The 55760-nt window shown below is 42.8% G+C and carries 68 protein-coding genes and 1 tRNA gene (1 of these 69 running past the window's edge); 31 read left to right on the top strand and 38 right to left on the bottom strand.

Annotation, left to right across the window (positions count from 1 at the left end):
- On the top strand, nt 1-1363 hold the 3' portion of the coding sequence (locus J4227_06800) for a hypothetical protein (protein ID MBS3110210.1). The gene continues 704 nt to the left of window position 1, outside the view; 1363 of the gene's 2067 nt are visible here — the last part of the coding sequence; the start codon falls outside the window, past its left edge; its stop codon occupies nt 1361-1363.
- 34 nt (nt 1364-1397) lie between these two features.
- Here the strand turns inward: J4227_06800 and J4227_06795 are convergent, their stop codons facing one another.
- The 6 genes from J4227_06795 to J4227_06770 all read right to left on the bottom strand — a co-directional run bounded on the left by J4227_06795 (nt 1398) and on the right by J4227_06770 (nt 3520).
- Nucleotides 1398-1646 (bottom strand): type II toxin-antitoxin system RelE/ParE family toxin, encoded by a 249-nt coding sequence (locus J4227_06795; GenBank protein MBS3110209.1) that lies wholly within the window; start codon nt 1644-1646, stop codon nt 1398-1400.
- On the bottom strand, nt 1640-1906 hold the full coding sequence (locus J4227_06790) for an AbrB/MazE/SpoVT family DNA-binding domain-containing protein (protein ID MBS3110208.1): 267 nt from the start codon (nt 1904-1906) through the stop codon (nt 1640-1642). Before J4227_06790 ends, J4227_06795 begins: the two co-directional genes overlap by 7 nt.
- Before the next feature lie 107 nt (nt 1907-2013).
- Nucleotides 2014-2163 carry a type II toxin-antitoxin system CcdA family antitoxin gene (locus J4227_06785; protein MBS3110207.1) on the bottom strand — a complete coding sequence of 50 codons (150 nt, stop codon included), beginning with the start codon at nt 2161-2163 and terminating at the stop codon, nt 2014-2016.
- 87 nt (nt 2164-2250) lie between these two features.
- Complete coding sequence (locus tag J4227_06780) at nt 2251-2520, bottom strand: type II toxin-antitoxin system RelE/ParE family toxin (protein MBS3110206.1); 270 nt, start codon at nt 2518-2520, stop codon at nt 2251-2253.
- Between the two features lies 1 nt (nt 2521).
- The gene (locus tag J4227_06775; protein MBS3110205.1) at nt 2522-2716 is read right to left on the bottom strand and encodes a hypothetical protein; all 195 of its coding nucleotides are present in this window, start codon (nt 2714-2716) and stop codon (nt 2522-2524) included.
- An 81-nt stretch (nt 2717-2797) separates the two neighbouring features.
- Entirely contained in the window at nt 2798-3520 is a 723-nt protein-coding gene (locus tag J4227_06770) for a hypothetical protein (protein MBS3110204.1), read from the bottom strand.
- 127 nt (nt 3521-3647) lie between these two features.
- Between J4227_06770 and J4227_06765 the strand changes: the two genes are divergently transcribed.
- Nucleotides 3648-4148, top strand: coding sequence for a hypothetical protein (locus J4227_06765; GenBank protein ID MBS3110203.1), 501 nt, complete (start codon nt 3648-3650; stop codon nt 4146-4148).
- A gap of 80 nt (nt 4149-4228) precedes the next feature.
- Here the strand turns inward: J4227_06765 and J4227_06760 are convergent, their stop codons facing one another.
- The gene (locus J4227_06760) at nt 4229-4657 is read right to left on the bottom strand and encodes a hypothetical protein (GenBank protein MBS3110202.1); all 429 of its coding nucleotides are present in this window, start codon (nt 4655-4657) and stop codon (nt 4229-4231) included.
- The gene (locus J4227_06755; GenBank protein ID MBS3110201.1) at nt 4645-5157 is read right to left on the bottom strand and encodes a nucleotidyltransferase domain-containing protein; all 513 of its coding nucleotides are present in this window, start codon (nt 5155-5157) and stop codon (nt 4645-4647) included. Before J4227_06755 ends, J4227_06760 begins: the two co-directional genes overlap by 13 nt.
- 132 nt (nt 5158-5289) lie before the next feature.
- Between J4227_06755 and J4227_06750 the strand changes: the two genes are divergently transcribed.
- The gene (locus tag J4227_06750) at nt 5290-5910 is read left to right on the top strand and encodes a hypothetical protein (protein MBS3110200.1); all 621 of its coding nucleotides are present in this window, start codon (nt 5290-5292) and stop codon (nt 5908-5910) included.
- A 422-nt stretch (nt 5911-6332) separates the two neighbouring features.
- Entirely contained in the window at nt 6333-6563 is a 231-nt protein-coding gene (locus J4227_06745; protein ID MBS3110199.1) for a hypothetical protein, read from the top strand.
- Nucleotides 6564-6704: 141 nt separating this feature from the next.
- On the opposite strand, the gene J4227_06740 is transcribed toward J4227_06745, so the two are convergent.
- Nucleotides 6705-7166 (bottom strand): hypothetical protein, encoded by a 462-nt coding sequence (locus tag J4227_06740; GenBank protein MBS3110198.1) that lies wholly within the window; start codon nt 7164-7166, stop codon nt 6705-6707.
- A 114-nt stretch (nt 7167-7280) separates the two neighbouring features.
- Between J4227_06740 and J4227_06735 the strand changes: the two genes are divergently transcribed.
- The 4 genes from J4227_06735 to J4227_06720 all read left to right on the top strand — a co-directional run bounded on the left by J4227_06735 (nt 7281) and on the right by J4227_06720 (nt 9421).
- On the top strand, nt 7281-7523 hold the full coding sequence (locus J4227_06735; protein MBS3110197.1) for a hypothetical protein: 243 nt from the start codon (nt 7281-7283) through the stop codon (nt 7521-7523).
- A 156-nt stretch (nt 7524-7679) separates the two neighbouring features.
- Nucleotides 7680-8003, top strand: coding sequence for a hypothetical protein (locus J4227_06730; GenBank protein ID MBS3110196.1), 324 nt, complete (start codon nt 7680-7682; stop codon nt 8001-8003).
- Between the two features lie 19 nt (nt 8004-8022).
- Complete coding sequence (locus J4227_06725) at nt 8023-8478, top strand: hypothetical protein (GenBank protein MBS3110195.1); 456 nt, start codon at nt 8023-8025, stop codon at nt 8476-8478.
- Nucleotides 8453-9421: a helix-turn-helix domain-containing protein gene (locus J4227_06720; protein ID MBS3110194.1), complete on the top strand. Its 969-nt coding sequence runs from the start codon at nt 8453-8455 to the stop codon at nt 9419-9421. Before J4227_06725 ends, J4227_06720 begins: the two co-directional genes overlap by 26 nt.
- Nucleotides 9422-9481: 60 nt before the next feature.
- Here J4227_06720 and J4227_06715 read toward each other — a convergent pair whose 3' ends face one another.
- Nucleotides 9482-9829 (bottom strand): hypothetical protein, encoded by a 348-nt coding sequence (locus tag J4227_06715; GenBank protein ID MBS3110193.1) that lies wholly within the window; start codon nt 9827-9829, stop codon nt 9482-9484.
- A 49-nt stretch (nt 9830-9878) separates the two neighbouring features.
- On the opposite strand from J4227_06715, the gene tnpA reads away from it, so the two are divergent.
- Nucleotides 9879-10331: an IS200/IS605 family transposase gene (gene tnpA / locus J4227_06710; protein ID MBS3110192.1), complete on the top strand. Its 453-nt coding sequence runs from the start codon at nt 9879-9881 to the stop codon at nt 10329-10331.
- Here the strand turns inward: tnpA and J4227_06705 are convergent.
- Together J4227_06705 and J4227_06700 are read right to left on the bottom strand one after the other, a co-directional pair.
- A complete protein-coding gene (locus J4227_06705) occupies nt 10299-10535 on the bottom strand; it encodes a hypothetical protein (GenBank protein ID MBS3110191.1) in 237 nt (78 codons plus the stop codon). The two genes, tnpA and J4227_06705, sit on opposite strands and share 33 nt — an antisense overlap.
- Before the next feature lie 53 nt (nt 10536-10588).
- Nucleotides 10589-10843, bottom strand: coding sequence for an ArsR family transcriptional regulator (locus J4227_06700; protein MBS3110190.1), 255 nt, complete (start codon nt 10841-10843; stop codon nt 10589-10591).
- Nucleotides 10844-10933: 90 nt separating this feature from the next.
- On the opposite strand from J4227_06700, the gene J4227_06695 reads away from it, so the two are divergent.
- From J4227_06695 to J4227_06680, 4 genes are all read left to right on the top strand, one after another.
- Nucleotides 10934-11359: a hypothetical protein gene (locus J4227_06695; protein ID MBS3110189.1), complete on the top strand. Its 426-nt coding sequence runs from the start codon at nt 10934-10936 to the stop codon at nt 11357-11359.
- 13 nt (nt 11360-11372) lie between these two features.
- Nucleotides 11373-11546: a hypothetical protein gene (locus J4227_06690; protein ID MBS3110188.1), complete on the top strand. Its 174-nt coding sequence runs from the start codon at nt 11373-11375 to the stop codon at nt 11544-11546.
- 551 nt (nt 11547-12097) lie between these two features.
- Nucleotides 12098-12649, top strand: a complete 552-nt coding sequence (locus J4227_06685; GenBank protein ID MBS3110187.1) for a hypothetical protein — start codon at nt 12098-12100, stop codon at nt 12647-12649.
- A 757-nt stretch (nt 12650-13406) separates the two neighbouring features.
- Complete coding sequence (locus J4227_06680; GenBank protein ID MBS3110186.1) at nt 13407-13949, top strand: hypothetical protein; 543 nt, start codon at nt 13407-13409, stop codon at nt 13947-13949.
- An 18-nt stretch (nt 13950-13967) separates the two neighbouring features.
- On the opposite strand, the gene J4227_06675 is transcribed toward J4227_06680, so the two are convergent.
- From J4227_06675 to J4227_06655, 5 genes are all read right to left on the bottom strand, one after another.
- Nucleotides 13968-14684: a hypothetical protein gene (locus J4227_06675; GenBank protein MBS3110185.1), complete on the bottom strand. Its 717-nt coding sequence runs from the start codon at nt 14682-14684 to the stop codon at nt 13968-13970.
- Nucleotides 14685-14746: 62 nt separating this feature from the next.
- On the bottom strand, nt 14747-15550 hold the full coding sequence (locus J4227_06670; protein MBS3110184.1) for a site-specific integrase: 804 nt from the start codon (nt 15548-15550) through the stop codon (nt 14747-14749).
- Nucleotides 15551-15592: 42 nt separating this feature from the next.
- A tRNA-Phe gene (locus J4227_06665) sits at nt 15593-15688 on the bottom strand.
- 157 nt (nt 15689-15845) lie between these two features.
- Nucleotides 15846-16394 (bottom strand): hypothetical protein, encoded by a 549-nt coding sequence (locus tag J4227_06660; protein ID MBS3110183.1) that lies wholly within the window; start codon nt 16392-16394, stop codon nt 15846-15848.
- Nucleotides 16395-16464: 70 nt separating this feature from the next.
- Nucleotides 16465-16881: a hypothetical protein gene (locus J4227_06655; protein MBS3110182.1), complete on the bottom strand. Its 417-nt coding sequence runs from the start codon at nt 16879-16881 to the stop codon at nt 16465-16467.
- Between the two features lie 236 nt (nt 16882-17117).
- Between J4227_06655 and J4227_06650 the strand changes: the two genes are divergently transcribed.
- The 5 genes from J4227_06650 (at nt 17118) to J4227_06630 (ending at nt 22056) form a co-directional block, all read left to right on the top strand.
- Nucleotides 17118-17813, top strand: a complete 696-nt coding sequence (locus tag J4227_06650; protein MBS3110181.1) for a hypothetical protein — start codon at nt 17118-17120, stop codon at nt 17811-17813.
- Nucleotides 17814-17848: 35 nt separating this feature from the next.
- On the top strand, nt 17849-18976 hold the full coding sequence (locus tag J4227_06645; GenBank protein MBS3110180.1) for a tryptophan--tRNA ligase: 1128 nt from the start codon (nt 17849-17851) through the stop codon (nt 18974-18976).
- 106 nt (nt 18977-19082) lie between these two features.
- Nucleotides 19083-19307 (top strand): hypothetical protein, encoded by a 225-nt coding sequence (locus J4227_06640; protein ID MBS3110179.1) that lies wholly within the window; start codon nt 19083-19085, stop codon nt 19305-19307.
- Nucleotides 19308-19382: 75 nt separating this feature from the next.
- Entirely contained in the window at nt 19383-20687 is a 1305-nt protein-coding gene (locus J4227_06635) for a hypothetical protein (protein MBS3110178.1), read from the top strand.
- Between the two features lie 10 nt (nt 20688-20697).
- On the top strand, nt 20698-22056 hold the full coding sequence (locus tag J4227_06630) for a hypothetical protein (GenBank protein ID MBS3110177.1): 1359 nt from the start codon (nt 20698-20700) through the stop codon (nt 22054-22056).
- A gap of 14 nt (nt 22057-22070) precedes the next feature.
- Here J4227_06630 and J4227_06625 read toward each other — a convergent pair whose 3' ends face one another.
- Complete coding sequence (locus tag J4227_06625) at nt 22071-23384, bottom strand: DUF87 domain-containing protein (protein MBS3110176.1); 1314 nt, start codon at nt 23382-23384, stop codon at nt 22071-22073.
- A gap of 145 nt (nt 23385-23529) precedes the next feature.
- Here J4227_06625 and J4227_06620 point away from each other — a divergent pair, with 145 nt between their 5' ends.
- The gene (locus J4227_06620; protein ID MBS3110175.1) at nt 23530-24630 is read left to right on the top strand and encodes a SurA N-terminal domain-containing protein; all 1101 of its coding nucleotides are present in this window, start codon (nt 23530-23532) and stop codon (nt 24628-24630) included.
- A gap of 126 nt (nt 24631-24756) precedes the next feature.
- On the opposite strand, the gene J4227_06615 is transcribed toward J4227_06620, so the two are convergent.
- Nucleotides 24757-26067 carry a DNA primase gene (locus J4227_06615; GenBank protein ID MBS3110174.1) on the bottom strand — a complete coding sequence of 437 codons (1311 nt, stop codon included), beginning with the start codon at nt 26065-26067 and terminating at the stop codon, nt 24757-24759.
- Between the two features lie 832 nt (nt 26068-26899).
- Between J4227_06615 and J4227_06610 the strand changes: the two genes are divergently transcribed.
- The 4 genes from J4227_06610 (at nt 26900) to J4227_06595 (ending at nt 31073) form a co-directional block, all read left to right on the top strand.
- A complete protein-coding gene (locus J4227_06610; GenBank protein MBS3110173.1) occupies nt 26900-27619 on the top strand; it encodes a serine protein kinase RIO in 720 nt (239 codons plus the stop codon).
- 104 nt (nt 27620-27723) lie between these two features.
- Nucleotides 27724-28302, top strand: a complete 579-nt coding sequence (locus J4227_06605; protein MBS3110172.1) for an RNA-processing protein — start codon at nt 27724-27726, stop codon at nt 28300-28302.
- Nucleotides 28286-29977 carry a DNA topoisomerase VI subunit B gene (locus J4227_06600; GenBank protein MBS3110171.1) on the top strand — a complete coding sequence of 564 codons (1692 nt, stop codon included), beginning with the start codon at nt 28286-28288 and terminating at the stop codon, nt 29975-29977. The genes J4227_06605 and J4227_06600 overlap by 17 nt, the downstream gene beginning before the upstream one ends.
- Nucleotides 29946-31073, top strand: coding sequence for a DNA topoisomerase IV subunit A (locus J4227_06595; protein ID MBS3110170.1), 1128 nt, complete (start codon nt 29946-29948; stop codon nt 31071-31073). Before J4227_06600 ends, J4227_06595 begins: the two co-directional genes overlap by 32 nt.
- A gap of 38 nt (nt 31074-31111) precedes the next feature.
- Here J4227_06595 and J4227_06590 read toward each other — a convergent pair whose 3' ends face one another.
- From J4227_06590 to J4227_06575, 4 genes are all read right to left on the bottom strand, one after another.
- Entirely contained in the window at nt 31112-32032 is a 921-nt protein-coding gene (locus J4227_06590) for a TVP38/TMEM64 family protein (protein MBS3110169.1), read from the bottom strand.
- Between the two features lie 75 nt (nt 32033-32107).
- Entirely contained in the window at nt 32108-33334 is a 1227-nt protein-coding gene (locus J4227_06585; protein ID MBS3110168.1) for a replication factor C large subunit, read from the bottom strand.
- Nucleotides 33335-33368: 34 nt separating this feature from the next.
- The gene (locus J4227_06580; protein ID MBS3110167.1) at nt 33369-34073 is read right to left on the bottom strand and encodes a DNA alkylation repair protein; all 705 of its coding nucleotides are present in this window, start codon (nt 34071-34073) and stop codon (nt 33369-33371) included.
- Nucleotides 34074-34078: 5 nt separating this feature from the next.
- Nucleotides 34079-34498, bottom strand: coding sequence for an SRPBCC family protein (locus tag J4227_06575; GenBank protein ID MBS3110166.1), 420 nt, complete (start codon nt 34496-34498; stop codon nt 34079-34081).
- A gap of 129 nt (nt 34499-34627) precedes the next feature.
- Here J4227_06575 and J4227_06570 point away from each other — a divergent pair, with 129 nt between their 5' ends.
- Entirely contained in the window at nt 34628-37057 is a 2430-nt protein-coding gene (locus J4227_06570; protein MBS3110165.1) for a valine--tRNA ligase, read from the top strand.
- 63 nt (nt 37058-37120) lie between these two features.
- Here J4227_06570 and cysS read toward each other — a convergent pair whose 3' ends face one another.
- The 3 genes from cysS to J4227_06555 form a co-directional block, all read right to left on the bottom strand.
- Nucleotides 37121-38515 carry a cysteine--tRNA ligase gene (cysS, locus tag J4227_06565; GenBank protein MBS3110164.1) on the bottom strand — a complete coding sequence of 465 codons (1395 nt, stop codon included), beginning with the start codon at nt 38513-38515 and terminating at the stop codon, nt 37121-37123.
- A gap of 74 nt (nt 38516-38589) precedes the next feature.
- The gene (locus J4227_06560; GenBank protein ID MBS3110163.1) at nt 38590-39270 is read right to left on the bottom strand and encodes a fibrillarin-like rRNA/tRNA 2'-O-methyltransferase; all 681 of its coding nucleotides are present in this window, start codon (nt 39268-39270) and stop codon (nt 38590-38592) included.
- The gene (locus J4227_06555) at nt 39270-40181 is read right to left on the bottom strand and encodes an NOP58 family protein (protein MBS3110162.1); all 912 of its coding nucleotides are present in this window, start codon (nt 40179-40181) and stop codon (nt 39270-39272) included. Before J4227_06555 ends, J4227_06560 begins: the two co-directional genes overlap by 1 nt.
- A gap of 123 nt (nt 40182-40304) precedes the next feature.
- Between J4227_06555 and J4227_06550 the strand changes: the two genes are divergently transcribed.
- Complete coding sequence (locus tag J4227_06550) at nt 40305-40655, top strand: divalent-cation tolerance protein CutA (GenBank protein ID MBS3110161.1); 351 nt, start codon at nt 40305-40307, stop codon at nt 40653-40655.
- Entirely contained in the window at nt 40652-41482 is an 831-nt protein-coding gene (ispH, locus tag J4227_06545) for a 4-hydroxy-3-methylbut-2-enyl diphosphate reductase (GenBank protein ID MBS3110160.1), read from the top strand. Before J4227_06550 ends, ispH begins: the two co-directional genes overlap by 4 nt.
- 35 nt (nt 41483-41517) lie before the next feature.
- Here ispH and uppS read toward each other — a convergent pair whose 3' ends face one another.
- The 3 genes from uppS to J4227_06530 all read right to left on the bottom strand — a co-directional run bounded on the left by uppS (nt 41518) and on the right by J4227_06530 (nt 44435).
- Complete coding sequence (gene uppS, locus J4227_06540) at nt 41518-42216, bottom strand: di-trans,poly-cis-decaprenylcistransferase (GenBank protein ID MBS3110159.1); 699 nt, start codon at nt 42214-42216, stop codon at nt 41518-41520.
- 69 nt (nt 42217-42285) lie between these two features.
- Nucleotides 42286-42654, bottom strand: a complete 369-nt coding sequence (locus J4227_06535; GenBank protein MBS3110158.1) for a hypothetical protein — start codon at nt 42652-42654, stop codon at nt 42286-42288.
- Nucleotides 42655-42770: 116 nt separating this feature from the next.
- Nucleotides 42771-44435 (bottom strand): AarF/ABC1/UbiB kinase family protein, encoded by a 1665-nt coding sequence (locus J4227_06530; GenBank protein ID MBS3110157.1) that lies wholly within the window; start codon nt 44433-44435, stop codon nt 42771-42773.
- A gap of 89 nt (nt 44436-44524) precedes the next feature.
- Between J4227_06530 and J4227_06525 the strand changes: the two genes are divergently transcribed.
- Complete coding sequence (locus tag J4227_06525) at nt 44525-45052, top strand: metal-dependent hydrolase (protein MBS3110156.1); 528 nt, start codon at nt 44525-44527, stop codon at nt 45050-45052.
- 69 nt (nt 45053-45121) lie between these two features.
- Here the strand turns inward: J4227_06525 and J4227_06520 are convergent, their stop codons facing one another.
- From J4227_06520 to J4227_06500, 5 genes are all read right to left on the bottom strand, one after another.
- Complete coding sequence (locus tag J4227_06520; GenBank protein MBS3110155.1) at nt 45122-45808, bottom strand: UMP kinase; 687 nt, start codon at nt 45806-45808, stop codon at nt 45122-45124.
- A 67-nt stretch (nt 45809-45875) separates the two neighbouring features.
- Nucleotides 45876-46238, bottom strand: a complete 363-nt coding sequence (locus J4227_06515) for an EamA family transporter (GenBank protein ID MBS3110154.1) — start codon at nt 46236-46238, stop codon at nt 45876-45878.
- Complete coding sequence (locus J4227_06510) at nt 46235-46615, bottom strand: EamA family transporter (protein ID MBS3110153.1); 381 nt, start codon at nt 46613-46615, stop codon at nt 46235-46237. Before J4227_06510 ends, J4227_06515 begins: the two co-directional genes overlap by 4 nt.
- Nucleotides 46612-48234 carry a hypothetical protein gene (locus tag J4227_06505; protein MBS3110152.1) on the bottom strand — a complete coding sequence of 541 codons (1623 nt, stop codon included), beginning with the start codon at nt 48232-48234 and terminating at the stop codon, nt 46612-46614. Before J4227_06505 ends, J4227_06510 begins: the two co-directional genes overlap by 4 nt.
- The gene (locus J4227_06500; protein MBS3110151.1) at nt 48221-49264 is read right to left on the bottom strand and encodes an MMPL family transporter; all 1044 of its coding nucleotides are present in this window, start codon (nt 49262-49264) and stop codon (nt 48221-48223) included. Before J4227_06500 ends, J4227_06505 begins: the two co-directional genes overlap by 14 nt.
- 186 nt (nt 49265-49450) lie before the next feature.
- On the opposite strand from J4227_06500, the gene J4227_06495 reads away from it, so the two are divergent.
- Entirely contained in the window at nt 49451-49750 is a 300-nt protein-coding gene (locus tag J4227_06495) for a hypothetical protein (GenBank protein MBS3110150.1), read from the top strand.
- Nucleotides 49751-49752: 2 nt separating this feature from the next.
- Here the strand turns inward: J4227_06495 and J4227_06490 are convergent, their stop codons facing one another.
- A complete protein-coding gene (locus tag J4227_06490; protein MBS3110149.1) occupies nt 49753-50388 on the bottom strand; it encodes a hypothetical protein in 636 nt (211 codons plus the stop codon).
- A gap of 134 nt (nt 50389-50522) precedes the next feature.
- Here J4227_06490 and J4227_06485 point away from each other — a divergent pair, with 134 nt between their 5' ends.
- Entirely contained in the window at nt 50523-50942 is a 420-nt protein-coding gene (locus J4227_06485) for a hypothetical protein (protein MBS3110148.1), read from the top strand.
- Between the two features lie 53 nt (nt 50943-50995).
- On the opposite strand, the gene J4227_06480 is transcribed toward J4227_06485, so the two are convergent.
- Entirely contained in the window at nt 50996-51736 is a 741-nt protein-coding gene (locus tag J4227_06480; protein ID MBS3110147.1) for a hypothetical protein, read from the bottom strand.
- A 96-nt stretch (nt 51737-51832) separates the two neighbouring features.
- Here J4227_06480 and J4227_06475 point away from each other — a divergent pair, with 96 nt between their 5' ends.
- Nucleotides 51833-52552 (top strand): hypothetical protein, encoded by a 720-nt coding sequence (locus tag J4227_06475; GenBank protein ID MBS3110146.1) that lies wholly within the window; start codon nt 51833-51835, stop codon nt 52550-52552.
- Between the two features lie 29 nt (nt 52553-52581).
- On the opposite strand, the gene J4227_06470 is transcribed toward J4227_06475, so the two are convergent.
- Both J4227_06470 and J4227_06465 read right to left on the bottom strand, forming a co-directional pair.
- Nucleotides 52582-54294, bottom strand: a complete 1713-nt coding sequence (locus J4227_06470; GenBank protein MBS3110145.1) for a CTP synthase — start codon at nt 54292-54294, stop codon at nt 52582-52584.
- A gap of 181 nt (nt 54295-54475) precedes the next feature.
- Nucleotides 54476-55054: a hypothetical protein gene (locus tag J4227_06465; protein ID MBS3110144.1), complete on the bottom strand. Its 579-nt coding sequence runs from the start codon at nt 55052-55054 to the stop codon at nt 54476-54478.
- A gap of 171 nt (nt 55055-55225) precedes the next feature.
- Here J4227_06465 and J4227_06460 point away from each other — a divergent pair, with 171 nt between their 5' ends.
- Nucleotides 55226-55690 carry a peptidylprolyl isomerase gene (locus J4227_06460; GenBank protein ID MBS3110143.1) on the top strand — a complete coding sequence of 155 codons (465 nt, stop codon included), beginning with the start codon at nt 55226-55228 and terminating at the stop codon, nt 55688-55690.
- Nucleotides 55691-55760 lie beyond the last annotated feature (70 nt).

The raw sequence follows: 55760 nt of genomic DNA, 5'->3' as shown, positions 1-55760 counted from the left end.
CCTGAAGTCGCCAATTACCATGCTGCACATGCTTGGCATTGTATTGCCCATTTTGGGATTGGTCATCCTTCCGCTGATTGTTTCATTTATGGAAGAGGTGAAGTGGTACCACATCATGGCGATTTATGACATACTGATGCCCGCCGGTGTCTATTATCTCGGCAAGCAGATTCTCTCAAGCAGGCCAACCGGGTACGGCGATTCTGACATTTCGGAAGGAAGGCCTGAGCTGAAGAAATACAAGAATATTGTAATTGACCTCGGCTTTACAAAAATTTTCATCCCGCCTTTGCTGGTCGCGTGCCTGATTGGCGGCCTGCTGATGTTCATTGGCCTGTCCCCCGTGATACTGCACATGCTAAACCCTGAATTTGAGCTTGAGATTGGGGAATCAGGGGTGTTCAAGCTCATGAACTATAAGGAGGATACAAACAATCCAGAAAAGTTCATCGGCCCTTACGGGCTTATAGCGGGCTTCCTGAGCATTTTTGTCACGCTCGGCCTGGCAGTCGGCATAGGGATATACTACAAGAGCACTTCAAAGAATGTCTATGAGATAAGAAAACGAACCAAGCAGCTGGAGGAAGAGTTTGCATCTGCCCTGTTCCAGCTGGGCAACAGGCTGGCGGACGGCCTTCCATCTGAAATTGCATTTGACAAGGTTGCGGACACAATGCAGGGCACAAGGTCAGGGGATTTCTTCAAGCTTGTTTCCAATAACATAAGGAAGCTTGGCATGTCAGTTGAGCAGGCCATTTTCGATGAAAGGGTCGGCGCAATCCAGCAATTCCCGTCAAAGGTCATCAACAGCAGCATGAAAGTCCTGACTGAAGCCTCCAAGAAAGGCCCGAAGATAGCCGCCAAGGCAATCATCAATGTCTCTGAATATATCAAGGAAATCCACAGGGTCAATGAAAGGCTGACGGACCTGATGTCCGAGACAATCAGCTCGATGAAAACGCAAATTTCATTCCTTTCCCCGGTGATTGCAGGTATTGTCATCGGGATAACCTCGATGGTCACTTCCATCCTCGGCAGCCTGGGCGACAAGATGGAAAGCATAAGCTCCAGCGCAGGAGTGGCAGGGGAGCAGGGGGTGCAATCGCTTTCAGGGTTTTTCGGAAACGGGATACCTGTCTATTACTTCCAGATCATAGTTGGCGTATACGTTGTGCAAATCATCTATATACTCTCTTTCATGGTGAATGGGATTGAGAACGGCTCTGACAAACTGAACGAGCAATACACAGTTGGCTCGAACATGATGCGGGCCGGCATACTTTATTCTGCCATTGCCTTGATTGTGATGCTAATATTCAACATAATAGCAGCGAAGATTGCGCCAATCGGCAATGCGTTCTGAGAAAAAATGTGAGATGGACGACTGGGATTTGATTTTATTGCTCATCCTTATGGTATAAATCCAGTAATAAGATTGTGTCTTCTGATTTAACATAAGCGTAAGACAACCTAAAGGGTGCAATATAAACTTCCCTGGTTCCTTTTCTTGAGTATCTCATCGGCTTTCCGATTTCAGGATTTTCCTTGATCTTAATGAAATGTTTTATTATTTTAAGTTTCAAATTTTTATCTTTGATATTTTCAAACAGCTTCTTAAATTGAGGATGAAATTTGACATTCACCATTTTTTTGCTTTGCTTAGGAAATCATCAAAACTCATTTTGACAAACTCACCCTTTTCATATTTTTTCCAGGCTTTTTCAGTCCTTCGTGCAAATTCGAGATCCTCATCAAAATTCTTAGCCAGTTTATTGGCTTTCTTGAGGATTATGTTGTCTCCTTCCTGTATTACTGCTATTTTATCTCCCTCTTTCAAATCCCCCCTCATTTCAGAAGGTATGACTATCTGCCCCTTTGAGCTCATTCTGGTTATTGCTATGTCCATTATTATCACCTAAGTAAGATTAATCTTACTAATATTTAAATGTTTTGGTTTATTAACTCAAGTAGGCAGAAAAAAACTTATGGGGCGACTGGGATTTGAAAAAGAACTTAACTTAGACTCAACTGAAGTCCAACTGAAGCTCTACTAAGTAAGTCATTTGTTATTAGTTTATCGACGTATTTACTGATGTTTATTTGCTTCCTTTTGAGCAGCTTACACAGTTCTTTTTCTAAGCTTAAGTTAATTCGTTGTTTCATAGTCATGCGCATAAATCTTGAGTTAAATCTACGCACGATTATGATGAAGTAATATAAAAGAATTGGTAGCCTCTATGAAAAGGCAAACTAATTCTTATTATAAGCCCTTTCTCTCTTATCAATTCTGGCAATAAGAATCATTTTTGTCTCAAACCTTACAACGTAAAGAATGCGATAATCTCCCACTCTAACCCTGAAGACTTTCTCTTTCTTATAGCTTTCCACTCTTTCAACTTCAGTTGGAAATGGGTCTTCCTGAAGCTTCTCTATTTTATCTCTAATTCTTTCTTTTGTTTGATTATCAAGTTTTGCAATAAATTTGTCTGCTTGCGGTCCGAAACTGATAGAAAAAGCCATTTTAGTCAAAGACATCTTTCATTGATTTTAGCTTTCCAGATTTTTCAGCTTTGAGCGTTTCATCAAGCGCTTTTTTGTCTTTTTCTGATAAATATCTGTCTTCAAAGTGGTCTTTGATGAAATCTAAGTCGTGCTTCATTCCAAGGACAATTTCTTTGAGTTCTGATATTTCATTTACAGCTGCTGTTCCTGACATACTAATCTCTTAGATAGCTTGATATTTAAATGTTTCCCTGATAAATTTATGGAGGATAAACAATTTCGCTGTTTAGTCAGTTCATATTTTTGCATAAATAAAGTCGAACCACTTTCTAAAAGAATCAGCCACATCTCTATTTTCTATCATAAAACCTATTGGATATCCTTGTTTCCATAAAACAATAGCTATCTTATTGCCAAATATGTTTACTACAGTATTCGATACGAATCCTAAAGGAAAGGACTTCCCAGAGAAATATTTTCTTTTGATTACTTGTTCTTCGTATTTTTTTACTTTCATATTATCATATATTAAATGAAATTTTATTTTTTTCTTTATTCTCTCTTTTTCAAAATTTGGCATAAAATAAGGAAGTTGCGAAAATATGATTCCTTTGGCTCCAATTAAATAAACATCTTTTCCTTCTTTCAACATTTGACTATGTATGGTCTTCAATCCGTCTTTACCCTTATATATAAATGCATTAAAATCCTCTTTTTTAGTAGACTCAAGTTTTTTTAATTCAGGCAATAATCGCATCACTATTTGCTTTTTTTCATCCAAGTATTGTAATAATTTTTCTGGACCAGCTGCTTGAAAATATCTCTTGTAATCTTTAACAACAAAACTCACTAATCCTAACTGTTGGAGCTTTTCCAATCCTTCATAGATTCGAGAGCTATGCAAACCAGTATCCTTCATTATATGATGGGCAGTGCTCATGCCTATTTTCACAAGTGAAAGATATATTGTAGATTGGTTTTTTGTTAATCCAATTTTTTCCAAATCCACCGTGTCCATATGCTCATCAATTTATTGTAGTATTTAAAGTCTTTTGTTTTGTTCCTCCTAAAAAGGAGAGCCATAACTTAAATATAATAATGTTTATTTCTGTTAAGTTGAAACTGATTAATATGGAGTGGTTTAAATGGAAAAGATAACTGCTAAAAATATTGCTCAATTTATTGTTGTGAATCACGAACCAGAATCCAATACTGGGGTTTATGTCAGGGTTAGAGCTGATAGTGTCTGGCAAAAAGTACCAAGAGTAAGGGAGGTCATTAAGATTCTAGAAGATAAATTAATAGAGCATTTTTCGAATGCTCCTAGATTAAGTAGCATTAAAGGCTTTAGTCTGTATCACGGAGCTGAAGACTGTATTAAGTCTGATGTGCACTTAGGTTCAATTAGTATTAGAGCTAAAGTTGGGCTGCCGTATCGAATGCACACAATTTCTTATGATATTGCACGTAAAGAGATTCAAATAAATTCATTTGGACCAAACGATGAATATGCAAGTTCAGTTGATATAATGTCTCCAAAGCTTAAACAATTTGTTGAACAACACTTTCCACAATCTAGTTATAATGGATTCGTGGGATGTAATAACACTTGGGGTAATATTGACTTGGAACAATTCATTAGATGAATAAATTGGACATCAATGGTATGAGTCTATAAAATCAATAAGAAAAGTTTATGGGACGACTGGGATTTCTATTACATTGCTTAATATACTTTAATTAAGTCCTTCAAAACATTGATTATGTGATTAAATTCTGGTTCATTTGCCGTAAGATAAGGCATCTTGACTAAAATACCCTCATAATTTATCCTGTTCCTTATGTTTTTCAGCTGGTGAATAATCATGCATTCATACTCATAATTCTTGTGATTATGCTTGAAATAAGAGATAAGGCACTCATGATTGTCTGACTTCAAACTATTTTTCAAAAGCAAGGCCACCAACAATTCTTTGATTATCTCATAATATCCTTCAACAATAATGGATGTAGTTTCATCATCCTTTTGTATTTGCATGATTGCTTTCAGTCTGATTTCTGCTACTTTTATGATGGACTTTATTTTATCAAAATCAGGCTCAACCTTTTTGAAATGCTCTCTTTTACATTTCTCAAAATCCATTATTTCTGCCATATTTTTAACATTCCGTGCAGTATGCTTCCATTAATAATGTTTTGCCTTAATTCTTTCGATATTTCCATAATATTTTTTGCAAAGTAAGGATTGATAGCGTGCTTCAACTTAAATTTGTCAAAATTCATACCTGTTTCAGAAGATTCAATAAAAATATCTATATCACTTTTTTCATCATATTCCCCTTTGGCACAACTCCCGAAGAGTATAACTGTTTTTGGGTGAGCATGTTCAACTATGTAATCAATCAATCCAGACTGGTATATCTTTTCGAGCATGAATTGCTTCTTATGGAATTTGTACAGTGAATCTTCAGTGTTTGCCCTGTATTTGTCAAATGGCTCTGATTTTTCTCGTACAATTATGCTATCACTTAGCAATTGATTCAATATTCTTGCAACTGTTGATTTTGGAACCTTTGTCAGCTTTGCAATCTGCCTTAGGTAAAACTGTTTTGAAGGATTCTCAAAAAACAATTCTTTTACCTTATCTTGTCCCATTTTGTGTCCACTTGTCCCATTAATAGGACATTACATATAAAAATGTTGTGGATTTATGAGGAATCAAATGAATGGATTTGAGAGTGGAAAACTATTTATATTGTAATTTCTATAATCTATTTAGTGGTGCTTATGCCAGTTAAAAAATGCATTATTTTGATATTACTCATTCTTATGCTTTATTTGACTGCTTGTGCAACAAATCCCACAGATAAAATTGAAAGTAACCTTGATAAAATATCCATAACAACGAACTACCAACTTTATTCACCTAAAATATCTCATTTCAAAATAATTTACAGCTGGATAATTACTCCAGACAATGCATTGCCGAAACAGATAAATTTTGGAAGATATGGTATAAGTAGTGCTGTTATAGTTAAGAATTTCACTATAATAAGCAATACAGGGGGCGGATTTTTGGCATACGCATTTATTGTTCATGGGGCTAATGAAGAAAAGATTGGTTTTTGGCATCCAGACGGAATTCCAAGAAGCAGTGAAAATGGGTGCAATGACCCAAATAGTCAATATGGTTGGGTTTGTGGTGGCATAAGTAATCTTGAGCTCAGAAGATGGTCTAGTGAGCCAACCGAGGATGAAAAGAATAATGGAATTGATTACATTAGCAACTCTAACTATTTAATTCTCAGTGGTATAAAATATGATGTTAAATTGGGAGAATGGGAATTTTTAAACATATCTTTAGTTGAATACAGAGAAAAACATTATCCTCCAACAATAGATATTTAACTTCCTGATCCAACTGATACAGAGTTATTTTTTGTTTTTAGGTAGATCTTTACCTTAATTTAAGAATACAATTTACCATTGATAGAATATCTTATGGGACGACTGGGATTTGAGAAATTGCTAGATTGAAATTGAGTTTGAACTGAGTTTTGCTTTGAGATTAAATCGTTCACAATCAGTTTCTCGACATAGAAACTAACGTTTTTATGGCTTCTTCTAACAAACTTAAACAAATTCTTAGTTAAGCTCAAGTTGACTCGCTGCTTCATTTATACACACACTTAGTGTAAGATTAATACTCAACTGAGTAGTTAAGTGAGTATAAAAGGTTTGGTAGCCGCTTGAAAGAGGCAAAATATGCAATAAATATATAAATCTCAATCTGAATCGGGTATATATAATAATCTATGGAGGGATGTAGTATGCCTACGTTAAAACTTAAAGGAAAAGTCATAGGAAATAATCCAAGTAAAGGGAAAGGAGTTGCCCCGGTTGTAGACTTAGATATTGGTGGAACTATTTATATGGAATTTAATGAAGAAGCTATTAAGGAAGCTGGCAAAAAAGCAGGTTTTAAAGAACAACAAATGCTTTATTTGGCAGGACATTTTGCAGGTGCGAGGGTTTTATTAGAATTTGTATATGATAAATAAGTGGGAACTATTTAATAATTATCAACAGAATTAATAGATGGGACGACTGGGATTTGAACCCAGGACACCACCTTATTTTCCGTCGGTAGGAGGTTAGTTTCTTTTGTTTTTTCTTCAGTTTTTGGTGTTTTTGAATCCATTTTACTTTGCCTCCGTTAATTTATTTAATTTTTTATGGTTACTTAATATTTCTTCTTTCATTAGAGTTAGATGCTTTATTAATTCGTCTCTAACAATCTCTCTGATTGGCTCTTCAAATTCCATTCTATCAAAATGTCCAGTTTCAGGGTCACTAAACTGAGATTCATAAGCATCTTTATCACTGAACCATGGCTCTTTAGAAGTCACCTCTATTTTATTCATTAGTTGATTTATAAAATCTTTAGCATCCCTAGAGTGTGATAATGCCTCTTTGATTTGTTTAATTAGCTTTTGCGCTATTCGCAGCTTTTTCATTCTTTCACTATCTTGTTTTAATTTCACTTTCTTGGCACATTCGATTTTACAATATTTTCTATTATCCACTCGCAAAATACCAGAACCCTTAACTCTTTCAATCGGTGCATTGCATATTAAGCATAGCTTTGTTTCATTGTTTTGCATGGTTATTTGAGATATAGAATTAAGTGATATTTAAATTTTTCTAAATTCGACTATTTTCGACTCCATATATTAAAAGTAATTATTAAATAGGTATGAAACTCCTTTAAAATAATTATGGAAAACAAAACAAAACCATACGGAGAATTTGATGGAAAATTTTGTAAAGTTGTTATTAGAACGTCTTCAGGGGAAAAAGCTCTGAAGGGAATAATTTCAATTTTCGACCAAACTTTAATGGTTAGCGGAGATTACCAACAAACATCTGTTCAATTTTCTGAAATTCTTAGAATAAGTACAAAAGAGGTGATAAATGAAAATAAAAAAGAAGATAATGAAGTTTCGAGCAAGAACTTCTGAGGATTTGAAGTATAAATAAGTGTTGTTTTTTGGATTCACACAATAGAATTAGCGATAGCTACAAGGAGATGGTATAGATGGAAACTGATTTTATGGATGAGTTCCTGGCCGACATAGAGTTCGAGGAATTTATCATAGCGAGGAGGACTGAGAAGAATGGACGAACAAAAAATTGATTGGAATATTTTCGAGTCACCATATTTCAAAGTGACCGATACGCCAACAGATATTACTTTTAAAGATTGGTGTCAAATAACTCGAGAATTCCAAGGAAAGGAAGCCACAGGGATTAAGGCAATGGTGGTTGTAGAGAATGGGAGAGAGACAAGAAAAGAATTGTTATCTACATCTCGGAGATTCATTACTGCCTTAAGACCTTTCATTGAAATGGCAGAAAAGGAAGGGAGAAAGACAGTTACGGTCAGAGTATTCAAATCTGGAACGGGTATGAATACTCAGTACAGAGTAAAGGAGGTTTAATCCTCCTTACTTACTCAATATGATTCTAATTGTCGACAGTCGAGAGCAGAAGCCTTATTCAGAATACTTTGAAAAATTGAAATACAAACATGAGTTGGAAAATCTCAAGGTTGGTGATTATTCAATTAGGGGGTATCCTGGTTTTGCAATAGAAAGAAAAGAATTAAACGATTTTATTCATTCTATTACCGTAGATAGAGAGAGATTTGAAAAAGAACTATTAAAGGCTCAGAAACTAGAATATTTTGCGGTCATTATTGAGTGTACTATTTATGATATCGAAAATAGGAGATATAGGTCTAAAATACACCCACATTCTGTTTTATCTACCATTTTTCATTGGAATATCAAATACAAAATTCCATTTCTCTTTGTCGAAAGTAGAACAGGAGGAGCCTTGGCAGTAATAGAAATGAGCAAAGCATATCTAAAATACCAGAGTGATAACAATGACCAATACCAAGCAGATATATGACTATTTTGAGAATAAGTATAGCCTGGGCTATCTAGGATTGTTTAAAGCAACAGCGATGGCTAGTATGTTCATCAAAAATAGAGATGTAATCCCTCTCTCGATATTATGTATAGCTCCAAGTGGCCAATTTAAAAGTAGAACCACAATAGAGCTAACAAATATATTCAGTAACAAATCAATAATTGACTTAGGTTCTGATTTTACTATACACAGTTTGATAGACAGGTTTGATAGTGGTAAAAAATGCCAAAATAAAACGTTAAGTATCAACGATTTGACACTTCTTCTTTCCTCCAAGACACAAAGAACCAAAGAAAGGTTGGTGAATGCTATGGCAGAAGTCCTATCTGAAGGAATATACCAATATGGAGAAAGGAATAAATCAGATTTGTATTTTAAAGCTCGAATTAATATCATCGCTAATATAACTAAGAATAGCTATGTCCAAAATAAGAAAAACTTCCTGGATAACACTTTCATTGAAAGACTAGTCCCTTTCTTTTATTCTCTCACCGATGAACAACAATTAGCCTTTGTAAAAAATATTGAACAGAAAAAAGCCATAGCACCTGATTCCAAAATAACACTCAAAGGTACTATTGTAAACAATTACATAGAATTTAATGAAGCAATGATAAATATGTCGGTCAAATACCAATGCATATCACTTAGTCCTTCATTACCTCGTGCAATGGAAAAAATAAAGGCTATCTTGGGAGGCCTGTGTGTAATAAATGGTCAATCTCAAATAACAGATAACGAAATAAAATTTTGCAGTGAATTTCTTCCGTTTTGCAGTGATATGGATAGCAGAGATATAAGCATAATCATACAATATAAACAAGGAGTGTCTGTTGATGAGATATGTAAGAATCTTGGCTATTCCTCAAACTACCCTTACAAAGTCATCCATAAATATAAGGAAAAAGGAATTTTATCCTAATTGCTCAAGGTTTAAGACATATATCTTCAGTATAGTATTGAATCCTTAGAAAATGAAGCCTTATTGTTTTGTCAAATATGTACAGATGTGCATAACAACATATGCACTTCTGTCAGCATGCATATTCAAAATTAATAAATCTTTTAATGAAATTTCTTTTTCTGTATTATCAATTTTGTGAATAACGATATTTTTTCCTCGAAATTCATAGGAAATATGGAAAAAAGCATTTCTAACGTCGGTATCAAAATTATCAAAAAAGTCCAAGTTAGCTACTTTAATTTGTTCTTTAAGTTTTTTAATCTCACTTAGCCAGAAATCTCCGCAGTTTACTGCGTGAGATGAATGGCTAATTTTTTCTGCAAGAAAAAATAAAAATGCGTGACGAGCGTAAGCAGCGTCACGCACTAACCTTCCAAAGTTAGCGTGAGCTTTGCTCGTCGGAGGACGAGCAAAAATGGCAACACTTGAGTTAAGGCACCATGCGCATAAGGTTGGCGTAAACGTGCACCATCTTGAATGGTGCACAAAGTACCGCTACAGGATGTTCAAGCAGGAGAAGTATAAAATTCTTGCGGAAGAAATCCTCAGAGAGACAGCGGCAAGGCATAAGATGGCCATAAGGGTTCTTAGCGTCATGCCAGAGCATATCCACATCAGCGTTGAGACGCTGCCGAGCATGTCGCAGAGCAAGGCATTGCAGCTTTTGAAAGGAAATTTGAGCTACAAACTTTTCCGTTCCAATGAGCATTTCAGGCTTCGCTATCCAAAAGGGCATTTCTTCAGCCCGGGAGGACTGGCAAACAGCGTCGGATACAACACAATCGACGTGGTCGATAATTATGTGAGGCATCAAGAAGATGTGCATCAACTGAGGTTACATGCCTTTGCCGGAAGCCCCGCACTTTAGTGCGGGGAGGAGGTCACGTTCTGAGGAATTTTCAGTAGAGGGAAGTTTCAATTTTCGATTGGCATTTATTTCAACCATGAGACTAAAGATTTGCGGGGCTTTTTTTCTGACAAATTCGATATCAGCTTTCCCAGCTTTATCCTTAAGATGAAGTTCTATACCTTTTTCGACTAAAGCTAAAAATTCTTCTTTATTAAGTTTCATGATATATGTTTAATGTGATGCCTATTAATATTTTATCTAGGTTACAATCCATTTTATAATTCAGTGGCCTTTTTATTTATCTTATTTCCCAGCTCTGTTTTTTTATAAAATCGATTGTAAGGCTCTTTTGGGTCAAGACAGACTGCAAGTTTCCTTCTTGCTAGCTCTATTAGTATTTCGCTTATCGTGCTCCTGTGGGTCTGCAATTCTTTTGATAGCATGGTAGCTGTTTTGGGTTTATCTAAGGCTGCCAATACCTTACTTCTTAGTCTTCCTCTCAGCACCCATGAAACTTCTTCCCAAGTCATGGGTAGGAATAGCGTAGTTTTTCCTATTTATTTGAGAGTAGGTTCAGCGTAGGAAATCTTTATAAATATACATCCCTAATAACCTTATGAATGACGGAAAATAATGATGAACTAAGGAAAGTTTGGAATCTTATCCATAAGTACCAAACTGAAGGATTAAGTCGAGACCAGATAAAAAGTAAATTAATCAAGAAAGGAGCTGATGAAGAGATAGCAGAAGAACTTCTAAAGGATTTTAAAAAAGAAAAAATTGAGGAATCTAGTGGAGGATTTGACATAAGAGCCATCCAGGAGGATAACAAAAGGGCATTTTTGCTTGGTGCTATAGTTACTGCACTTTTCTATTATTTTGTGGGTGAGAAATTTCTTTTTCCTTTCCTTAAGATATTCAATATGCCTGTATCAAACGGATTCAAAATATTTTATGCAATATTCATGTATATTTTTTTCACAGGAGGCATAATTGGTATTATTCAAATGCAAAAAGCAACTTTCAATCAGGCATATAGGAAATAGAGGGGGTATACACATGGGGAAAACAACGAAGGATGAAATATCACCACAACCCACAATCAGGGTTCTAGTAGCCTATCCCTATGAAACAGGCTTTAAAATGGGTATAGGTTTTATTTTTTTTTCGCTACTCGTACTGTTGGCTTTTGGCTTCTTTGCAATGATAATAACATTGCTTGGGAGGGCATGATAAATTGGCAACACAACAGCAAGAGCAGACCATAAGCGAATTTTAGTTGAGCGTTGGAGGAAGCTTCAAAGATTTTCAACATTCAATATGCTCCTCTTTGTTTTTTATTTTCACAATACCTTTGAGGCCTGCCTTCTCCAAGATAGCTTCAAGCCTTTTCCTTTTTTCCTCGGGGGTTTCTTCTGTCATGATAGCACCTCATTAGTATTATAGTAGTATGTAATACTTATATATAAATCTTTCTTTTTGTAAATCAATAAATATATAAATTAGTAATACCGATGGAACACTATGCCAAGAAAGACCACAAGCCTGAAGATTGACTCAGAGCTTTGGAAATCTGTTAAGAAACATTGCATTGACAAGGAGATAGACATATCAGATTACATAGAGAGCCTCGTTAGAGCTGATTTAAAGAGGAGCTAGACGGGGTGGTAGTGACATTTCATGGCAATGCTCTCTAGGATACCCTAAAGCTAACTTTAGCCTGGATTTTCAAGAGTATATGATTAAAGCCAGGAAATAATCATATACCAAAAAGTATATGAAACATGGCCAAGATTCAATGTATCAAACGCTCGAATGGAACCTTAGCTTATTCTGCCTATTTGCCAAAAGAGGAATTGGACAAGGCTGGATTAAGTAAGGGGGAAGAAGTAATAATCAGGAGCAATAGGCCAGGCAGCTTAGAAATTTTCAATTCATCAAAATTACATAATATAGAAATTCTGCCTGCCGAAACATCGAACCAAATAGTACAAATTGACTTCTCAAAACAAGAAGTGGATAATTTCATGCCTCTTTTTGATAAGCCAGTACAACAACAAAAAGAGATGGCCGCAAAGTTATCCTTATGGATAACAAGACAGATGGATGAAGAATCAAAAACAGGTCAGCTATCAGATTCCTTAAGAAGATGGATGACTCTGTATAAGGAGATTCTAGACAGCATCCACAAAAATTTGTATGGTGAAAAATCACTCAGGATGAATTTTCGAAGCGAGATAAGCCATGCTGATATAGCTGCTTTGATGAGAAAATATAGAAATGTGCCAGCAAATAAAGAATCTAACGTATCTGTTGGCAATGCCAATTTGTCCTAGGTTATGATACTCTTTTTGTTAGGTATTCTAAACCAAAGAAAAAAAGACATTAATACGAATCTGGAGAAGATATTAAATATAGAATTAATATTATCTTGAAAAGAATTGACAAATAAACTAATCTTTAAATATCTAGATATAATAATTCCAAATTAGGGGTTAAAAGGTTGAAGAAGAATAAGCTAAATTTTAAAGAATTGTATCCTCTTCTCTGGAATCAATATCAATTTCTTGTTCAGCAGAGGCAAAAACTTGATGATACTATAAATTATCTAATGGCCTTGAACAGCCTAATACTACTTGTATATTTACAAATATACAATATAAATATCTCACAAGTTTCAATCTATTTAATCCCAATTATTTTTCTATTCTTAATCCCAATCATAATCTTTTTTAAGAATTTCTTGCCACAAAATTTATACCTACATTTTGTTGAGCTTATAAACATAAAAAAAACATATGACGGCAATGGCAACATCTACGAAACATTTGTTAGAGACATAATGGGGGTTATCCCTCATCTTAAAGCATATAGAGATTTTAAAAGACGGATAATCATACTACTTCTCAATTCATTATATCTTGGACTACTTTGTATCGTTTTTATTCATATATATTGCTCGGACAGATACTACTATCTCTTATTGGTATTGCTTATTGGATTTGGATTACTATGGTACCTAAACGCTATCTCTTGGAAAAAGGAGTACGTTAAAAAAGAAGAAATCAAGAAAAATAATACTTTTATTGAGGGTTGGTTGAAATAGCGACTGGTGACAATATGGTGCCATTAGCATTGATGCAAAATAGAATTGCAAATATATCTATAAGTCCATCAACTTTACGTGGGCAACCAAAAGGTAGTGTCAAGATAGCCATTGATTTTCTTCAAAATATGAATTTGCAAGAGCTGACAAATATTAAAAGTGAAGTGGAATTTATTTCTTGGCTTGATTCAAAAACTCATTCACTTATGGAACTCTTACCCTCAAAAAGTTGGGGTATGGCAAGAAAATCACTTAATATTTTTCTATTTCAAGTTGTTCACGACATTTTCCTTTCAGATAAAAATAATTTAAGAAATTTGATTCCTTATCTGGAATTGACATTGGATAACCCAAATGCAAAAAAGTTGATGAACAAAGCTAAAGAAGAAGGCATAAAATTAAATTGGAGTAACATTAACAATTTGCAAAGGGAAAATAGTGATAGCATCCAAATATTTGCAAGGAAATTAGCTAAGGAGCAATATACTTGTGATAGATGTTATTTAGACCTATATTTTTGGAGAGTTTGAAAGGGAACCGCAAATTGGCTATTGATGTTGAGAGATTGTATAAATAAGTTGAACTGGTGCTCTATACATCCCCGTTATATTTTTACTAAATGATTCGTTCTTTCCATCTTTTGAATACTGCGCAACCAGTAAAACCTTGAAATAACACCAACCACAGCCTATTGAAACACCACTCACCTTTTTCCCCGTTTGTATATCACTCATACTAAAATCAAAACTATATCCAACATTAGTTAAACGAGAAAATGGATAGCACTCTAACGATTTAAATATATCAATAACATGTTTATTTCCAAAAGGAATCTCTTTTTGAGAATGGGCAGGCAAAATTGGAAGATGATATTGGTCGTAGAGGTTATCCATCCCACAGGAAGTTATTGCAAAGTAAATGTCCTTGAAAGTAAAATCCCCCGTATTGTAAATAATTAAAGGTAGATACTCCCCAAATTTGTCCTGTTTAAGATAAGGGGATACCTCCATCTCAATATTCGGTTTGAATTCAAGTTGGTCTAACCTGTAATTAATTTTATTTGAGGCATATGTTTGCAGTAGAAATACCCCAATTGAAAATATTATAAGCCAAATCAGAAATCTTCTTTTTACTCCAAGAATTGATGCAATAAACAAAGTTGATTTTTTTAAAAAACCATTTGTATGTTGCCAACAATATTGCTCACCAACTTCAGGATTCCTTTGGCAAGGTTGCCCATCTTTTGTTGTTCCTAAACAAGCCATAAAAAAGTGTACTATACATAGTATAAATAGATTGGCACATTTCGGAGGATTTTATGCTGCGATTAATTCTTGTTAGCATTAACCTTCATTTGCTTATACCTAGCGTACATCTGCATAAACTCCATTAAATTGTCCTTTTCTTGCATATTCTCTGGCTCAAAGACTTCATCTACAATAGTCCCAAGCTTTTCCAGATTGATGTTAATGTAGGTCTGAGTGCTTTGTAGGTCTGTATGTCTGGCTAACTTCTGAGTTAAAATAGGGTTCTTGCAGTGGTTATAGACCTTGGTTATGAAATAATGCCTAAGGCTATGGGTAGTCAATCTATGTAATTTCCTGGGTCCTTTTTGCCTTGGATTCTTTTGGTCATCAGCATAGTCATACCATTCATCCAAGTTAGTCAAAAGACAACATTCCCTAAACTCATTTCGTAACCAATGTTGGCTAATATGGTCTCTTTTCTGCCAGGGATTATCAGAAAATAAAACAAAACCACCTTTTTCCTCAATTTTATTTTGGTGTTTCTGAACCCAGGTTAACAAGAATTTTCGAACCCTGGAAGGCATAAACATAAAGTCTCCAGTCTTGGCTTTTAATGTTGAAATCCTGACCTTGTTGCTGCGGAAATCAATGTCATCCAACTTCATATTTACAACTTCAGTAACCCTTAAACCAAGATGGCTTTGCAGTAGAAATGCCAAATAAGCCTTAGGGTTCTTCACTGACGATAAAAAGCGCTGCAATTCCTCTTCTGTGAAGCCCTTGTTTATGTTGCCATACTTGCGTTTCTTATCCTTTGCCCTATACTTTTCCTTGTATATTTTATGCAAGGTTTTACTTAACCTTTCCAGCTTATGTTTCGTCAAACTACTAACTAACAACTCAATCCTATCAACAGAATTAATAGATGGGACGACTGGGATTTGAACCCAGGACACCACGGTTTCAAACATCTTTTGCAAGATTCTTCAGCCGTGTGCTCTCCCAAGCTGAGCTATCGTCCCAGAGCTGGCCTCAGCTCGCACGGAATCGTATTAACGGGATTTCGCGTTGCTCAATCCCATAAACTCAATGCTTGCTTTGCAGCCAACAACATGCTTCAAAAGTATCCCAACATGCTTTAAAACCTTTTCGGAAAAACTGCTGCAGAAAAAAAGGCTGCTAATAATACTGGGGAGTAAACCTCATGGACGCAGGCATCCCGCTGTATGAGGAGGCAGCCAGATTGCTTGCATTCTCAAACACAGCAGCCACAAAAGTGACATCATTCTTGATGTCATCCAGGCTGTTCCTGCCCAGCTTCATTGAGCTCCCAAGGCTTTTTGGCCGTGCTATCCTGTGCAGCCATGGGCGCTCCCCCTGGCCCGGGTCTTCCTGTTTTTTTCCAGGAAGCCTGGTCTTGACTGCCTCATAGCCGACATTCCTGAGCACCATCCAGAAAAGGTTTTCAGCAAGGACCGCCTCGGCATTCTCATTATGGCCCATGTTTTTATGGCCGAGCATGATTTCAACTGATCCCAAATCATTTTTTCCGGCCTCAGTTGCAGTTCTTACGCTGACATAAAGCCCCCTGCCACGGGAATCATCTTTTCTAAATACGGTGCGGCAGTCATCCCTGTCATATGGAGCAAATCCAAGCTCTGCAAGATGGCCAACATAATTGCCCAAATCCATAACTTTTCCATTGCTTGCCAAGTCCGATACTCCCATGAATTTAAAAATCTGCGAGAAATTAAAAAGCTTTGCAATTTGACTACTGAACAGTAAAATAAAGAAATAATCAATTTTCCTCTTCGTCGTAAAGGTCATCAATGCTTTCTTCCTGCACGTCGCCACTCTCATCCTCGAAATTATCATCTGTTGCAGGAGTTGCTTCCTTGGCGGATGCTCCTGGGGCAGAAGCCGACGCCTTCCCAACCACTTCCATGCTTCCAAACTTGCCTGTTGAAAGCTGTGGCTCGCCCTGCCATTCGCCGACATAGCCATTCTTGATCTGGATCTTGTCGCCAACATTGACCTTGTCTATGTCATCGTTCCACAAAGTCAGGGTCATCTCGCCTGATTCATCCTTGACTTTTGCATTGGCAACCCTGCCAGAATTGCCAAACTTGTTGAAAGTCCGGACATCGCCCTTTTCAATAACGTCGACGACCACATCTACTTTTCCCTGCCTAACCTGTAAGTCTTTGAGTGCCATGATGCCTGAAAACCCAAGTTAATTTATAAATCTTATGCAGAAAGTTTAAATATAACATGCATTTTCACAGGACTATGGTAAATTTCAAAGTTGATTATTGGTATTGGCGCTAGAACTTCTCATTGTTAGCTTTTGCCATGAATTCCCGATGTTTTTGATGGCTTGATACATTGCCGTCCTGGATTCTTGGCCAACAATTTTTCATTTTTCACAGGATATACAAAAACAACGGAGGAATGATTAAGATGATGACATTTAAGGGAGACACAGAGCTGAGGGGCATTGTAGCGGAGCTGCTTAAGTCAAATGGTATACCGGGCCATCGCGCAGGCATCAATGAGCATATCCATGATACTGGATATCCAGGGCTCGTTATTCCGGAATTGCATGTAAGCATCCATGACTTGCATGACCATAATCTGGAAGCCAAGATGGCAGGCCTGATGCAGGACATCGGGCTTGAAATGACACATTTTGAGCCTTCGACGAGAGATTATTACGAGGGATTGGAAGACAATCCAGGACAGGCAATTTCAGAGATGGGGGGCAAGGATGGCAGGGTCTATCTGAGAGTCATTGTCCATGGCAAGGCCGGAAAGAATGTGCTTCAAAAGATCAGGGCACACATGGCAGAGAGCCAAGGTAATGGAAAGGTTCCCGAAACCGAGACGAATTTTGGCCTCTATTCCATACATGGATCGGGATTCTTAGCATACAACAGGGACAAAAACGGGGCTCTGGATTTGGTGGTTAGCGCCTATGAACGAGAGATGCGGCATGCTGTTGAAGGGATTCGCAAGGTCACCAGAAATTTTGTTGTCCGCAGGGCTGATAACAATGATTTATACCAGCTGGTCATGAAAATGGCGAATGTTTATGATGGCAGCTCCCCAACAAGCCGATCTAATGCCCCTTCAGGAGCTTTCATGTAGGTAAATTATTTAAATGTGGAATGGGTTGAAGCAGCATGACAGACAAGCATGAAAAGTTCATCGTCACGCCCTGGGAAGTCAGGGGGGAAATTGACTACGGCAAGCTTGTGAAGGAGTTTGGAACAGAAGCCATAGATGAAAAACTACTGGCAAGGATAAAAAAACATACAGGGGAATTGCACCATTTCCTGAGAAGAAAGCTTTTTTTCAGCCATCGTGACATGAATTGGCTCTTGGATGAGTATGACAAAGGCAACAAGTTTTTCCTCTATACAGGAAGGGGGCCATCCGGCAACACACATATTGGCCATTTAATCCCGTGGATGTTCACCAAGTGGCTGCAGGACAAATTCCATGCTGAGCTGTATTTCCAGCTGACGGATGATGAGAAATTCTTGTTTAAGCAGGGGCTTGAGCTGGACGACGCAAACAAGCTTGGTTATGAGAACGCATTAGACATTATTGCATTAGGATTTGACCCTAAGAAAACTTTCATATTTTCAGACATTGATTATGCAAAAACACTTTACCGCGAAGCGATAAAAGTTGCAAAGAAGCTGACTTTTTCAACAACAAAGGCAGTGTTCGGCTTCCAGAACGAAACAAATGTGGGGCAAATATTTTTCACATCCATGCAGAGTGTGCCGGCATTCCTGCCCTCAATCAGGGCCGGGAAGAACATACCATGCCTTATCCCGCATGCCATTGACCAAGACCCTCATTTCAGGATCAGCAGGGACATATTGCCAAGAATGGGGTATTACAAGCCAGCATCCATACACTGCAAATTCCTGCCAGGCCTGACAGCAGACTCGAAAATGTCAGCTTCTGAGGAGAACACAACAATCTATACAACAGATGACGAAGCAACTGTCAAGAAAAAAATCAACAAGTATGCGTTTTCAGGCGGGCAGCCAACGATTGAGGAACACAGGAAGAAAGGCGGCAACCCTGAGATAGATATCCCCTACCAATGGCTCAGCTATCTTGAGGAGGATGACGGGAAGCTGAAGCAGATCCATGATGATTACAAAAGCGGCAAAATGCTTACAGGGGAAATCAAGCAGATTGCGATAGACAAGATAAACTCATTCCTGAAGGAACACCAGAGAAAGAGAGAACTGGCAAGAAAGCAGCTTGACCGGTTCATACTGCGAGACTGAAAGAATTTGTCCAACTATTCGTGTTTTAAGATTTGCGCCCCACTGAAAAGAAAAGTTTATATCTGAATAGTGTGTAATGACAAAATAATTGAAAAGAGGTGGTATTTTGCCAATTGACGTTGCACCATTGCCGGCAAGCTTCATGCTGATGAGCATGGTTGGCTATCTTGGGTCTGTGCTCCTTGTTTTCCCAATCTCGCACAGCTTCGGGTTTGCATTTGCTCTTGTTTTCATAATGATGTTCATCGCAAGCGTCATATCCATGACTTATGCCCCTGAAAAAGAGTCGCTGATTCTTGACAGCATGAGGAAGCACTACAAAAGAAAATAATTTCTTTGAGTTTTCACTACTTTTCAATGCTAAACATGGCAAAGATTTAAAAAGCGAAGTTTCTTGGCCATATGCATGCGAAATCCCAAAGTCCCAAATCTAAGGTCAGGGCTGCCCCCTGAACAGCAGGAAATATGGGATAGGATGGCTATTGAGAAAAGCCCTGTAAGGGGATTCATAGCCACACGCTTATTGAAGCCAAAGATTCTTTCCTTATATGATGCCATCTATAACAACACAGAATCTGATGCGGAACACATGGCGTCTTTCGACTCAAGGAATTATGTGTCAACGCATATGTCCCATGGGGATTATGTGCTACAGGGCACGCTAATCCATGATTTGGGGCTTCCAATCCCCAAGATACTCGGAAGGGAACGGCTTCTCGAGAAAATGAAGACATCCCCCTCCCGAAAAGACAGAATTATTGCGCCTGCAATGGGGCATTTTCTCGTTAAATTCCCAAATGAAGAGTCCCACAGAAATATTGCCACCCTGCAAAAATACCTGACGCATCTTCATTTGGACGATGACGACCTTCTCATGTATTCAGCAGGATTGTCCATAAACGGAATCAAGCCCTTTGAAGCAATGCTTATTGCGCCCTCCCTGGCTGCCCAGAGAATATCAGATAAGCATGGGCTGGGGAAAGACATTGCAGTTGTGCCTACTCTCTCAGTGCCGGAAGTAATCCCTGATTATACCTTCTACGGGGATAAATCCCTAAGGGAAAAGGATGCAGATTCAGCAAGATGGGGCTTAATTTTTGACCACGCAAAGTCCGGCTTCAAGGGGGATTTGACAACATATTACGGCGCCCCGATTAGCATGAAAAAATTGCTTTCTGAATATCCAGGGGCAACCGACAAGGAACTGAGAAATTTAAGAGGCATGGTCCAGGAGATGGCTTGGGGCAGGGTAATGGGCAATTTTCCGCTTCAAAGCACAAACATCTTGGCTTACGCACTGCTGGATTTAATCTTCAAAGGCAGCCAGGCACAGCATTATGACCACTTGTTTTCCCTTCTCCCTGAATCAAGCAGTGATAAATTTGACACAGGCCAGGTTCACAGTGAAATTCTTTCAGGCAGGCATGATATCCCGAAGCAGGAGATATACAGGGCAATTGCAAATGTACTTCAAACAGCAAAAGAATATCACATCCCCCTGGCCAAAAATATCGAAGGGCAGACAGCAGAAACTATTGCTGAGAGGGCACTAAAACTTTTCAACCAATCCAAAAAAAGAGTCATATTCAATGAAAATGGGATATTGGTGCCGGGGCAGACGCATGACGGGACCGAGGCTGCATTTTTAATGTATGCAAGTGTGGCCAACCAAATTATAAATTACCATAAAATGAAACCTTCCAGAACGTGAGCTGATCAAAATGACCGGGATAATAGCCTCAAAGCCAGATAACCAAATTAACATTGCAATAGTTGGCTCAGGGGCGCTGGGCCAGGCGCTTGCCAGTGTATATCTGGACAAAGAAAGGGCGATTCCTGGGCGGAATCTTGAGTATAAAGTCACACTATTGAACTTTTATCCTAGCCCCTCTCGGGTGCTCAAGGAAGTTCAAGATGGCAAATATGATTTTAGGGAATTGCACGCACACTCAGCGTATGACCACTTAGCCAAGGGGGTATATTACGACACTGGAAAACGCGAGGCAGGAGAAGGAACTTTAGTAATCGCTGCCCCTGAGGTTACTGGAAGCCTGGATGATTCTATACAATTGGCGCTTCACGAGGCAGATGTGGTGCCACTAGCAGTTACCTCAGACGCAGTTAGGCCTGTCCTACAAAAATTGGTGCCATATTTGAAGCCCGGCGTTCCGGTTGTCAATTACGCAAAAGGCTGGGAGATGAATGACCAAGGGAGTAAAATAACAATCACAGACCCATATCACATTATGAGGGAAGAACTCGCTGGCTTGGGCATACCTAAATTTTATCATTCTGGTTATATGATGTACACCAATCTCCTGAATGGCCAACTGACATTGTCCATGCTTTGGACAGGGATGGGAAGCGATGTGAAAGCAGGTGAAAAATCCAGGCACGAATGGCTTAAGTATCTTAGCCATGTTTTAAGCAGGGAAGATTATGGCGTAATCCCGGCGGGTTCGAAAGGTCTGAGAACCGTGCTTCTTTCCGGATTAATCAAACCAACAATTGCGTTATCGACAGGCTACTTGGCAGGAGTAGAAAAAAATGGCAGGCGAATCTACGAAAGCGAAGGCGCAAAAGGAGCCTTAATCAATGCATACTTGGACAGCCTGCACCACTTCATTGCAAAGTTTGGCGGCAATCCAAAATTCATATTCGACCCAAAATTCCAGGCAATAGGTGATGACATCAGGTATACAGCACAGGGACCTGACAGCGCCAATTACAAAGCAGGGCTTAAAAGAGCCCAGGGAATGCCAGTTGAGGAAATCAAGAACCAGAGCGGAAGAAGCATTGAAGGATTCAATCAGCTGCCCATACTGAAGGCCCTAATCGATATAGAGCCGGAACTTGACACCATGGGCTTGATTCCTGCGACTCATGACATATTTTTCAGGGATGGCATGGATGTAGAAACACTTATCCGCAATTTGCTCCATAACCAGACAGCTTTTTCAGATGGAACAATGCCTCCAAAGAAATCATTCAGCTCTGCAAGAAGCCTGATAGAAAACTGGAACATGGACAGATTCGGAAAAACCGATCCCATCACAATTGAAAAAAAAGTCAGAAAATAATCCTGAAATCACTGTCAGAACTCAAACTTCTTTTGCTCGCTCAGGGCGCTGGGGCTCCCGCCTCCGTGCCAGGTCAGCCTTGGCCGCATTCTCATCGGGTACATCCTTTCATTCACATCATCGAAAATCAGCGCAGACCCCTTGGTCCTTGGAAGATTGTCAAGCTGGAGGGACAGGCCCTCACGCATGTAGCTCTGCATCAAGGCTCCCAGGGCCTCAACGTCAATTTTTGCAGTTATCCTGTGCGCTATCACAACATCGCTTTGAGTCATGACATCTGTGTGGATTTTTCCAGGCTGCTGGCTGGCCAGCACCAATGAGATGCCCGGCTGCCGCCCTTCCCTGAGTATGGTTATCAGCGGGAAAGAGGCAACAGTATCGCCTTCCAAAGGCAGGAATTCATGCGCTTCGTCAACCACAAGCCAGACGAGCGGGACTTTTTGCTTTTCAGGGGCGCTGGAAAAATAGCTTTGGCTGTCTTTCACGTCCTGGAATTCCTCCTCTTTTCTCTGCTTCATGCGCTCCACAAAAAGCTTTTGCGCGACAAGGCCAATGACCAATGCCTTGATTTTCCAGCCTGATGCCATTGTTGCATAGCAGCTGACATCAAGCACAGTCACTTTTCCGCCAATGGCAAGATCCTTGATCTGCGTCCCCTTTTCATCAAAAACCCCCCATGATTCAGCAGAAATGAAACGGTTTACAGCGGCCTCCTTAACTTCCCTGTTTGCTGTATCATCCTTCTCGATTTCGGCCTTAATGTCCTCCATTGTATATTCCAAATTTTTTTCGCGGAGGCTGGTGATGGCTTTTTCTATAACTACACCTATCGGCTCGGTCAGCTTTATTTCAAAAGTGGTGCACCAGTCATCCGGGTCCAGCTCCTTGGGCCTGATAGCGAAAGGAAAATCAGTCGGGATGCCCTCTTCCTTATATTGCCTGTAGTATCCCACTGGCGTAAATATCTGGACATTCATCCCCATTGGCTTTAGTTTCCATTCATCCAGAAGCGGCTTTTCCTTTTGGTTGGGGTATCGCATGGTCCAATAAACGCCCATGGTGTCAAGCATGATAATACTGAGGTTCTTGTTCACCTCAGGCGGCAGCCTGGCCATTTCTTCAGCAATTATCCCCATTGTATATGACTTTCCGCCCCCTCGCTTGCCGCAGACAAAAACAACATGGCTCCTTGCCACATCAAGATATATACTGTTGGAAAGCGAGGTGGTCTGCCCCATTTTGACATAGTGCTTCCCCAGGAAAACTGCACCCTTGTCACCGAATATGTGCCTGTCTTCCTCGCTCCTGCCCAATATGACATCATACATACAGCTTCCTTGTGCGGGATGGTATATATATTTTCCCAATCGACGGCCGCGCCCTGCCCTGCTGAAATGCAGAAAATTTCCGCAAACTTTATTAATGGCACAGTTTATTTACTAGTAAAAAGATAATAACTAGTATCATTTTATAATGGTAAATAAAATGGCCAAATCCAGAAAATCCAAGAAGAATGGAAAGCGCAATTCAACCAGGAATTTCATTTTAGGCCTAATCATACTTTTTTTGGTTGTTGCAATAGTTGTGACGCTAACCAGCGACCTGAATCCGCCTAAGGATGAGGAAGCTGTTGCTGCCACAGTCAACGGAGAAAAAATTTATTCTGAATATCTTGATGCCCAGTACGAAAAGGTGCCTGAGCAGCTCAGGGCAAGCTATACAAAGCAGGTCCTTCTTGACCAGATAATTGACAGGGTCCTTGTATTCCAGGAGGCTGCCAAGGCAGGCATTTCTGTGACTGAGGATGAAATCCAGGCTGTTATTGATGAGATTTCCAGGGATTTGCCGGAGGGGAAAACCCTTGAAGAAGCCCTGACAGAAGACAGCCTCGCCCTTGATGATGTCAAGGTTGAAATCCAGCAGCAGCTCCTGCTGTCCAAATTCCTCGAGGAGAAAGTTTTCCTGAATATCGGGATTACAGCCCAGGAAATCGATAATTTTGCCAAGGAGTCCTTTGAGGGCATTGAGCTTACAAATGAAACAAGGCAGCAGATTGAAAGGTTCCTGCTTCTACAGAAGCAGAAGGATGCATATTCCAGGTTTATCAACCAGACCAGGGCAAGCTCTGAGATTGTCATTTTAATTGGCGGAGAAGCAGAAACTGAGACAGCAGCTGCGGAAACCTCAGAGACCGCACCAGCACAGGAAGACGAAGAAACTGCTCCTGAGGAAGAAGAGGCCGCTGCCGCATCCACAGAAGGGCAGGAAACGCCAGGCTCAGCTGAAGAAGCCACTGAAGCGTCTGCTGTGCCAATAAGCCTGGCAGACTGCCTGAAGGAGAAAAAAGCCATTCTTTATGGCTCAGAAAAATGCACATTCACAACAGAGCAAATTGCATTGTTCGGGGAGGAGGCAGGCAAAATCAATTTCTTTGAGTGCAATGATGCCGATGGCTACATAAGCGGGGAATGCGCTGCCCTTGGCATTGACCTTTATCCAACCTGGTCAATCGACGGCAAATCATATAAGGGAATGCAGACACTGGAGCAGCTCAAGGCATTATCCGACTGCTAGGCCATCTTGTTATATTCTTGCATTACATTCTTATTTTGGCCCTTTTTATTGGATAGCATTATTTTGTCCAGCCATCTGAAAGAAATGAAGAATTAAAAAAATTATAAAAAAAATAAAATTATAAGTTTACTCAAGGTCACTCAGTGTCATAAGCTCAATCTTTGTTTCCTGTGGCCTTACAGCATTTTCCATGCCAATCAGGAAGCTGACATTCAGCCTCTCCGCAATCAGCACAAGCTGCTTGTCTATAGAGCCATCAAATACAATGGCATAGACGCCTGTGTTAAGGCTTTTGAGCGTTGAGCTTAACTCAGTGAAAGGCACCTTGCCCAAAATATTGAGCTTTTCGTCCAGGATATATGCTCCTCTTGTGCCAATCAGGTCCTCAGACATTTCCTTGAGTGTTTTTTTGGCATCCGGGTGCATTTTCTGGGGCTTTCGCTGGGCTGCGTATTGCGGCGGCGGGCCTGCCGGCCTGGCTGAAACACCCTGCCTCATCATCGGTCCCCGCCTGTCCCTGTTGTCCCTTAGGTTGCCTCTCCTGAAGCCCTGGTCCTGCGAGTCACGGCTTTGGTTGGCCTGCTGCATAATCCTTGGCTGTTCCTTTGCCAGCTCCATCTTAATCTGTTCAACAGCAATCCTGCTCCTCAATGCCTTGTGAATTTCCTTCTTTGTGATTTCCTCAACTTCCTTGCCATCCATGGCCTTTGTGACAAAGTCTATTTCAGCAACAGTGACCAGTTCCTTTAGGATAAGGTCCCCGCCCCTGTCACCATCAACAAAAGCTGTGATAGTTTTCTTGGAGCTCAGCTCAATTATGGTCTCGGGAATGCTGGTGCCATTGATAGCAATCACATTCTTGAACCCATGCTTGAGCAGGTTAAGGACATCTGCCCTGCCTTCAACCACAATTATCTCGTCAGAATCATCGACCATTGGGCCCGCCGGGAGCCTGTCCTTGCCATATTCCGTGGCTTCCATAACCCTGACCGAATATGAAACTTCATCAGCCAATTCCTGCGAATCAGGCAATGATGTATCCATCAGGTTTTTCAGAAGCTCTTTTGCCCTGTCTATGACAAATTTTCTCTTGCTTACCCTGACATCCTCAATTTTGTCAACCTTTATCTTGGCATTGCAGGGGCCAATGCGCTGGATAATTTCCAGGGCTGCAGCCACAATTGCTGTTTCTGCCTTGTCAAGGCTTGAAGGGATGATTATTGCTCCCTGTGTTTTCCCCCCTCTTGTGTCTGAGTTAACCTCAATCCTCCCAATCCTGCCGCTCCTTTGCAGCTCCCTTAATTCAAGGTCTGCCCCAAGAAGCCCTTCGGTTTGCCCGAAGATTGCACCGATGACATCTGGCTTGTCGACGATGCCTTCAATTTCTATTGTAGAGTGCACTATATATTTTGCTGATACCGGGCTTATTTTTCCCATTGCTATAACCTCCGCTTCGCGTTGTTACTTCGCAATTCTGTAAATCATATAAAGAAGAAGCACACATCTAACTCTATCAGCTTCATACCCAATGAGCATGATGAACTAATGAACATGTGATGCCTCCTCAAGAACAAGCTAACATAATAATCCTAACCTGTGATTATTTTTAATATCCTTTACTCATTTCTCCCATATTGAATAAGTGAATGGTAATGATACGACCTGTTAGCTTGTCTTATATGTTATTTTATTATTTGCGAATATGAAAATAATGTGTTGCCCTTCACTAACTCCCGGGTTCATCGCTTGACTTTGTCGTGAGCTCCCACGAGTACTCTCGTGTCGGGCTGTGGTGTGTAAGAGTGTCTTAATTTCACAGCATCCGCGTCGCGCGGAGCTCATTAAGGACCCATTTACACACTGCGTAATGGGATTTTACAAGGAACAGTTATATAAAAAGCTTTGCCAAAGAGCAAGAATCTCCCTCTATGGCAGCATCGAAGTTACGAATTCCGCTCTCTTTTTATATGTGGCTCACATTATGGACAATATAATGCCAAACAAGGCAAAAGAAAAATTCAAGACCTACGGCAAGAGCTGGCCTCAGCTCGCACGGAAGGTAGGGAGACGTTGCTTCGCAAGTCTCCCGAACTGCGTTACAGAACGGAGTCATGGGATTGACCGAAGGTTAATCCCATCATACTAGTGCCGTGCCAAGCGAGGCTCCAGTTGCTGGCCTCAGCTCGCACGGAAGGTAGGGAGACGTTGCTTCGCAAGTCTCCCGAACTGCAGCAATTAAGTGCTAAAATTCCAGGCACGGTGTGACACTATGCCAAACAAAGCAAAAGAAAAGTTCAAGACTTACGGCAATGTATTCGACAATTTCACAGTCACCACACTGCAAAAGCTCATAGACCAGGGGCATTTTCTTGGGCTGGCAAGCCCCCTTTCAATAGGAAAAGAGGCCAATATCTTCTCAGGCAAAACTGCCAAAGGCTTTGTGGCTGTGAAGATTTATCGCCTGGAAAGCTGCGACTTCAACAGGATGTATGACTACCTGAAATTCGATGTCCGCTACCCTTCCATAAAAAGGGGAAAAAGAAACATCGTTTTTGCCTGGACCCAGCGGGAATACAGGAATACCCTTTTGGCAAGGGAGGGCGGAGTCAGCGTGCCAAAGCCTATTACACGGATGAACAATGTAATGGTTGAGGAGCTGATCGGCGATGCAGAGTCGGGCCATGCAGCAATGAAGCTTAAGCAGCTTATCCCTGCTGACCCGGAGGAATTTTTTGGGCATGTGCTTGCAAACATGAAAAAACTCCATGACGCAGGGATTGTGCACGGCGATCTGAGCGAATACAACATACTTAGCGTGGATGAATATCCTGTTTTCATTGATTTTTCCCAGGGAATTTCCATGAACAGCCCCAATGCAATGGAACTGCTGGAGCGGGACGTGAGGAACATAGCAAAATACTTTTCCAAGCTTGGCGCAAACGTCGATGAGAAAAAAATGCTCGGGAAAATTACAGGGAAGACGGGGTAATACCGACGACCTTGGCGAAACTGCAAAAGCAATAAGCAGCCAATCGAAGGATATTTGCACATTTAACAGACAAGTTTAAAAACAACATTTTTTCCCAGATGACTATGACAGAGTATTCTTACGAACTGAAAATACCGAAGGAAAGGGTCGCGGTGCTAATAGGCAAGAATGGCGAGATAAAAAAATACCTTGAAGAGCAGACAAAGACCCGCATACAGGTGGATTCAGCTGAAGGCGATGTGTTTGTTTATGGCGAGGATGCCCTCTCTCTTTTTACCCTGCGCGAAATTATTCGCGCAATTGGAAGGGGCTTTAACCCGGACATAGCAACTCTGCTCCTGCATTCGGATTATGGGCTTGAAATCCTCGACCTGCAAGAGTATGCGTCGGGCAGAAACCATTTTCTCAGGCTTAAAGGCAGGGTCATCGGCTCAGAGGGCAAATCCAGGCGGACAATTGAGGAGCTGACAGAAACATATATATCTGTCTATGGAAAAACCATCAGCATAATCGGCCCTGTTGAGAATTTGGCCCTTGCGAGGCGCGCTGTGGATTCGCTTTTGGAGGGCAGCCCGCACGCAAACGTCTATAAGTGGCTTGAGGGCAAAAGAAGGGACTTAAAGCACAGCGACATGATGATGCAGGCACAAAAGAGGGAAACACCAAATGGCGAGCAAAAGTAATGCAACTGACACAGGACAGTCCACTGCCGACATAGCACAGGAAATGGCTTCAAAAAGGCGCGAGATTTCCATTTCTGAGTTCTTTGCAAAAAACCGCCATCTCCTTGGATTTGACAACAAAAGGAAGGCGCTCCTGACAACAGTCAAGGAAGCAGTTGACAACAGCCTGGACGCCTGCGAGGAGGCGGGAATATTGCCTGAAATTTCCGTGGAAATCATTGAGATTAGCGAAGACCATTTCAGGATAATTGTTGAGGACAATGGGCCCGGGATTGTAAAAAAACAGATCCCCCATGTTTTTGCAAAGCTGCTTTATGGAAGCAAATTCCACAAGCTTTCCCAGAGCAGGGGCCAGCAGGGAATCGGAATCTCAGCAGCAGTTATGTATGCACAGCTGACCACGGGAAGGCCTGCAAAAATCACATCCCGCATCGGGCCCAAAACTGATGCCCATTATTATGAGCTGCACATAGACACCCAAAAAAATGAGCCCAAGATATTGCAGGAATCCGTGGTTGAGTGGGCAAGCGAGCACGGGGTCAAGGTCGAGCTTGACATCGAGGCAAGCTATCAAAAAGGCGACCAAAGCGTTGACCAGTACATGAAGGAAACTGCAATTGTAAATCCGCATGTCACCCTAATCTATACCAATCCAAAAGCAGAGCAAGTGATATTCACTCGTGTAACAGATGCGCTTCCTGACAAGCCCAAGGAAATCAAACCGCACCCTTACGGAGTTGAGCTCGGGATTCTCATGCAAATGCTGAAAAATACAGAGACACGCACACTCCAGGCTTTCCTGACCAGCGAATTCTCCAGGGTTGGCCCAAACACTGCAAAGGAAATCTGCCAGAATTCCAGCCTTATGCCAAACAACAAGCCCCGGGATATGGGCAGGGAGCAGGTGGAGCATCTTATCAACGGCATAAAGAAAACCAAAATCATCGCACCTCCCACTGACTGCATTTCGCCAATCGGCTCAGAGCTTTTGGAAAGAGGCCTGAAAAAAGAGATTAACGCTGAATTTTTTGCAGCAGTAACGCGGCCACCATCAGTATACAGGGGGAACCCATTCACGGTGGAAGTTGGCATTGCATATGGCGGTGCACAGGGCGCGGACCAGCCAGCCAATGTCCTAAGATTTGCCAACAGGGTGCCGCTGCTTTACGAGCAGGGGGCGTGCTCAATAACAAAATCCATAATGCAGACAATGTGGAGGTCATATGGCCTGAACCAAAGCCAGGGCGCCCTGCCAGTCGGGCCGATCACAATCGCAGTCCATATTGCTTCAGTCTGGGTGCCATTCACATCGGAAAGCAAGGAGGCTGTGGCGCATTACCCTGAAATCATCAAGGAAGTCAAGCTGGCGCTTCAGGAGGTCGGCAGGAAACTGTCAGGCTATGTATCAAAGAAAAGGAGAGTCGGCGATGAGCTGAAAAAGAGAAGCTACATCGAGAAATACATCCCGCATGTCGCCCAGGCGCTCAAGGAAATTCTCGCACTAAAGGACTTCGAGGAAAGAAAAGTTGAATCAATGCTCAAGGAGATGCTGGAAAAGCACAGGGGCAAGATTGAGGAAGTTGCAGAAGAAAACCTTGAGTATGATGAAGAATTCGCAAGCATAGGAAAAGGAAAGAAAACAGATGAAATGGACGAGGCTGAAGAAAATGAGTAAGGGCAAGCAGGCTGACCAAAAAGTGCTCAAGGAAATTGATGGAGTGGCCACTGATGTATACAGGAAAATCCTTGACAAGATGCAGCCGCAGCTGTCCATGCCGCTTCGCAGCCTCCAGAATGTCACATATGACCCTAAATTGGGCTACTTTGAGCTTTTGGGGAAATTCAAGGAAAGGACCCTCACAGCATCCACAGTCAAGACCTTTGCCCAGACACTGAAGATGATGGCGCTTTCAAAGGAGCTTGTCAGGACTGATGATATTGCGACTAAAAGAGAAGCGTATTATGTTTCAAAGAACTGGGGCGATGCAAGGTTCAATGAGCAGCCCGAATCTGACATGGTCATGGATGACATTGAATCAATGCTGATGGTCAACAGGGAGCAAATTGGATTTATTCCGGAAGAAAAGGGAGGCGATGTGTCAGGAAAGCTTGTTGTGATTGATGTTGACCCTGAAACAGGCAAGGAGATTGAGATTGACTGCACCAAATTTGGCTCAGGGGCTTATTCAGTGCCGAGCAGCGTCGAGCATCTCCAGTTTGACACAGATGCAGAATTTATACTGGCTATTGAAACAGCAGGTATGTACCAGAGGCTTGTGAAGCACGCTTACTGGAAAAAGGCAAAGTGCATACTTGTCTCCCTCGGAGGCGTTCCAACAAGGGCATGCAGAAGATTCCTCAGGAGGCTGAGCGACGAGAAAAAAATACCCGTTTATGGCTTCACTGACTGCGATCCCTATGGGATTGCAAATATCTACAGGACATTGAAAGTGGGGAGCGGAAATTCAGCACACATCAACAAGTATTTTTGCGTCCCAAAAGCCAAATTCCTCGGGGTCACGCCCCAGGATATCATTGACTACAAGCTGCCAACGCATCCCCTAAAGGATATTGATATCAAAAGGACACAGGATGCTTTCAAGAACGACCCTTTTATCAAGCATTACCCGGAATGGCAGAAGGCCCTGAAGCTTCTCATTACCATGAAGAAAAGGGCAGAGCAGCAGGCGCTTGCAGCACAAGGCCTTAATTTTGTCATAAGCAATTACCTGCCTGAAAAACTTGAGCATCCTGAGAAATTCCTGCCTTGATGAAAGTCAGGTGCCGATAGCTGCGCAGGCATCCATAATCATTTTTTCTTGGAAACTGTTTTAGTTTTTTTCCTCACAGGCTTTTCAGGAATCTCTTTTTTTGCATTTTCCTGCATGGCTGCCTTTTTGGGCTCTTCCTGGAAAATTTCTTCCTCCACTATTTTAATCTCTTCCACAACCTCATCATACTCCCTCTCAACAGCCTCTTCAATAACCGCGACCTCCTTAACAGAAACTTCCTCCACTTTCCTGAGGTCAGCTTCCAGCTCCCTGATTTCCTTAATGAAGAAGACCTTTATCGGATGCCTGAATATATATGCCATTCCAGATAACCCAACCAGCGTCAATATAATCACTGTCGATGGATTGAATTCCTTGGTTAATTCGACGCCGAAATAGTTCAGCAGAAACAGGTGGGGAATGAAACCAATAATTGAATACAGAACATAATCCCTAAACTTAATCGGTGTTATGCCAGCTGCCATTGACACGGCGTCATTGGGGAAAATCACCGGGACCATCCTTGTTATCACAATCGAAATTTTCCCCCTTTTTTTGAAAAAGGCATCAAAATGCTGCAGCTCTTTCCTGTGAACAATCTTCTCGACAAATGGCCTTCCGTATTTCCGGCTCACAAGAAAAACCAAAATGCTGCCAATCATGGTGCCGATTATTGAATAGACAGTTCCGACAAAAGTGCCAAAAAGATATCCTCCTGCAATTGTAAATACCGCGCCCGGCACAAAGAATATTATCACCTGCAGGAACTGGAAGAAAATAAAGACCAATGGGCCAAAAATTCCAAAGCCCTCTATAAAAGTTCGGATTTCGTCGGGATTGGTGTACATCTGCACAAGCGGCTGCCAATAATAGAATGCAAGCAAGCCCAAAGTGGCAATCCCAATCAAATAGCCAAACAGCACTGCATGGTTCTTCAGATTGCGCTTGGAGTGGAACATAGCCCAGAAATTCGCTTCCAATTATATAAATTTACTGCAGGATGGCTGAAAATGCAAGAAAGCCCTGCTCACGCTTCACTTATTCCTGAGCCAGTCTATGTGCTCTTTTTCCAGCCCGAGAAATTCTGCTATTTCCTGGGACCGCTGCTTATTTTTCCTGAATATGTGCTGAAGATAGGGGATTGTGCTCTGTACGGCAACCCTGGTGGAAGTGTGGGTCTTTTCAGCAATCTTCCCTGCTATTTCCTTTCTTTTCAGGTAGCGCTGGTTTGCCATCCATATCTTCAACAGCTTTGTAGTTGGCTTGTAGGCAACAAACTGGTGGTACTTTTCCTTTTTTGAAAGCGCGATTCCTGCTGTGATAAGCTCGTTAACATAAACAAGGAACCTCCAATGCTGCCATTTCCTGATCCTGCCCCTGAAAACATCTGCCCTGGACATCATGTCATATGCCTTTGCAAGGTCCTCAGGCTTTGTATACTCTTTTGGCAGGTTTTCATCCAGCCACAGCATGCACTGGTCAAGGTCTTCGTTGACATTTTCGAATGCATTCCTGGCAACATTGACATCCGTTGATTTCATAACCCTCAGCAAAGCATTGATTATTGTATCCTGCCTGTTCCTCTCACCCAGCACTTCCGGCTCCTTAACTTCATTGGAAAACCCAGCCAGGGTTTGCAGGTCATTGATTGCTGCGCGGGCATCCCCTGATGCCATTCTCGCCAGCGCCTTAATGTTTTCTTCAGAAATGCCTATGCCCTCGGATTTTGCTATTGGCCTGATGATGTTCTGTATCGATGCAGCCTGCAATGCATGGAACTCGACGTCAATGCATTTTGCCCTTAATGGCCTAAATTTCTGGTTATATGCATCATTTGTTGTCAGGAATATCGGATATGTTGTTTTATCAATCAGCTTGGCCAGGGCTGGAATGCCGCCCCTGTCCTGGGTCCCGGAAAGGCCGTCAATCTCGTCAACCAGTATCAGCTTGGTTTTGGCAAAAAGCGAAAGCTGCTCCACAGCTGCCCCAACAATGCTGTTGATTGAGGCTTCATTCCTGAAATCAGAGGCATTCACTTCCACAACCTCGCAGTCAAGCTCAGATGCGACTGCATAGACGCTTGCTGTCTTGCCGGTTCCAGTCGGCCCGTGCAGAAGAATTGCCTTTTTCTTCTGCTTCTTGTAATCCTGGAGGAATTTCTTAATCTCAGACATGGCCTTTTCCTGGCCGAGAATGTCAGCTGATTTTGCAGGCGCATATTTGCGGAACCACGGAAGATGGGAAGATTTATCCTTATCCATACTTGCGTTGCCAAATCATAGTAGAATAAAAAGCTTATGCCGGCTGCCTGGCCATGTAATGTGTTCTCTTCTTCCCATCCAGCCTTTCAATGGCGTACCTCAGCATTGTCCTTGGCATTTTCCTGCAATGTTTATCCAAGAAATTCAGAAGCGCTTTTTCGTCCCTTTTCCCTATCTCCCTCAGCATCCAGCCAACAGCCTTGTGGATTAGGTCATGCCTGTCATTCAGGAGCATTTTTGCAATTCTTAATGAATGGTCAAATTTGCCTTTTGAAATGAACCAGAAAGTCGCAAGAACTGCAATCCTTCTCTCCCATAGATTCTGCGACTCAGCAAATCTGTATAATGTTGCCTTGTCCTTGTCAAAAAAATAATTGCCCAGAATCCTTGGCGCGCTTAAGTCAACAAGGTCCCAGTTGTTTATTCCCTTTCTGTTCCTGAGATAGAATTCAGCTATGCTTTTCTTTTCCTTTACATCTTTGGATTTCTGATATCTCAAAACAAGAATGAGCAGGCCAGTGAGCCTGTGCTCATGATACTTGCTCTCCAGCAATTTTTTGATGCCAGAATAAGGCAGATCATGGTATTTTTTTGCAATTGCACGCTGCTCTGGCACTGTCAGCCCAAGGAAAACATCTCCTTCGCCATACTGGCCTTTTCCTGTCTTGAAGAACCAGGAAGAAGCCTTTGCTCTTTCCTTGCTTGCCAAGGCGAGCATTTCCTTTTTTATTGAAGACATCTTGTTCAATTGCTCTCAGTGTATTTCTTGAAATTATTCAGGATGGCCTGCCAGCCTTTTCTCTGCAATTCAACTGAGTTCTCAGTTTCAGCGTCAAATGTCACGACAACCATTGTCTTGGCGCCGCTTTTTGAAAAAATAACCTTTACCTTCCTGGCATCGCCGAGTGAATATTCAATGAGCTCATGCTGCCTTACTTCCTCATACATGCCGCTGAAGTCAAACCCGGCGCTGCCATCTTTTGCCTCCATGCGGTAACTGAATTTTCCGCCTTTCCTAAGGTCATTCACTGCTTTTGGCGTATGCCATCCATCTGATGCATTGTTCCAGTGAATGACATGCTCAGGGGCAGTGTAGAATTTCCATGCTTTTTCAATCGGCGCATTGATAACCACATCAACTGTTATTTTCTCTTGGGGAATCATGAGCCTTGCTATACTTCCTGATATATAAAACTTGGTCAATTGGCGCTGCCCTGCTATCGCACAGCCGTGATTGCAGGCTGGGCTTTTTTGCCTTAACCTTTAAATACCCTATCCATTCTCTTTTACGCTATGGAACTGCCGGAAAGATATGAACCAAAAACCAGCGAGCCAAAATGGCAGAAATTTTGGGAAGACGAAGGCATTTACAAGTTTGACCCACATTCCAAGGCAGAAATATTCTCTGTAGACACCCCTCCCCCAACTGTATCTGGCAAGATGCACATTGGCCATTCATTCTCATATTCGCAGCAGGATTTCATAATCAGGTTCAAGCGGATGCAGGGCCGTAACATATTTTACCCGTTTGGCACGGATGACAACGGGCTTGCCACGGAACGGCTGATTGAGAAAACCAAGAAAGTCAGGAGCAAGGCAATGGAAAGGAAGGAATTCGTAAGGCTTTGCCTGGAAACCCTTGAGGAAATCCGGCCGGAATATGTCTCGGACTGGAAGAAACTTGGCATCTCATGCGATTTCAGCCTTTTTTACACCACAATAAACGAGCACTGCCAGCGAATAAGCCAGAAATCCTTCCTGGACCTCTACAAAATGGGAAGGATTGAGAGAAAAAAATCACCAATCATGTTTTGCCCAACATGCCAGACAGCCATTGCACAGGTTGAACTAAAGGACGCTGAAAGGGAATCGCATTTGGTTTACATAAAGGTTGATGTTGACGGCACAAGCGAGCACTTGGTATTTGCAACAACAAGGCCAGAGCTGATTTATGGATGCGTTGGGATTTCCGTGCATCCCGATGACAAAAGGTACAAGCATTTGATAGGCAAAAAAGTCAGGATGCCCATAACCGGGAAGGAAGTTGAGCTTATCCCTGATGAATTTACTGATATGGAATACGGCTCCGGAGTTGTTTATTACTGCACATATGGCGGCGTTGAGTGCATAGACTGGATGGAAAGGCATCCGCAAATCAAGGCAATAGATGTAATGGGCCTTGACGGAAAGTTCAATGACAATTCAGGCAAGTTCAAGGGAATGAAGAGCGAGGAAGCGCGGAAACTGGTTATTGAAGAGCTTGAGAAGGAGGGCGCGCTTGCCAAGCTGGAAAAAATAAGGCACATTGTGAATACACACGAGAGATGCGATACTGACATCGAGTACATTGCAACAGAGCAATGGTACATAAGGTACCTTGACCTTAAGGATGAATACCTGAAAGCAGGCAAGGAAATCAAATGGCACCCGGATTTCATGAGGACAAGATATGATAATTGGATAAAAGGCCTGAGGTGGGATTGGAACATCTCAAGGCAAAGGTATTATGGCGTCCCATTTCCCCTATGGTACACAAAAGACGGAAAGGTAATACTGGCTGATGAAAAGCAGCTGCCAGTTGACCCTCTGGCTGACAAGCCACTTCACGTTCCAAAAGGAGTCGAGGCCTCTGACCTTATCCCTGAGAAGGACGTGATGGACACCTGGGCAACTTCCTCACTTACCCCGCAAATTGCAATCGAGCTTGTTGAAGACGAATCAGTCAGGAAAAAATTGTTTCCCATGTCATTGAGGCCGCAGGCGCACGACATAATCACTTTTTGGCTATTCAACACGCTTGTCAAAAGCAGATTCCACAATGGTAAAAATCCCTGGCAGAATATTGCAATCAGCGGGTTTGCGCTTGACCCCCATGGAAAGAAGATGAGCAAGAGCAAGGGCAATGTTGTTGAGCCGCAGCTCATGATGGACAAGTATTCAGCTGACGCGCTCAGGTTTTGGGCAGCAGGCTCAAAGCTCGGCGAGGACCTCCCTTTCCTTGAAAAGGACCTTGTAACCGGGCACAAGTTTGTCACAAAGCTGTGGAATGCAAGCAAATTTTCAATGATGCACCTTGCAGGATACGAGCCGAAAATGCCAGGCAGCCTCTATCCAGCTGACAAATGGATTTTATCCACGCTTAACAGGCTAATAGCCAATAACACAGAATGGTTTGACAATTACGAATATGTAAGGACAAAGCTTGACACTGAAAAATTCTTCTGGCAGGTATTTTGCGACAATTACCTCGAAATGGCCAAGGACAGGCTGTATAATCCCGCTGCTTATGATAATGATGAAGTAGAATCGGCCAAATACACCCTCTACACTGTGCTTTATTCAATATTGAGGCTCATGGCACCCATAACCCCCCACATCACCGAGGAGATTTACCAGGCATATTTCAGGAAAAATGAAGGCAAAAAATCAGTCCACCTTTGCGAGTGGCCTGGCTATGAGGAAGGGATGGTTGACCAGGATGCCGAGGCCTATGGAAAAATGGCAGTAGACATAATATCAGCTGTCCGAAAATTCAAGTCTGGGAAGAATATGTCGCTAAAAATCGAGCTGTCGAGACTGGTGATTGAATGCAGTAGGGAAGACATGGAAAAACTGAGGCCATTCATCCCTGACATCAAGGCAACTGGAAAGATCAAGGAAGTCATTTCCGGGAAAGGCAGCGAAACTCTCAATGAGAAAGTCAAGATTTCCATAGAAGCCTGAAAATGGGCATTCTTCAGGATGATGATTTTTTGTCCAGGGCAATTTCCATAGTGCAGAATAATTTCAGATTTTTTTCACTTTTACACCATCCTTGGTGTCATCAACCTGCCAGCCCTTTTTCCTTATTTCGTCCCTCAGCTTGTCAGACATTGCAAAATCCCTATTCTTCCTTGCTTCCTGCCTTTTATTAACAAGGGCCATAATCTCATCAGGAATTTTTTCTTCAGCAAACTCCAGAAGGCCAAGGACTTTGTCCAGTTTTTTCATGAACCCCAGAATCTCTTTCGCATTTTCGGCTGAAAGCGTGCCATCCGCCATCAGCTTGTTTATCTCGCGCATAAAATCAAATACGGAAGCCAGGGCTGAACTGATGTTGAGGTCATCATCCATGCTTGCCCCGAACTGCTTTTTGCAGGCTTCCAAATGACTGGAAATGTCAGTGTGGCTTCCATTGGCCTCTTTAAGCTTGGATATAAACTCCTTTAGCCTGGCAATTGTCTCTTCTGCGCCCTGCAAGGCCGTTTCTGTAAAATTCAGTGGTACCTTGTAATGCGCGCTCATCAAAAGATACCGGATTGCCTTGGGGCTGAAGCCTTTTTCCAGCAAATCCCTGAGGGTGAAGAAATTGCCAAGCTTTTTGGACATTTTTTTTCCATTGACCATCAGGTACTCATTGTGGAACCAATAATCAGCAAACTTTCCGCCGGACGCGCCTTCGCTTTGCGCTATTTCATTTTCATGGTGGGGGAAAATTAGGTCTATTCCTCCTGCATGTATATCAAAGTGGCCGCCCAGCAGCCTCATGCTCATTGCGCTGCACTCTATATGCCATCCTGGCCTGCCCCTTCCTATCTCTGTTTCCCAGAAGACATTCCCGTCATCCCTGTCCCATGCCTTCCACAATGCAAAATCATTGGCCTGTTCGCGCTCATACTCATCGCTTTTGACACGGCCGCTTGCGCCCTGCTCCAACTCAGAAATTTTTACCCTGGACAGTTTGCCATAATCTGGAAATTTCCTGACGCTGAAGTAAATGCTGCCATCCTCGCCCCTGTATGCAAATCCCTTCTCCATCAGGGTTTTTATCAGCCTGACCATCTCATCTATATAGTCTGTTGCCTTTGGATACTCATTCGCCCTTTCAATATTCAGCGCATCAATATCCTCGAAAAAAGCAGTGATGTACTTTGCCGTGAAATCTTTCAGGGACATGTTGTGCTTCTGGCTGTCCCTTATTGTTTTGTCGTCTATGTCAGTCAGGTTCATGACCTGGCGGACTTCATAGCCGCTGTATTCAAGCCACCTCCTAAGAATATCACTGCAAATGTATGCCCTATAATTGCCAATGTGCGCAAAGTCATACACTGTCGGGCCGCATGTGTACATCCTGACCTGGCCTTTCTTTATTGCCCTGAAATCTTCTATGCTTCTTGTCAGCGTATTGAAAAGTTTAAACATATTGACCCCTTGGTTATGGCGTTTTTTATATTTTTCCCACATCAGTCCATTGCCAGGCCATCCATGCCAGGCTTTTATCTTTTTTTGCAGATGAAAATGCAATGATCCTTCTGGAATGGGTCCAATTCGCGATATTCAACCACTTCCACCATTCTTGAATCCTCGAGCATCTTCCTTGTCTGCTGGAAAATTTCCCTTGGCCTTTTTGAAATGTCGATGCTCCTGGCCTTGACGCAGAGCAGGGCAAAGCCGTCTTTCTTCAAAAACCAGTCGCAGTTCCTGAGGAAGATCTCAGCCTGGTCGCGCTGGGCAATGTCCTGGTAAAGCCAGTCTGCCTGGGACACGCTGCCGCAGAATGTGGCCGGGCGCGCAGCATCCGCCAATACAGGCGCTATATTCTTCCTGTCCTCTGCAAGGAAGACCAATTCCCTCATCACCCTTGGAGCAAAATCCAGTGCAAATACAAAGCCTGAATTTGTCACGATATCCGAGACATGGGAGACAGTTGTGCCAGTTGAAGCGCCAAGGTACAAAACAACATTGCCTTCTTTCAGGCCAATCTGGCTCGCGCCTTTGAGTATAGCTGCACATAGCTTGCTTTTCCAGGCATCCCATTCCCTGTACTCATCCTTGCCAATCCTGATTATTTTTTCACCGTACACTTTCATGCCCGGAGAAATGCTTTTTGTCAGCAGGATTTTTTTCTTTTCGCCGCCGGACTCGAAAATATTGGGAAACCTTGTTTTCTGGACCATCAGAATTCAACCCCTGTCTTTGCAACTATCTCCTGCTTGAGCGCTGTGGAGGCTTTTTTGCCATGGAAATAATCAATCCTTGCAGCCATTGAAATCTTGTCAGCAATAATCCTTGCAAACCTGCCATGGTCCTTTGGCTTTGACTTTGCAATCACAGGATGATTTACAATGATACCGTGCTTTGGGCTCCTTGCCCCTGTCTTAATGTGCCTGAATAGCGCTTTTTCAGCCCCAAGAAGCTGGACTGTTGATGATGGCATAGCAGCGAGCCTCTTCAGCGTGCCTGCATGCGCCAGGAGCCTTGCCCCAAGCTGGAACCCTGCAATTTCGCCAAGATTCGGGCAATAGCCCTTCATTGAGCTTTCAAGATAATCCTGTATCCTTCCCTTGTACATAAAGAGCTCCTTGACTTTTTTTGCCAGGTCCAAAAGGGCGTCAATATCCCCCTTATCAAGGTGGCCACCCATGGATTCATCTTCCTCTATGTGCAGCTCAGCCAGAAGCTGCTTCCTTGGCTTCTTGGCAATTATCTCTGCGAATTTTTCATGCCCGTCAATTGCCCGTGATATCTCAGGGCAGTAAAGCTCGTACCATTCCCTCAGCCTTTTGGCAATGGAATTTGCAGACCTGTCAATATCATCAATTGCATTGATGGACTGAACAATCAGCAAGTCCTTGTTCACATAATCCCTGATTTTTTGCTTGGTCGCGCCAATGTTCGCTTTCCTGAAAGCTGAATAATATTCGCTTCTCTTGAATGCCTGAAGGACCTGCTTTGCCTGGCTGTCAGTGGCTTTTTCATGGCCGTATTTCTCAGAAAGCATCTTCAGGCCACCTTTCTCAGCAAGCCTGAATTTTTCATCAAAGGCATAGCTGCCTGTGACGTTCATGAACAGGAAGTATTTTGGCATACAGGAACAGAGATAACCAGCTATTATAAAGATTTGCCTGGCAGTGCATCAAGATTCAGAAGAAAACCTTTTCCCAGGCCAGCACCGGGATAGCTTTTTATATTATGCCACTTTCAAAAATCCATGATAATTGTCTATACAACCTGCTCAAGCAGAAAGGAAGCTGAAAAAATCAGCATGAGCCTGCTCAGGAAAAAACTTGCCGGCTGCTGCAATGTTTTCCCGGTTGCCAGCGCATATCTCTGGAAAGGAAAAATCGAAAAGGCAAAAGAGCATTCAATTATCATCAAGACATCAGGGAAGAATTTCTCTGCTGTTGAAAGGGAAATCAAGAGGCTGAATTCATACAAAATCCCCTGCATCGAGGGGTGGGATGTGGCCCACGCGGAACACAATTATGCAAGCTGGTTTGACAGGGAGCTGAAAGGTGCAGGAAAAGGCAGGGAAGCCACAGGCAACCGGTGGAAGAAATGAAAAATGTGACAATAGCCAGCTCAGCAGGATTTTGCTTTGGGGTAAAGCGCGCAATAGACATAGCAGAGCAAAATGCAGAGCTGAAGCCTGTCATTTATGGTAACTTGGTTCATAACCCTGGCGTCATTTCTGAGCTGAAGCAGAAAGGAATAACAAGCGTGCCAGTTGGCGCGCGTGAAAAATTGGAGTCAAATAATGTAGTGATTACTGCACACGGGGTTTCTGACACTGTGCTGGCTGACCTTAAGAAAAGCAAGTTTAATGTCATTGACACGACCTGCCCGCTTGTCAAGGCAGTCCATATTCTTGGCAGGAAGCTTGAGGCAGACGGCTACCAGGTTGTCATATTTGGCGACCCAAACCATGTCGAGGTCAAGGGCACAGCTGGCAACCTGAAGAGCCCAATTGTAGTCAAGAACCTGGAAGAGGCAAGGAAGCTGCCGCACTTTGGAAAACTGGGCCTGATTTCCCAAACAACCTCATCCCTGAAGGGATTTAATGAGATGGCTGAATTCCTGGAAACCAAGGCAGATGACCTCAAAGTGCAAAACACTGTCTGCTATCCAACAAAGGACAGGCAGCTTGCAGCAGAGGAGCTTGCCAAGAAGGTCGAGGTCATGGTTGTCATAGGGGGCTATATCAGCGCAAACACAAAAGAACTTCACGAGTTATGCGAAAAATACACTGAGTCACACTGGATAGAAAAGGCCGGCGAGCTTAAGCAGGAATGGTTCCACGGCAAGAACAATATCGGAATAACCGCAGGCGCCTCGACGCCTGACAAGGACATACAGGATGTCGTGGAGAGAATCAACTCAATGGATTAAAACATCAAAGCGCGAGAAAGTCTAATTAAACATCATCATTTGCCAAACCTTCTTTCCCTTGTCCTGTACTCTTCCATTGCCGCTGCCAAATCCTCTTTTTCAAACTCGGGCCATGTCTTTTCCAGGAAAATCCACTCAGCATAGGCCCCCTGGAAGGGCAGGAAATTAGAGGTCCTTTTCTCCCCGCCTGTCCTGATGATCAAATCAGGCTCGTCAGAAAAATAAAGGTTTTTGCTGAAGACTTCCTCATTTATCTGGGCAATGTCCAGCCTGCCTTCAGCTACCTGCTCGGCTATTCTTTTGGCAGCATCAACAACCTCAGCCCTGCCGCCATAGGCCATGGCAAAATTGACAATGTAGCTGGCATTGTCTTTTGTTTTTTCCATTATATCTTTCATGGATTGTGTTATATCTGAAGGGAACATGCTTATCCTGCCCACAAAATTGACCCTAATCCCCTCTTGCATTACATTCTCATCAGCGAGCAGCCTTTTGAACTCCTTCCTGAAAACATTCATGAGAAAGTCAAATTCATCCCTGGGCCGGTTGAAATTCTCAATAGAAAAGGCATAAAGGGTTACCTCCCTGATGCCCAATTCCTTGCACCAGGAAAACAGCTTTTCAACTTTCTTGGCTCCCCACTCATGCCCCATCCAAGGCTTGAGCATAAGCCTCTTGGCAAATCTCCTGTTGCCATCCATTATTATTCCGATGTGTTTTGGCACCTTGTCCATGGCATTTGAGAAACAAATCTCTTTTATAAATATATCCTCTGTTATGTCACGTTATTATGTGCTCGCTTCTCAGCTTTTTTTCTTCCTGGGCGCTGTTTTCTGGAGGAATTTTTTCGCGGCATACCTGGCGCCGCCAATGGCCTTTTGCCTTACTTTTCCTTCCAAAGCCACCAGCCTTTTTTTCATGGCAACCAATTCGGCCCTGGAAGCCTTGTCCAGCTTACTGAAATGCTTTTTTGCCTCTTCCTCAGCCAGCTTCTGAAGCCTTGTTTTGTGCATTTTGGCTTCGCTGAGCAGCTGATTGGCCATTTTCCTGGCTTCCTCACCTTTGATGTACCCCCTTTTGACCAGGGCCTGCACACTCTGCCTGATCTCCTTTTCTGTAAGTGTCGCCACTCCTATGCCGAGAAGCATGCCTTTTCTCAATGCATCAAACATCCATCTCACCTCAACCAATGCTTTTTTAGCAACAATTCCATACGTTCATCATTTAAAATTCTTGCTATTTTTGGCAATGCAAATGCTTCCGGTGCCGCTTGGAAACTTTTTGCATCCTAAATGCGCTCTCTGGCAATTGACACAGTGAGCACAAAAAACAGGAAAAATGCAATAAGGTAGCCAGCCAAGGAAAAAACCGGAAATCCCATAAAATCCGGCTGCTCAAAATTCAATATAAGGCTGCTTGAAATCAGGAAGGCTGTAATAAGTATGCCCAGTGCCACCCTGTTGCTGGACTTGTCCATCTCTGACGAAAGCGTCTTAAGGTCTGTGTCAATCTTCTCCCCCATTTTTTCAACCTGCCGCACCCTGAGCAAAAGCTCATTGGTCTGCTTGGGCACGTCAGAAATGAACTGCTTAAACTGCCTTGTAGACTTTATGAGCCTGGTAAAAACCTGCCTTGGACTGTTCCTTTGCTTAACCAGTTTTTCAACAAATGGCTTTGCGCTGAGGACAAGGTTAAAGTCAGGGTCAAGCTCTGCCGCCACGCCCTGCGTAGTGATTATTGTCTTGCCCAGAAGGACAAAATTCTTTGGCAGCTTCAGGCCATGCTTTTTGCTGAGCGAAATTATCTCCTCGAACAAGTCCCCGAGCCTGATTTCCTTTACAGGTATGCTGTAGAATCTTTCCATGTTCTTTTTCAGGTCAGCCTTGAATATCTCCATATCCACTCCTTCATCAAGCGCCCCAAGGCTCAGAAGGCTGGTTGCCAATGCATCTGTATCACCTTGGATTGATGCGATGAAAAGGTCTGTGACTTTTTCCCGCAATTCATCATCAAAATAGCCAACAATCCCAAAGTCAAGCCAGGCAATCGTATAATTTGGCGTCACCAATATGTTGCCGGGATGGGGGTCAGCATGAAAAACGCCATTCACAAAAACCTGGTTTAGTATGGAGTCGACAATATTTCTTGCTATAAGCTTCCTATTGAGCATTTTTTTGGATTTGATAAGCTCGGAAAGCTTTCTTCCCTCAAGGTATTCCATGGTCAGGACCTTCTCAGTTGTCATGTCCCAGTATACTTTCGGCACTTTTGCAGAAGTGGAATCCTTGAGCTTGACATGGAATGCATCTATGTTCTTGGCCTCATTGACATAATTGAGCTCCTTGAGCGTATAGTCCTCAAACTCCTCAACAATCTCTTTGGGGTCAACGACATTTTGGTCATGGTATTTTTGCATGAGGTGCACGAACAGGTACATAATATCGATATCTGACCTGAATATCCTCTCAATGTCGGGCCTTTGAACCTTAACTGCAACACGCTTCCCATTCTTGAGCTTTGCAAGATGGACCTGGCCAATGGACGCAGCAGCTATAGGCATGGGGTCAAAACTCATGAACAATTCCTTAAGGGTGCCGTGGAGCTCAGTCTCGACTATCTGCTTGACTTTTGTGTAGGGAAAGGCAGGCACATGGTCCTGCAGCGTTGTGAAGGCATTGGCATATTCAAGGGGCACAAGGTCGGGCCGGATGCTCAAAAGCTGGCCGAGCTTGATGAATCCTCCCCCGAGCTGCTCCACAATCCTGACGACCCTCATTGGCTGCGTGTCTGTACGAATGAATTTCTTGGCATCCATGGTACGGCTAAGGGGCAGGAATTTCTTGAGCCTGAGGATTTCCACAAAATACCCCATTTCGTTCCTGATTAGCACTTCGAGAATCTGCTTCAGCCTGTTCAGGTCCTTCAATTTCTTGTCAAAATCAGCAAAGGGCATAATATAGCCATCGGTATACAATTATATAAAATTTGCCATTGGTGCAAATTACAGAAAATTATATATAAGTCAACTCACGAAATAAGGCCATGCCATATGCCGTAACCCATGTGATACTTACCATCATAATAGCTGACATGTACCGGGACTATGTTGCAAAAAAGAAGTTCTCGATGTGGTATGTGCTCATAGCCGGCATAGCCGGGCTTTTGCCGGATGCAGATATACCCCTAAGCTGGGCATTTAATTTCATATTTGGGACAAGCTATAATTTCCATAGGCTATTCACCCATTCAATGCTTTGGTTTATCCTGATCTTCCTGGCCGGACTTGCTTTTTTCATGATTAAAAAGCAGGAATACAAGGTATTCAGGTGGATTGTGCCAAAAAACGCCATTGTCATGTTCTTCATGGCTGTTGCTTTTGGCTGGTTTATGCATATACTGCTGGACTGCTCTATAAGCGCAGATGGCTATCTTAACATTATCCCCACAGTCCCTTTATGGTTTTGCCCGGCTCCATTTCCAGGCGATGTAGCTGCTGGCATAGACGCAATCATCTTGATATTGTGGCTTGTGCATGAGCAGTGGCGGCATGAGATAAAGGATTATATCTAGAATTATATCTAGTTTCATTACTGATATCTGGGCACAATTAAGAAAAAATCATCCTGCAAATAAAATTTATCATTTGATAAGGGTCCCAATCACTTTCTTATCAGCAAGAAGTTTTTTGATGTTCTGGAGCTTGGTGCCGTTTACGATCCTAACAGAAATTTTTTTACTCTTTGCCAGCTTGGATGCTGTTGGGTCAAAAGGCACGGACATTCGTGGCTGCCATTTTTTGCCGACTATCGCAAGATACTGGTCCCATGTGAGGGTTTCCAGCTTGACAGCATCCCTGAATTTGTTTGGGTCCTTATTGTGCACATGGTCGATATTAGTCAGATTGATTACTTCGCGTGACTTGAAATTAACAGCCATGAGAACCGCATCATAATCGCTTGACCATCCCGGCTTCCATCCTGAGGCCACAATAATCTTTTTCGCTGTGGCTATCTTGCCTGTGGGATTATCAATTACCTTCTCAAAGGCTGCCGGGCCGAACATCACCCTGACAAGCTCAGCATTCAGCTTGGTTGCAGCTATCCCAAGCCAGTCCAAATCAGCATGGCTTGGCCTTGTTATTTTAAGCACAGCATGGTTGTATGTGCGGTTTGTCCCGCCTCCGCCGCAGACAATTATTGCGCGGTTTCCTTTTTTTACAAAATCCAAGATCAATCCCCTGAATTTTTTCAAGAACTCGACGTGCACTGCGTCGGGTGCTATGATGGATCCACCCAATGAAAGCACAATAGTCCTTTTTTTTGCCATTTTATGCAATACCTTCAACTTTTCCAAAGTTCAATTTTTGCAATACTTATATTCATCTATCCCTTATTTAACTTGGCAAGCTGCTGCCATAACCTATGAAAGCCACGCCGGCAATAATCACCAGTATGCCAAGCCACTTGTAAAGGTTCATCTTCTCCCCTAAAAATTTTACTGAAATCAGGCTTACCCATATGTAGCTTGTCGCAACAAGTGGATAAATAACCGACAGGTCACTGCCTTTCAGCGCCGGGATGAATATCAGGGTCGCAATGCCGTAAATCAAGACGCCATAGAGCAGGTTTTTACTCCTGAGTATGCTCTTGAAATCCCTGTGTATTTCAGACGAGGCTTTTTTCATGAACATCGGCCCCCATGCGCCAACAGCTATCCCGAACAGGGCAAGGCCAATTGCGCCCAATTCTGTGGTCAAGCTTCCACCCCATTGCTATCATGCCCACGGCTGCCGAACTGGATAACAGTAATGCCCACTATTATCAGTCCAACACCTATCCATTTGTAGATATTAATTGTCTCATCAAAAATCCGGTTGGAGAGAATAGTCACCCAGATATAGCTCGTGGCAATAATTGGATATACCACAGTCACCTCTCCGCCCTTCAGCGCAACAATCAATATGGCAGCGCCCAATGCGTAAAGTGCCGCTCCTATGATGAGCTCATAGTTCGTAATAAGGGCAAAGAAATTCCATTCCAGCTTTTCTGCCCCGAACTTGTAAAAAACCTGGGCTGTGGATGTGAAAAGCGTTGTTATTACAGTGAGGGCAATTGCCCACCAATGAGTTTTCATTTGAATCTCCTGGGTGTTGAATCAGGCTCATTCTCCACCAGCATCCCAACAATCTGCGCATAAGCCGGCCTTGTAACCAAGACGCCAACCGTAATGCCCAGGATTGTTGTGACAGCAAATCCCTTGAGCAGGCCAGCGCCTGCAAACCAAAGCGGCAGCATTGCCACAACATTTGTGAAGAATGCCGCGAAAATAATGAAAAATGCCCGTTTCATCATGTTCTTCCAGCTGCCTTTCTGCTCCCTTCTCCCACTCAAGGTCTCGTCCGTTATGACAATCTGGTCATTTACGCCTGTTCCAATTGTGACTATGATTCCGGCGATGGCCGCTATGTCTATATTCCAGCCAATTATCGCCGCTATCCCCAACAGGCAGGTAATCTCTGCCAGCATTGTTATTATCACGGGCACGCTGATTTTCCATTTTCTGTACTTGATAAATATCACAAGAGAAACTGCAATCATTGAAGCAATAGCGATGATCCATGAATTCCTGATGAACTGCTCTCCCAAAATAGGAGAAATTGAATCGGTCTTGACAATGTTGAGCTGGACAGGCAGGCTGCCGGTAATCATCACGGTCTGAAGCTTTTTCATGTTTTTCAGGCTGTCCGCCACAGCTTCTTCCTGTGTTTTTCCCAGGCCGCTGCCAGACACTGCCACGCTTGTCACGGCCTGCCCTTTCAGTTCAGCGCCTATGTTCAGCCTGTCAACTTCTTTGTTATCCAGGTAGAGAAGCAAAGGCTCGCTGAGGTAATTATCATCTCCCTGGCCCTGGACAACTTGGAGGTCCCCTGTTGCAGCCGCCTGCCTATCAGCAGCTTCGGGCGCAAGTGTAATGGAAAACCTGAACCTGCAATACCACAGGTTGTCCTGGGCGACGCTGCAGCCAACATTTGGGTCAATGCCTGAGCAATCAGCAGTCCTGCATACATAAGTTATATCATTTTTTCCGCCCCTGAAAACAGTTGTGTTGCCGATAAAAGCCTCAAATTTTCCCTGCTTGGCTATGAGGTCCTTGACTTCCTCTTCATTAACACCTGCAATCTCAACAGTAACATACTGGTTTCCAGAAAGGTCTTTGGCTTCCTTGACAACAATATCTGAGAGGCCATAAACATTCAGCCTTTGCGCCATATTTTCAAGCAAGATGCCCATATCACTTACGCTTACCGGCTTTTCAGGCTGGAGCAGCACCCTTATGCCACCCTGAAGGTCAAGCCCTTTCCTGATGTTGGTGGTCGGCGCTTCAGAAACCCTCAAGCCAATGTCCTCTGCATTCCCATCAAGGCCCGTCTTTGAATAGAGCCTGTAAAGCCCCTTGTCGGTTTTAAAGGTATAAGTCCTGTTTGGCTGAAGTTTTTCAATGAAAGAATAATAATCGCCAGTATTCTTGATTGGCGCCCCATTAATTTCAATAATCCTCTCCCTGCTCATCAGGCTCTGCGTTGCCACGGGGCTAACCATCCCTGCCAGGCTGGCTGAACTATTAAGGGCCACACTCCTGATCATGACCCCTTCATTCCAGGGGGTTGGCCTGATTGCCAGGACTGCAAGAACAATGCAAATCATCAGGATAATGACCCTGAAGTTTGTCAGGATGGCCTTAACCTTGCCCATGTTTCCTCGCCGCCTTTCTTTCAACATACCATTTGAGTATGGCTGTATTCGTTATCCATGTGTTGAAGACATCTGCCACCATGCCAATTATTATGATAAGCATAATCTGCCTGATTGTTTCAGATTCGGAAAAAAGGAATGCAATTGTGGCAGCTGTGACAGTTGTCGCCACCATAGTCATTCCAGTCTTGAAGGAACTCATTATCCTATCCATCAGGCTTGTTTCCTGGTTCCTGAGCACCCTGGATGAAAGCAGGATATCAGTGTCAACAGAATAGCCAATCAGCATAAGGAATGCAGCAATTCCACCTGTGGAAATCTTCACTTCCAGCAAATTGACAGCTGCAAGGGTCATTACCATGTCTGCAAACACTGAAATTATGACAGCAAAACTCGGGATTATCGTCCTGAAGGCAATGAAGACTACAATTGACATCAGCAGGAATGCGAAAAGTATTGCCCGTCCTGCTTCCTTGAAGAAACTCTCGCCAAGGCTCGGCTGCACTGTTTCAAGGCCGTAATTTGCCCGTTTTATTCTGGTCTCCATCTCAACAATGTTCACCAGCCTATCTACCTCTTCAGTTTCCTGCAGGTCAGCATCTATCACATAGCCTACCAAGCTATTGGCAGATTCAAGTCTGCGAATGGAAAGATCAACATTTTGAAACTCAGAAGTTATTTTGCCTTGCAGAGAATCCAAGTCAATTTCCATATCTGACGGCACTGTTATTGTTATGCCCCCTTTCAGTGAGATGCCTTTCTGTATGAAATCCCCTGTTGTGGCTGTCTGCATGCCAATCTGGACAATGGAAAGCAACAAGAGCAGGACAGGGATTACCAGCAATTGCTTGTTATATTTGAAATACCAATTGGCAATTTTCGGGTGAGCATTAGACGACGGCTTCCGGGGCGCAGCTTCCCCGCGCGCATCGTGCTTGGCGTTGTTATCTGAATCTGCGGCAATGCCGGCTTCCTGCGCTCCAGCCATGGCAATCAATTTCAATCTCTTCCTTCTTGAGCGTTTTGACATAGCGCCAAAGAAAAGTAATGCATTTAAAAAGGTTGCTGGGAAACATATTTCGTGCAATTACCTGCCATCCATCCATTTCTCGTATGCAAATATATTGTATGTCAAGTTTACAACGATTTTCCAGGACCGGGTCCCAAACCAAACAGACCAGTTAAGAACCCATAGATTACCCCCTAAGGTTTTCAAATGGAGCAGAAAATAACCAGGAAGGACCTTGAATCATTTGTGCATCGTCTTATAGACTTGCCTCTATTCGTCTCGTCGGCCAGAAAAAGCCAGCGCAAGCACGGCCATGGAGTCATGAAGGATATCATTATGCCCTATTATTCCAAGATGTACCGCCAATGGGAAATCGATGGGTTATATCATACCAACCTGCATCCTGGCCTAAAATTTAATGAATACCTGTCTATGCTAACCGAGGGGAAATTCCATCAAGCCCAAGAATATGCCCTGGCATGGTACAAAGAGCTGCGGGCACCATAGGCTCAATCAAATTTCATAAACTGCATAACCTTGGCAACATCGTCCTCTCTTACTATAAACAGGGTATCTGTCCAGCAGCTGAGGCTCTCAAGGATATTGACATTGTTGTCTGAGAACAGGGTGGCCAAATATCCCAAAACACCGCTTACCTTTTCAATTGATTTCGGGCTTTTTACTATGACAACTGCATTCCTTGAGCTGCGGGCTATGGTCTTGTCACCGAACTGCCTTGAGGCTTCGTCCCCGTATTTTTCAGATATGACCAATGTGATGGACTTTGTTCCCTCAACGGAGAAAAAAACATCATCATTTTTCCTGACTTTTTTCTCAAGGTCTATGAGACTGTCAAGGTAAACACCTTTTTCAAGAACAAATACTGATATCCTGTTCTTTATCTCAAGGTCGCTTTCCCTCAGCAGGGATTTTATCTCCTCTTCCTTTATCTTCTCTGATTTAACCTTTTTGGTGTACCTGATGGCAGCAATGAGAATGGCATCCTTGCTGGATTTTTTCTCAATCCGCAAATCCCTGGATATTTTTCTTGAGAGGGATGAGTAGTTGATTATGCCATGCTTAAGGCAGTCCTTTATTGATTTATGGCTTTCAATGTACTGCTCGGTCAATTCAGCTGTGTTCATGGCACCAGAAAATCCCTTGCTATTTATAAATATAACTAATTTGTTTTATTTATAACTAAATGTTAACTTTTATGTTAATTTTCAGACGAAGAATATATTAGCACTTTCACAATCCCAATTTTAAGGTGATTTAAATGGCAACAGCACAGAATAACAAAGGCATAACATCGATTGTGGCCCACGCATTAAGGGAAAAATCAGGCTATTTCATTGAAATAGACAATGTGAGCGCCCAGCCCGGCGTAATCGAGTTCCACCAATTCGGAATCCCCACAAAATATGTGGCTACCATACTGCCTTCAGGAGCAAATGGCAATTATGCTGTTGAACTTAAGGCCAAATCCCCGCATTTGGAGTTGGGGCAATCAGCGCCTCCCGGCTACATCGAGGGAGCCAACAGCATTGACTCTGGCATTGAGGTTGAATCAGGCCACCAGTCAAGCGATGATATCGGCGAAAAAATCGCTTCCATACTGCTCTCAGGCATTAAATTTGGACCAGAGCAGCTCAAGGAATACAAGACGATGTATATGGCAGGCCAGCATGCATATTGAGCTTCTTATGGGCAGTCTCAGACGGCTGATGCAAAAAAGAGCAAGCAATCCAATTATTTTTTTGCCCCTTCCCATAATATTGTAAAGAACTTGCGGTAGGAATCGGCCACTTCCTTGCTCCTCATCACAAACGCAATCGGGGTTTCGTACCAGAGTATGATTGCAATATTGTCACCAAATATCCAGGTTGTTGCAGGTGTTTCATATCTCAACGGCAGATAGCGCATTTCCCTATTTTTTATCTTCAGGAGTTTTTTCTCCTCGAAAACTTTCTCGTTATAAATTATTTTCATCCTTATGCCTGCCTCTGCCCTTCTCCTGTGGAAATTCCAGGCATAAGGGCCCATTATTCCAATAAACAAGCCGGTTGCCCCGATTACCAGCATGTCCTTTCCAGCCCTGAGCAGGTCCTCGCAGACTGATTTCAGCCCCTTTTTTCCCTCGTAAATCGTCGCCTCCTGTTTGGACTTTGTAATCAGCCTCTTGGCCTCCAGAACAGGCAAGAGTTCCCTGAATCTGGATTCCATTGACTCAGCCTCTTTTTTCTTCTTCTCCACAATATCGGCCATGCGCGCGGGATTTTCAGCGTAGAAGTATTTTCTATTCGCCTTGATAACATATGAAACAAGGCCTTTTTCGGAAAGCAGGTCAATGTTGTCATAGACAGCTGCACGATGGAGGCCTGTTATCTTGATCAGCCTGCCAGCAGGAATCACCCCGTGCTCCAACAGCCTTAGGTAGACTTTTTCCTCATTTCTGCTCAGGCCAAACTCCTGCAATGATATCTCTGCCATGACATTGCGGACTTTTTTCAAGTATTAAAATATTATGATTGTCATACTATAATACTATGACAATATTTTATATATTATATTACTGCATAGTGGTATATGACACTTGATGATAAACTGGCAGAGCCAGACCCTGAGAACGGCAAAATCACTAGGCCTCTTGAGAACAGGCTGGTGGGAGGGATTGTCAGGGGGTTCCTTGACGCTGCTAAAAGCACCTTGCTTTATGCAGGAAGCCTTGCCCTTGCTGTAAATTTCGCTGGTATATTTCCACCTCTAATGTCAATAGGCATGACAGGGGGGGAAATTCTGAGGCTCCGCAAAAACAAAGAAAAAACAACAGGCAAGAAACTGCGCTCCGTTGCCTATGCAGGATTGGCCGTGGGCACATTGGCCAGGTTCTATTTCCAGAATTTTGTTCACTCCATTGATGTAACCATCATTTATGGAAAGATAAAGCGGGCATTTCGCATAGCCTTGCTGTTCCCTATGTTCAACCTCACTGCAAATTTCACCAACTACATTACAGCAAAATATACCCCTCAGTCATTTTTTAAAAGAATTGGCCAGGATGGCAGGGGAATATTCTCTGAATATTATAATGACAGGCTGAAGGGTAGGTATGCGCGTTCTTTGGGAAAGGCCTATGCTTTTATCTATCCACCACTGGCTACGAATTCCGTGCTGCAAATTATGAAGCCAGAATTCCTGATGCCCTTCCTGGCAGGTTTTTTTAGATACAAAGTGCATGGCGAATCGCAGAAGAAAAAGCAGCCTAACTATGATCCAATTCCATCAGCCATTCCTGCCTATGCTTAGATTGATATCTCTCCAGGCCGGTCTTGCCTTCACTTCTTGTTCATCTGGCTCTTCTTAATTGCTGCCTCAACAAACCCAACATACAAAGGATTGGGCCTCAGCGGCCTCGAAGTGAATTCAGGATGGAATTGGGTCCCAAGAAAGAACGGATGGCCTGGCAATTCCATGATCTGCATTATCGGGTAATCAGGCGCCTTTCCAGAAAAGACAATCCCCTTTTTTTCAAATGCTTCAATATACTCAGGATTGCATTCATACCTATGCCTGAACCTTTCCCTAACTTTGAGGCTGCCATAAAGCCTGTGCGCCATTGTGCCTTTCTTAACCTCAATGACACGGCCACCCAGCCTCATGTTCCCCCCCAAGCCTTCAATCTTCTTCTGCTCAGGAAGGATATCTATAACCTTGTGCCTGCAGTCCGGCTCAATTTCTGTTGAATTGGCATCCTTAAACCCGCACACATCCCTTGCGAATTCTATAAGTGCCATCTGGAATCCGAAACACAGGCCCAGGTAAGGAATTTTATTTTCACGCAGATATTTGACGCACGCTATCTTTCCTTCTGTGCCTCTTTTGCCAAATCCGCCCGGCACAATAACCCCCGACACGCCTTCCATGGCATCCTTGACATCCAGTTTCCCGCTTTCAATATCAGTTGTCTCAATCCATTTTATCTTAATGTCAGTTTTTAGCTTTGCGCCGGCATGCTCCAATGATTGCAGGATGGAAGCATATGAATCCCTCAATCCCGTGTATTTCCCTGTCATCCCTATTACAATTGTTTTCTTCGGGCCAACTATATTCCTGACAAATTCCTGCCATTCCTTGCTCTCTGGCTTTTTGCCATTCTTCAGGCCGAGCCTTTCACAGACAATCTTGTCAATTTCCGCCTCTTTGAGCATGCTCGGGACAGTGTAAATGCTGTCCTTGTCATGAACGCTCACGACATTCCTTAAGGGCACGTTTGAATACACGCTTATTTTTTCCCTGACCTTTGTTGTCACAGGCTGTGTTGACCTGCAGGCTATGATGTCTGGCTGAATCCCAAGCTCCATCAACTGCTTAATGCCCATTTGGGCCGGCTTGCTTTTCTGCTCTCCCAAAAACTCCGGCTTTATGATATAAGTGACATTCACAAAACAGACATTTTCCCGAGACTCCTCATAGGCAAGCTGCCTCATGGCTTCAATGAAATACTGGTTCTCTATGTCGCCGACAGTCCCTCCAACTTCCACCAAAATTATGTCAGCCTTTGTCTTAAGCGCCAATTCCCTGAGAAAACCCTTAATCTCGCCTGTGACATGCGGGATGAACTGCACATCCCTACCCAGGTATTTTCCGCCCCTTTCCTTGCTCAATACAGAGCTGAAAATTTTGCCGCCGGTGAGATAATTGTCCTTTGAGATGTTCTTGTCCAGGAACCTTTCATAGGTCCCAAGGTCCATATCAGATTCTGTGCCATCATCCAGCACAAAAACCTCGCCGTGCCTGTATGGGTTAAGCGTCCCGGCATCAACATTCAGGTAGCCGTCAAATTTAATGGGCGAGCACGCATAACCGGAATCCTGCAGCAATTTTCCAAGCGAAGCCGAGAAGATGCCTTTTCCAAGGCCGGACATCACGCTGCCAGTGACCACAATATACTTTGTCCTGCCTGGCCTGTAATTGTCAGGGACAGGCGTATAATATTCTGATTCCTCTGTTTTTTTCGCAATGCTCCGCAATAGCTCTTCAGCTGTCATTTTACATTACCCCGCCTGCACTTATGAATTGGATGTCAAAAATCGGAATTGACTGCTTTGCCTCAAAACGAGAAATCGTATGCAAAATTTTGAAACATTTTGTCGGTCGCACTAATAATGTAGTTGGCATGTTATATTTAAAGATTATTATTGCCAAAATTTTCCCGTCTATAACTCTGCACTATCCTACAAATGCCGCGTAAAGGTTAGAGAAAACCCCGTAGCCATCAAAAGGCCTGATTGGAATCAGGTTGAAGAAGAACAGGAATAAATTGATTTTTCTTGAAAGCACTGCTATTTCCATGTACTTCTTATCGACAAGGTCAAACTTCACAACAATATACGAAATAAGCCACAATACAAGGTTTATGCCAGGCCCTGCAAAGGCAACTATTGCATACTGCATTGGCGACCCAATCCCTGAGATGGAAACAAAAGCCGGCACAAAGAAAATGAACCCGAAATTCAGCAGCTTGAGAATCAGCCCCAGCCCGAGCCACTGGTACGCAGCATGAAACACAGCGTTCATGCCAAATGAAAGCGCCACAAACTTATGGCCAAGCTCATGCAAGACTATGCCTGGCACTGTTGCCAAGATGGCAAAATAAAACCCGTCCCAATACCTGCTTCTCTTGCCTGTATAGTATTCGAGAACATCCCTCTTCTTTGGCCGGGCGTGGAAGGCATCCTTGAATATAAATCCGACAAACAAAGTCATAACCAGCATATCCAGCAGTTCTGCCGCGCTTATGATTGCCATTGTCCATGAAAAATGCCGTCCTTTAATAAACTTAATGCAAAGACTTGTGCATGAAACAGGGCATTGCACGCATTTGAGATGCAATCAAATAAATGCAAACTATTAAATAATATCACTTTGGCAGTTACAATATGCGGTTTAAGGTATTTGCAATTTACCAAAGGTGATAATATGGCGGATGACAAGAAAAAGGCAAAAAGCGGAGATACTGTCAAGGTGGATTATACAGGCTCATTTGATGATGGCCAGGTTTTCGACACCTCCGATGGCCAAGCACCGCTGGAATTCCAGATTGGGCAGGGCCATATCATAAAAGGATTTGATGAGGCGGTAACGGGCATGGCTGTTGGCGAAGAAAAAACCGTCAAGATTAAGCCAGAGGACGGCTATGGGCTTAAGATAAAGGAGCTTGTACAGGACATTCCCCTGTCACAGCTAAAGGACCATGAAAAGTTCCAGGAAGGGATGCTATTGACCCTTAAAGACCCAGACGGCAAGATGATAAATGCCATAATTGTCAAGAAAGACACTGAAAAAATAACGCTCGACCTTAACCATCCCCTGGCTGGCAGAGTCCTGAACTTCAAAATCAAGCTAGTTAGCATTGGGCCTAGTAGAAAATCCCATCGGCGATAGCCGATGTTGTAGGCTATCAGCCTACAAAACAGCTCAGCTGCCTGCGTTCTTATGTGCCTTGACCTTACAT

Source organism: Candidatus Woesearchaeota archaeon (assembly GCA_018303405.1).
In the GTDB taxonomy this organism is placed as follows: Archaea; Nanobdellota; Nanobdellia; order Woesearchaeales; family JABMPP01; genus JAGVYD01.
Note: the sequence above shows the minus strand (reverse complement) of the source record. Positions and strands in the feature narration are given on the sequence as shown.

Coding starts and splice junctions, on each gene's coding strand:
- J4227_06795 (MBS3110209.1), bottom strand. CDS start 1,646: ATGGTGAATGTCAAATTTCATCCTCAATTTAAGAAGCTGTTTGAAAAT.
- J4227_06790 (MBS3110208.1), bottom strand. CDS start 1,906: ATGGACATAGCAATAACCAGAATGAGCTCAAAGGGGCAGATAGTCATA.
- J4227_06785 (MBS3110207.1), bottom strand. CDS start 2,163: ATGAAACAACGAATTAACTTAAGCTTAGAAAAAGAACTGTGTAAGCTG.
- J4227_06780 (MBS3110206.1), bottom strand. CDS start 2,520: ATGGCTTTTTCTATCAGTTTCGGACCGCAAGCAGACAAATTTATTGCA.
- J4227_06775 (MBS3110205.1), bottom strand. CDS start 2,716: ATGTCAGGAACAGCAGCTGTAAATGAAATATCAGAACTCAAAGAAATT.
- J4227_06770 (MBS3110204.1), bottom strand. CDS start 3,520: ATGGACACGGTGGATTTGGAAAAAATTGGATTAACAAAAAACCAATCT.
- J4227_06765 (MBS3110203.1), top strand. CDS start 3,648: ATGGAAAAGATAACTGCTAAAAATATTGCTCAATTTATTGTTGTGAAT.
- J4227_06760 (MBS3110202.1), bottom strand. CDS start 4,657: ATGGCAGAAATAATGGATTTTGAGAAATGTAAAAGAGAGCATTTCAAA.
- J4227_06755 (MBS3110201.1), bottom strand. CDS start 5,157: ATGGGACAAGATAAGGTAAAAGAATTGTTTTTTGAGAATCCTTCAAAA.
- J4227_06750 (MBS3110200.1), top strand. CDS start 5,290: ATGCCAGTTAAAAAATGCATTATTTTGATATTACTCATTCTTATGCTT.
- J4227_06745 (MBS3110199.1), top strand. CDS start 6,333: ATGCCTACGTTAAAACTTAAAGGAAAAGTCATAGGAAATAATCCAAGT.
- J4227_06740 (MBS3110198.1), bottom strand. CDS start 7,166: ATGCAAAACAATGAAACAAAGCTATGCTTAATATGCAATGCACCGATT.
- J4227_06735 (MBS3110197.1), top strand. CDS start 7,281: ATGGAAAACAAAACAAAACCATACGGAGAATTTGATGGAAAATTTTGT.
- J4227_06730 (MBS3110196.1), top strand. CDS start 7,680: ATGGACGAACAAAAAATTGATTGGAATATTTTCGAGTCACCATATTTC.
- J4227_06725 (MBS3110195.1), top strand. CDS start 8,023: ATGATTCTAATTGTCGACAGTCGAGAGCAGAAGCCTTATTCAGAATAC.
- J4227_06720 (MBS3110194.1), top strand. CDS start 8,453: ATGACCAATACCAAGCAGATATATGACTATTTTGAGAATAAGTATAGC.
- tnpA (MBS3110192.1), top strand. CDS start 9,879: ATGGCAACACTTGAGTTAAGGCACCATGCGCATAAGGTTGGCGTAAAC.
- J4227_06705 (MBS3110191.1), bottom strand. CDS start 10,535: ATGAAACTTAATAAAGAAGAATTTTTAGCTTTAGTCGAAAAAGGTATA.
- J4227_06700 (MBS3110190.1), bottom strand. CDS start 10,843: ATGACTTGGGAAGAAGTTTCATGGGTGCTGAGAGGAAGACTAAGAAGT.
- J4227_06695 (MBS3110189.1), top strand. CDS start 10,934: ATGACGGAAAATAATGATGAACTAAGGAAAGTTTGGAATCTTATCCAT.
- J4227_06690 (MBS3110188.1), top strand. CDS start 11,373: ATGGGGAAAACAACGAAGGATGAAATATCACCACAACCCACAATCAGG.
- J4227_06685 (MBS3110187.1), top strand. CDS start 12,098: ATGGCCAAGATTCAATGTATCAAACGCTCGAATGGAACCTTAGCTTAT.
- J4227_06675 (MBS3110185.1), bottom strand. CDS start 14,684: ATGGCTTGTTTAGGAACAACAAAAGATGGGCAACCTTGCCAAAGGAAT.
- J4227_06660 (MBS3110183.1), bottom strand. CDS start 16,394: ATGGGAGTATCGGACTTGGCAAGCAATGGAAAAGTTATGGATTTGGGC.
- J4227_06655 (MBS3110182.1), bottom strand. CDS start 16,881: ATGGCACTCAAAGACTTACAGGTTAGGCAGGGAAAAGTAGATGTGGTC.
- J4227_06650 (MBS3110181.1), top strand. CDS start 17,118: ATGATTAAGATGATGACATTTAAGGGAGACACAGAGCTGAGGGGCATT.
- J4227_06645 (MBS3110180.1), top strand. CDS start 17,849: ATGACAGACAAGCATGAAAAGTTCATCGTCACGCCCTGGGAAGTCAGG.
- J4227_06635 (MBS3110178.1), top strand. CDS start 19,383: ATGCGAAATCCCAAAGTCCCAAATCTAAGGTCAGGGCTGCCCCCTGAA.
- J4227_06630 (MBS3110177.1), top strand. CDS start 20,698: ATGACCGGGATAATAGCCTCAAAGCCAGATAACCAAATTAACATTGCA.
- J4227_06625 (MBS3110176.1), bottom strand. CDS start 23,384: ATGTATGATGTCATATTGGGCAGGAGCGAGGAAGACAGGCACATATTC.
- J4227_06620 (MBS3110175.1), top strand. CDS start 23,530: ATGGTAAATAAAATGGCCAAATCCAGAAAATCCAAGAAGAATGGAAAG.
- J4227_06615 (MBS3110174.1), bottom strand. CDS start 26,067: ATGGGAAAAATAAGCCCGGTATCAGCAAAATATATAGTGCACTCTACA.
- J4227_06610 (MBS3110173.1), top strand. CDS start 26,900: ATGCCAAACAAAGCAAAAGAAAAGTTCAAGACTTACGGCAATGTATTC.
- J4227_06605 (MBS3110172.1), top strand. CDS start 27,724: ATGACAGAGTATTCTTACGAACTGAAAATACCGAAGGAAAGGGTCGCG.
- J4227_06600 (MBS3110171.1), top strand. CDS start 28,286: ATGGCGAGCAAAAGTAATGCAACTGACACAGGACAGTCCACTGCCGAC.
- J4227_06595 (MBS3110170.1), top strand. CDS start 29,946: ATGAAATGGACGAGGCTGAAGAAAATGAGTAAGGGCAAGCAGGCTGAC.
- J4227_06590 (MBS3110169.1), bottom strand. CDS start 32,032: ATGTTCCACTCCAAGCGCAATCTGAAGAACCATGCAGTGCTGTTTGGC.
- J4227_06585 (MBS3110168.1), bottom strand. CDS start 33,334: ATGGATAAGGATAAATCTTCCCATCTTCCGTGGTTCCGCAAATATGCG.
- J4227_06580 (MBS3110167.1), bottom strand. CDS start 34,073: ATGTCTTCAATAAAAAAGGAAATGCTCGCCTTGGCAAGCAAGGAAAGA.
- J4227_06575 (MBS3110166.1), bottom strand. CDS start 34,498: ATGATTCCCCAAGAGAAAATAACAGTTGATGTGGTTATCAATGCGCCG.
- J4227_06570 (MBS3110165.1), top strand. CDS start 34,628: ATGGAACTGCCGGAAAGATATGAACCAAAAACCAGCGAGCCAAAATGG.
- cysS (MBS3110164.1), bottom strand. CDS start 38,515: ATGTTTAAACTTTTCAATACGCTGACAAGAAGCATAGAAGATTTCAGG.
- J4227_06560 (MBS3110163.1), bottom strand. CDS start 39,270: ATGGTCCAGAAAACAAGGTTTCCCAATATTTTCGAGTCCGGCGGCGAA.
- J4227_06555 (MBS3110162.1), bottom strand. CDS start 40,181: ATGCCAAAATACTTCCTGTTCATGAACGTCACAGGCAGCTATGCCTTT.
- J4227_06550 (MBS3110161.1), top strand. CDS start 40,305: ATGATAATTGTCTATACAACCTGCTCAAGCAGAAAGGAAGCTGAAAAA.
- ispH (MBS3110160.1), top strand. CDS start 40,652: ATGAAAAATGTGACAATAGCCAGCTCAGCAGGATTTTGCTTTGGGGTA.
- uppS (MBS3110159.1), bottom strand. CDS start 42,216: ATGGACAAGGTGCCAAAACACATCGGAATAATAATGGATGGCAACAGG.
- J4227_06535 (MBS3110158.1), bottom strand. CDS start 42,654: ATGTTTGATGCATTGAGAAAAGGCATGCTTCTCGGCATAGGAGTGGCG.
- J4227_06530 (MBS3110157.1), bottom strand. CDS start 44,435: ATGCCCTTTGCTGATTTTGACAAGAAATTGAAGGACCTGAACAGGCTG.
- J4227_06525 (MBS3110156.1), top strand. CDS start 44,525: ATGCCATATGCCGTAACCCATGTGATACTTACCATCATAATAGCTGAC.
- J4227_06520 (MBS3110155.1), bottom strand. CDS start 45,808: ATGGCAAAAAAAAGGACTATTGTGCTTTCATTGGGTGGATCCATCATA.
- J4227_06510 (MBS3110153.1), bottom strand. CDS start 46,615: ATGAAAACTCATTGGTGGGCAATTGCCCTCACTGTAATAACAACGCTT.
- J4227_06505 (MBS3110152.1), bottom strand. CDS start 48,234: ATGGGCAAGGTTAAGGCCATCCTGACAAACTTCAGGGTCATTATCCTG.
- J4227_06500 (MBS3110151.1), bottom strand. CDS start 49,264: ATGTCAAAACGCTCAAGAAGGAAGAGATTGAAATTGATTGCCATGGCT.
- J4227_06495 (MBS3110150.1), top strand. CDS start 49,451: ATGGAGCAGAAAATAACCAGGAAGGACCTTGAATCATTTGTGCATCGT.
- J4227_06490 (MBS3110149.1), bottom strand. CDS start 50,388: ATGAACACAGCTGAATTGACCGAGCAGTACATTGAAAGCCATAAATCA.
- J4227_06485 (MBS3110148.1), top strand. CDS start 50,523: ATGGCAACAGCACAGAATAACAAAGGCATAACATCGATTGTGGCCCAC.
- J4227_06480 (MBS3110147.1), bottom strand. CDS start 51,736: ATGGCAGAGATATCATTGCAGGAGTTTGGCCTGAGCAGAAATGAGGAA.
- J4227_06475 (MBS3110146.1), top strand. CDS start 51,833: ATGACACTTGATGATAAACTGGCAGAGCCAGACCCTGAGAACGGCAAA.
- J4227_06470 (MBS3110145.1), bottom strand. CDS start 54,294: ATGACAGCTGAAGAGCTATTGCGGAGCATTGCGAAAAAAACAGAGGAA.
- J4227_06465 (MBS3110144.1), bottom strand. CDS start 55,054: ATGGCAATCATAAGCGCGGCAGAACTGCTGGATATGCTGGTTATGACT.
- J4227_06460 (MBS3110143.1), top strand. CDS start 55,226: ATGGCGGATGACAAGAAAAAGGCAAAAAGCGGAGATACTGTCAAGGTG.